Raw genomic sequence first — 57,671 nt, 5'->3', positions numbered from 1 at the left:
CTCTTCCGTTTCACGGGAAGTCGTTACACTTTCTCGTGTAAGTACACTTATATTATGTTCATCTTTAATTTCTAAGGCACCTAGATATGCCCCTTTCCCCCATGTTTCATCGTGAATGGTCCCATCTAATAGTAAGCCCACATTATTTAATTGTCCTTTATTTAATACTTGTCCACAACTAGTCATCAAAATAGTCATCAACAAGATTAAGACCAATAACGATTGTTTCAAAACGAGCACTCCGATTCAATTTTTAAAGTTCTACTTATATTTTGTAACTTTTCAGACGACATAGCAACTATATCGTTTGAATTTTTACGTTTATTTTACAAAATGAATTCCATCTTCATTCTCCCCATTAAGGCAAACCTTCTTTGGTAAAAATGTATAAGTTGGGAGAGTTGCTAGCCATGAAGCAACTTTAACGTCCGTTAGTTGTTCATCTCTCTGGTTATCTATATAGATTGTTAGTACATTTTTTTGACGATCAAAAAAAGTGCATAACGCTCTTTCGTTTGTAAAATCATATTCAAAATCAAATTGGTTACGTTCGCTTTCCTCTTCTTCAAGATGAAAAGAGGCATGACGACCAACCATAGCATACTTTTCAAATTTATCATCGTCTTCTAAATCATCTATACCATAGACCTCAAACTCTTGATCTACCAATTCGTAAATGAGGTGATAAGCAACCTTTTCAAAACAACCTTTAATAAGTACATTCATCATTTATTCCACCTTTTATAGGAATGCATAAAAACTTCACATATTCTTTATTTATTTTTTACTAAACCTTTGGTAAACTGTAATTTGGAATGTATAGAAAATGAGGTGACATACTATGCGTTTAATTTGGACAGTCATTTGGGGTTTCTTATTAAGCTTAATGGTTGTTTATGTCATTACAAGTATGACAGGCAGCACATTTAGCTTCCCATTAGCAATCGTATTAACAGTACTCTTCACTCTATCCTCTGTGGTTCTTGGTGAAGGAGTCATTAAGGACGACTCGTCGCAGTAATAAAAGAGGTTGACTCAAAACACATGGCGTTGAGTCAATCTCTTTTTTTAGTACCAAGGCACAAGACTTAACGCCGCGATAGCAGTCAATGGTAGTATTAATCGTCTTAACCCAATATTAGGTGAATACGGATAACCGTAGTTGTATCCAAAACCTGGGCCGTAAAATGGATAACCATAACCTGGGCTATATCCATACGGGTTGCGATGCGGCTCTTGCATCACAGGTGTTACAAGATAAACATTCTCGTCATCCATATCGACGATCACACCTTGAAGTTGCTCGCCTTGAGTTGTCTCAACTAACACGTACTGTTTCAAGTGATTCTTACATAAATTATACATATGATCCTTTGAATAAGTATTCACAGAATCTTACCTCCCTTTTCAAGATTAACTTATTCAAAAATACTAGGTTATGTGCACAATATAGGAGGTTTAATATGGAAGAATTAATTGAAATACTTAAATATTTATTTTTAGGTCTCTTTCAAGGTTTTACAGAGCCCATCCCAATTTCTTCAAGTGGTCACCTAATGATTGTGAGACACTTAATGGAAATCGATCTCCCTATTACATTTGAGGGTTTCATTAATTTTGGATCTCTAATTGCTGTGTTAATCGTTTTTCGCAAAGATTTAGCAAGATTGATTACAAATGGGTTAAAATTTATCCAAACTCGCGAACAGACTTATCGTTCGGAATTTAATTACATTTTATTGTTAGGAATTGCTACTATTCCTGCAGGTCTACTAGGGGTATTAATTGAAAGTCACATCGATAGTGTGCTAGGTAATCAAGTAAAGATAGTTGGAATAACACTAATTATGACTGGGATTGCTTTATGGATAATTCGTAATTTAAAAGGGTTTAAGACAGATGATGAGATCACAATTAAAGATGCCATTATTGTAGGTATTGCACAATCAATTGCATTAATCCCTGGTATTAGTCGATCTGGTGCTACTATTGTTGGAGCTATGTTAGTCGGATTTAATCGATCAGCAGCGTTGAGATTCTCTTTCTTAATGTATATTCCAGTAAGTGTTGGTACTATGATTTTCTCGCTGAATGACATTGCAGGAAATGAAGCATTTTCAGGTCAAATGATTTTATTATTAGTTGCATTAATTGGAGCAGTTGTAGCTTCATATTTCGCTCTGATTTGGTTTATTGACATTATGAAATCAGGAAACCTTAAATACTTTGCCTTTTATTGCTTCATCGTAGGTGCGGTTGTGTTTTTATTATTCTAAGGCTTAAATATTGAGGCTGGGACAAAATATATCGCAACCTAAAAAGCCCGAATGTTAGAGTCTAAGTTAAACCTAACATTCGGGTTCTATTTTTAACAGCATCAAATTGCTTCGCTTTACGCAGTCTCAATTATGTTGATTGTACAAAGTAAAAGATGACCCTATATCTTCGGGTCATCTTAAAAATGTATTTATTAATCTGGAATTCCAAGTGCAATTTTCGCATAACGTGACATACGTTCTTTTGTCCATGGTGGATTCCATACAATATTAACTTCAGTACTGTCTACTTCAGGTAGATCAGAAAGTGCACGTTTAACGTCTTGCTCAATCGTACCAGCAAGAGGGCACCCCATTGCTGTTAAAGTCATTGTCACTGTAGCTGTTCCTTCATCATCTAAATCAACGCCATATACTAAACCGAGATTGACAATATCTATGCCAAGTTCTGGGTCAATTACATTCTCAAGCGCTCCCCACAGGTTTTCTTCTAACGCTTTATCCATTTGTCAGTCCTCCTTAAACATTCTCTACTCTATTATAAACATGTTTTGTATTATTTTTAAAGGACAATGAACACAAACCAATTACTTTTGACTATAAGTTTCTTCACTTTCTTTAACTTCTAACACACGACTCAAGAAATTTAGCACCTTCCACTCCAGTTCAACTTGTTTATTAAAAACTAAGCTTACATGGTTTGCCTTAGTTTTAATGGTCTCTATGTTTTTGATTAACTTTTCTAGTTTTTCATACTGAAACTCATAAAAAAGTGTTCGCCTTCCCACAGGTCTAATGGCTTGAACAAGTAATACGGGACAGTTAACGCTCTCAGCATAATCTTCTACTTTAAAATCAAAAAAACTCATATAGTCTTTTTTGATTAATTCTGCGTTTGATTTGTGTTCCCAATGATGGCCAACTTTTTCTACATCATAATTCACAACCCGATTCATATGCTCAGACCATCTGATTCCGAACTTTTCGAAGGTTTCTCTCGTCTGATTTATGTAATCAATTCGAGAGATATATTTATTCTTTAGACGAACTAACGAGGGTAAAACTAGCTCCTTTTGTCCTTCATCTGCTTCTCCCGCTCCATCTAACAAAATAAGGGCTTCTACATCATTGACTAATGCCGCTGTCTTCAGACAAATATAAGCGCCCATGGAGTACCCCATTAAAATAGGTCGCTTAACCTTTAACAACTTAATTAATTCTACAAGGTCTTTTACATGTTGATCTATACTAGTATTTGAATCCGCTTCAGAACTTTTACCTCTACCTCTTAAATCATACGTAATCATTCGATATTGTTTTTCGAACGCTTTTTGAAAATGTCCCAACTGCATATGATTTCCTGTCAAACCGTGTACGCCAATGATGGTACCTTTTTCCCCCGGCGTTTCATGAATGAACAATTGACGGCCATTTGTTAAAGTCTTCTTACGCCACATCTTTAGCATAGATTACTCACCAACCGTATATATAGAGTAATTAACTTTCCCCGGTAACCTTCTCCCTTGGGCAACAAAGATCCTCTTGTTTAACCAGTCGTACTTATTTGAGGACGTTTCAAACACTGGTTGTGTCGTAAAATAATATTCATCTAAATGAACTTCCTCGTTACGTTCTAATTGTTTTAACACATCGCTATTTCCTGTTCTAATTCCTCTATATGTCATAGCGATAAGTGCACCATCATAGGATTTCAGTAATATTCTAGCATCCTGCACAATGGTACCATCGCCTAATACCGTCACCCAATCATCGCCTCCTGGAATGACAGTACCATTTAATAAAGAGCCTCTAAAATACCCGTCTTTCACATGAATAATTCGTCTATTCCCTTTAGGCGTAACACCTAAATGATAAGGTTGGTCAACTGTAAGCTCCAAATCAAATAAAAATGTCATTACTGGTACATCGTAATGTTCCAAGTCGCCTCCTCCTTACTGCATTTTAACTAAATTTGTTTCGATTAGTTATAATTAACATGTAGATGCTTTCAGGCTAATATGCAACCGCTTCTACTTTAATTGTATGAAGTCTTTTGCCTAATTTATGAATTTTATCTATGTTGATATAGGTTGCTTTTCTTCCAAAATGCGATGCCTTAAAAATTTACGTAGCGTACCTCATGACAAAATCCAATGAAGCTTCTTTAAAATCACTTCTATCATGTAGTTTCGTTACTAAAGTTGAACGAACACCATCTGCCACATCATCCTCAAGCCATTCATCACCTTCAAAGAACACTTGAGTAATTAATGTTTCATACCCTTTTCGCTTAAACATAAATTGTATATGTGCTGGGCGGTAAGGTTGCTGATCAATCATCCCTAGAAACTCCCCAATCGGCCCACCAGTTGCAATCCGATAAGGAACTGGTACGATCGTTTCCACTTCAAAATATCCATTCTCATCCGTATAGAACCTTCCTCTTAAGTTGTACGGTGGGGCATCTGACTCAAACGAAGAATAGTATCCATCAGCATCAACTTGCCACATATCAACCAACGCTTTAGCTAAAGGGTTACCATCAACGTCTTTAACAGTCCCTGAAAATATTAGTTTTTCACCTCTCTCACTCTGACGCATTGGTAACTTATAAGGTTTTGTTAAGATTGGTGCCCCCTCCACATAATAAGGTCCTAACAATGAGGGTGCTGTGCCTGGTTTGTCTGCATAAATGTTTTTTAATACTGCTGATTCAATGAACGTATCCATAAAAAGCGATAATTCACCTGTACGCCCTAAACGATCTACCCACTTTACAAATCCCTTATATTCTTCATGATTAGGAGTGATATCATTTAAAAAGTTCTGTAAGTGTTTATAAAACAAACCATATACATTATTAACACGGCTGTTTGTTTCAGTTTTTTTCATAATTAATCTCCTCCTTAACTTTCTTATTGCGACTACTGTTTGGTTCCATTTAAGAGTTAGTAAACACTAATGTATTCTGTTACTATATTTATTAATAGAATCTATTAATATGAATATTTTCAAAATGGAATGACAACGTATTCAATAATAAAGAGGTGAATAATCGTGAAATCTATTAACCCAAAAGATTTGAGCTCAAAAGATAACTACAAACTATTAAGTGGTAGCGTTATTCCACGTCCAATCGCTTTTGTCACATCATTGAATGAGGAAGGGATACTGAACGCAGCACCATTTAGCTTTTTTAATATGGTAGCCGGGACGCCACCTTTGATTGTTTTATCAGTCGGAAGAATTAAAGGAGAAATTAAGAAGCATACCGGGCGAAATATCTTGCAACAGAAACAATTCGTTGTTCATATACTAGATACGGATCTATTAGAGAAAATGAATCAAACGTCGGCTCCATATGGAGATGATGTAAGTGAAGTTGAACGAGTCGGATTCACTCCTATCGAAAGTACGGATATAGCTGTTCCAGGAGTAAAAGAGGCAAAAATTAGATTAGAGTGTCAGTTATTCCAACATATACCTTTAGAAGAAGATGGAAAGTGTCAAAACGACCTATTCATTGGCAAGGTAGTTAAATACCATATAGATGAACAAATCTATGATAATGGACGAATTTTAGCTGACCAATTAGATCCTATTGCTAGGTTAGCTGGACCAAACTATGCTAAATTAAGTGAGACCATTTTCCTTGAACGCCCAACTAAAGGTGAGTAAAACTAAGCATGCGCGGCTATATTATAAGATTTGATTGTTAACCAATGAGGAAGTTTCGCCAATCTGGGGCAAGGTTTCGCTATCTTGTGTCAAAGTCTCGCAAAGCTATATTTTAGAATTTAAAAAAGGCTACCCTCAGTCATTTAGACTTTGGATAGCCCTTTTGTTATTCCTGGACAATTTTTGAAAATTTACCGCTGTAGAATCCAAGCGGCTCACCATCTTGATAATCAAAATTCACAACTTTACCTAAAAATAAGACATGGTCACCACCATCATACTCAGCCCACGGCTCACATTCTACATAAGCTAATGACCCTTTAATTCTGTGTCCATACTCCGTTTCATTCCACTCAAACGGAAGCTCTTCACACGTCTTCCCTGCAAAGTGCATGGCAGTCTCTTGTTGATCTGCCGATAATATATTGACAATAAAACGATTATCTTTCAATTTATCAAACGCCTTTGTCTCTCGATCAATAGATACTAAAACTAATGGTGGATCAAGTGAGACAGACGTAAATGAATTGGCCGTTAGCCCGTGACAGTGACCACCATCATTACAGGTTACAACGGTGACACCTGTAGCAAATCGACCTAAACAGTTACGAAGTTCTCGAATATCCAATCAGTTCCCCCCTTTTAATACTCTTAACACATTCTATCAATGAAAACGGATTATCATTACTAGAAAATATGTGAAATGCTATAAAATCGTGCGTTCAAACAGATGGATATAGTAGATTTTAGTTTTAAGTTTATAAATTTTTAACGAAGAAATTCGTTAAAGCATACTTCGCTTCACGACTTACTTTATGGTCACGGTTTGGTTCAGAAATAAACTGAAGCCTGTCACTAGGATATCCATTTGTTTTTAGTTGTTCTACAAAGGAGATTGTATGTTGATACGGGACCACCTGATCATTTTCACCATGCCAAATAAATATTGGTCGATTTGCAAGCTTATCAAGTTGATGTGATAAATCAATTGGTTTTAATGAATCCAGTTGCTGATCAATTTCATCTTGAGATAGTTGTATTTTAATTCCTTGCTTTCGGATGCTTTCTAATAGATAACTTGCCATTTCCCCAATTCTTGCTGATCCCATCATAATTCCAGCTGCTTTAATCCATTGGAACCGTGTTAAAGCGGCCGACACAGTAATACCTCCCATACTAGTACCAGCTATACCAATACGGTCATCTAAAGCTAGTTCATGCTCTTTAATATATAAATATAATTGATTTAAATCTTCTAAATTCTGGACCACAATTTTCCAAAAATCACTTTGGATTTTATTAGGGTCAGTTTCCTTTTGACGTTCACCATGATGCATACTATCTGGTAACAGGACACGATAGCCTTGTTCTGCCATTAAGTAAGCTTGTGGGAGATCTTGCTCTTTTGAGCTCGTAAATCCATGAAAATAAATCATTAATGGAAGTGAGTCATTTATATTTTGATCATCTACAACTTCGAGTACTGGTATATCTTTAACTTCATATTTATCGATGACAATCATGCGTTGGTCCCCTCTCAATCATTTTACTACTATAATATATGATTGAAGTTCGCCTTTCAAACGCTAGGAACGTTCACATTATGCATAAAATATGATAAAATAATTTAATTAGATATTTACAGGGGAGAATATGAGGTGAAACTATGGAGAAACATCTAATCGCATTAGATTTAGACGGAACACTTTTAAACGACGATAAAATTATTTCTAAACGAACAATACAAACACTAAAAACGGCTAAAGAACAAGGACACGTTGTTATGATTGCAACAGGGAGACCTTTTCGTGTAAGTAAACAATTTTACCAACAATTAGGCTTAGATACACCTATTGTCAATATGAATGGTGCTTATATACATCACCCATTAAATCAAAGTTGGGACCACATGCATACACCTTTACCAAAGGATGTCGCACTAGATATTGTTGATCATTCAACTCAAATAGGTGTTCAAAATATTATGGCTGAGATTATGGATCAAGTGTTTATAAATGAACAAACAGAACATATTTTTAATCAATTTTTCTTAGATGGCTTAGAAAAACCAGCCAAAATAGGTAATTTAAAAGAGACGTTAACAGGTGATCCTTCTTCATTACTTGTACACCCTTTCGAAGAAGGCGTTCAACCGATACGCCAAATATTAAACGAAAATCATGCTTCAGTCATCGACCATCGTAAATGGGGCGCACCATTCCATGTTATCGAAATTATCCGTTCTGGCCTTCACAAAGCAATTGGTGTTAAAAAGGTTGCAGATGAATATGGAATTCCTCAACAACGAATCATTGCTTTTGGTGATGAAGATAATGACCTTGAGATGATTGAATATGCTGGTGTTGGCGTAGCAATGGGTAATGGAATCGATGAATTAAAAACTTTAGCTAAAGAAACAACGTTAACCAACCATCAAGATGGTGTTGCCCAGTTTATTGAAGAATATTTAAACATTTCAGCACCAATTTTAAGCCAAGATTAACTATTTATATTTTCCTTCATATTGCACAAAATATACCTGAACACGGTTAACGACTGTGTTCAGGTTTTTCTTTTAGTTAGAGATGGGAGGATTTTATTTGAAATCGCAACCGATCTACAAACGAAAAAGAAAAAATAAAACAGCTTCAATCAACCAAGAAAAATTTACAGATAAAGCACGTAAAAAAGCAGAAGCCGATCGTCATACACGAGGAGGATTCTAATGGATAACAACTTTCTTCAGCAAGCTAAACAAACGATGCAAAAGATGACAGGTAAAGTAAAACAAGGTCGTCAAAATCACCAAGAAAGTGAAGAAGAATCCATTCGAAGTGTTCAACAAAGTATTCAATCAGCATATGAACAAGGCGCACCCAATCAAGAAGAGCAACAAGAATTAAAACAATTTGAGCAAAAATTAAACAATAAGTTAAAATAACCTTCCCTTTTACACCAACTGAGTCCCCCTCAGTTGGTGTTTTTTTAAAGTCTTATGACAATCTCAATTTTAGTCAAAACTTATATTTACATATGCGTTATTTCCATATACTATTTTTATAACTGCTAATGAGAGGGTGATTGATTTGTTTGTTTTATTAAATGAAAATTTTGTTGATCGCACTGAATGTTTAATTGATATTGAGGACCGTGCTAACCAATTTGGAGACGGTGTATACGAGGTTATTCGCGTCTATGATGGTGAATTTTTCTTATTGCATGATCATTTAAGACGTCTTACTTATAGTCTCGAAGAAGCTAAGATTGATTATGATATTCGTCATCACAAACTAGCTGAACAACTTCAAAAATTAATGGATATGAACGAGTTTAAAGAGGGTGGAATTTACCTCCAAATATCTCGTGGAGCATCTCCAAGATCACATCCATTTCCTGCCGATACCAAACCGACTTTAATTGCTTATCCTATTCCAGTCTCAAGACCGACTGAATCTCAGGAGCAAGGGATAAATGCTATCTTACATGAAGATATTCGTTGGTTAAGATGTGATATTAAAAGCCTTAACCTTCTTGGAAACGTAATGGCTAAACAAACTGCTTTGGATGCTGGAGCAAAAGAGGCCATTTTCTATCGTGACTATGATCACATAACAGAGGGTAGTTCAACTAATGTATTTATCGTTAAGGATGGTGTTGTAAAAACACATCCAGCAAATCACTTTATTTTAAACGGCATTACAAGGCTCTATATCTTTTACTTAGCGGAACAATTACAAATTCCGATTGTAGAAGAAGTATACTCAATTGAAGAGTTAAAACATGCTGATGAAGTATTCATCTCCTCTACTACATCTGAAGTAATCTCCGTTACAAACATAGATGATGTGCAAATTGGTAATGGCAAACCAGGTCCAATTGCACAGAAATTTTTAGATGCATTTTTTAAACATAAGGATGTTGAACAACTGTCAAATACAAACTGATTTCAACACATTTCTTTTTAAATGGCAAAATTCGTGCTAATATTAGTAGAGAAAATATTAGGGAGGGATCTTAAATGAGCGTAATCGCAGAAGCGACTCCTAACCCAAATGCAATGAAATTCACTGTCGATAAGGTTATTTTTGAAGGTGATGACAGTATTTCAGTCATGCAAGGTGAAACGAGTGAACATGATATCCTAAATGACTTAATGAAATTGGAAGGTGTCGATAACGTATTTGGCTATCATAATTTCATTACAGTGAACAAAACGTTTGACGCTGAGTGGGAACAATTAATCCCCAAAGTTGAAAGTGTATTTGAAGAGTACGGTTATTAAAGAAAAGACCATCCCTCATTTAACTGAGAGATGGTCTTTTTTATGGGTTAAAGTTTTCTAATGTGACAAAATGATGCGCAGCCTCTTCACCGTCTGGTCCATCAAGATATAAAACAAGCGTCAAAACACCTGACTTAGGTAGGTCGTCATCACCTAAGCTAACTTCTAATTCAAATGCGTTCCACCCAGGTTCACCCGGTGTTTCTACTGTTTGTTCATTGATTAATATATTATGTCCATCTTCAACTGTGTAATGGAACGAACCATCAAAGACTCTTGCTTCACCTTGTACCTTATATGTTCCACTTTCACCTTCTACAGCTACATTTCGAAAATGATCATTCTCATCATTTTCCGCTTGCTCTTCAGCACCTTCACCATTAGGTACTTTAAATGTTTGCTGATGAGAGAATAAAGATTTGTCTGGTTTATCACCATTGATGGTCATTGGAAGTAAACTTAACTCAACATTATACTCTTTGGCCTCAACCTTTTCACCATTCTGTTTATAATCCCATGTTTGTTCCCAATTCAAAGCTTCACCTGGTTCAATTTCTTTTTCTTCAATTGCCTGAGTAAACATCATGCCTTCTGAAAACTTATACACTTGTTCGCCTGTTTCTGCATCTGTTACAACGATCTCATACTTTTGACCCGAACTAAACGAAACCTTAACAGTTTCATCCGTATGATTGGTAAGTGCCATTTTAAATAATACTTCTTCCTCATTTGGTACAACTTCAGATGTGAATTCTAATTCATCATGAACCATTTCTGATTGGTTAGAATCATCATTCATCTCTTCGTCCCCCTCATTCGGTTCTGACCCATTACTTCCTTGTGATGTCCCACAGGCTATTAGAACGATCAATAAAACGAAAGGTAAGACCCTTTTCATTTCTATGCCTCCTCATATGAAACAAGAATAGTTCTTGATGACATAGTCGTTAAAAGTTGGAAAAGGTTACAGCTTTTCGTCATCTTTTCTAAAGAATCCAAAGATGCCAGTCGTTTGAACGATGTTTGTAAATGCATTCGGATCAACTTCTTTTACGATTTGTTGTAAATCATAAAGCTCATAACGTGTAATGACCATCATTAACATTTCTCTTGGTTCATTCGTGAATGCCCCTTTTGCAGGTACACTCGTGATCCCACGAACCATATTAGAATGAATGGCTTTCGTTAATTGATTACCTCTCGATGTAATAATCATCGCCGTTAACTTCTCATGTCTAGTATGAATGGCGTCAATTACTCGAGTCGTAACATATAACGTCACAAGTGTATATAAAGCCTTCTCTGGTTCATACAACCAACCAGCTAAGAAAATGATAATACTGTTTAAAATAAGAAAATAAATACCGATTGGACGATCTTTTAGACGAGATAAAACCATTGCAATAATATCCATCCCACCTGTGGATGCACCCCATTTTAGCGTAATTCCAACTCCAACACCTGCTAAAATGCCACCAAAAGCTGCGTTAAGTAAAATGTCTTCTGCTAAATTCATCAATGGTATCGTTTCTAGAAAAAACGTTGTGACAGCTACTGAAATAGCGCTGTAAACCGTAAAACCTCTTCCTACTTTCATCCATCCTAAAATGGCGACAGGAATATTTAATAAGAATAAGATAATACCTGTACTAATATCAATATTCATGAAATCCTGAAAAATACTAGATGTCATTTGCGCAACCCCTGTAAAGCCACTTGCATACACATTAGCTTCAATTAAGAACAAATTAAGTGAGATAGCATTTAAAATGGCACCTATAATGACAATAACAAATCGTTTTAATTCAAATATAAACATGATAACCCCCATTAATATCTCATTGACGTATTTGTAAATCAGATTTAAACTAATATAAAGAAAAGCGTTAATATTAACACAACTATAATGTATCAACTATACTATAATTATTTATTTTAGGAGGAAATCCATGAATGTTCAAATCGTAATTGATTCAGCATCAGATTTACCTAAAGACATCCAGAAGCAATACGACATTGAAGCCGTCCCTCTTATAGTACATTTAGACGATGAAGATTTCTTAGACGGTGAAACGATCCAATCAAAGACAGTCTATCAAGCAATGAGGGATGGAAAAAGTCCCAAAACAGCTCAAGCTACACCCGATTCGTTTCAAAAGGTTTTCACTGATCAAGTTGAACAAGGTAAAGCAGTTGTTTATTTAGGATTCTCATCTGAATTATCTGGTACATATCAAAGTGCTGTTATAGCAAAGGAAGAAGTGTTAGAACAACATCCAAATGCAGATATCTATGTAATCGACACAAAAGCTGCTTCTATGGGTTGTGGCTTAATTGCATATGAAGCTGCAGAGCTCGCTCATCAAGGAGCTGACATTCAAGAAATACTCGATGCCGCCAATCACTACGTCAATAATATTGAACACATCTTTACGGTTGATGATTTAGAATATCTATATCGCGGCGGACGAGTCAGCCGCACACAAGCATTTGTTGGTAGCTTATTAAAAATCAAACCATTACTACATGTGGAAGAAGGTAAATTAGTACCGCTTGAGAAAATTCGTGGTTCAAAGAAAGTTCTTCGACGTATGGTTGATCTAATGAAAGAAAGAGGTCATGATTTTGACCAACAGACCATCGCAATCACGCATGGTGACGATGAAGAAAACGCCCAAAAACTAAAAGAACTTATTCAAGAAGAGATAAATCCTAAGAATATCATTGTTCACTCGATAGGCGCAGCAATAGGCGCACACGCTGGCCCGGGAACCATTGCACTATTCTTCTTAAATGAAGTGAAAAAATAGAGCTGTATAAAAGGGATACCCTTTTATACAGCTTTTTAGTCATGTTTGATTTTTATTTTTTCGGTACATAACAATGGCAAATGTGATGAAAACTGTCATTCCACCTACGAATATTAATATTAATGGCCAGTAAAGACCTGTATCCTCTTGAACCAAGAATATATTCGATGCTTCTCTTTCAACAGCAATCATATATTTTCCATCATCATTTTGTCGGACTAAATCGTCTTCAATTAAACCTCTTAATTCTAATCCATCATCTAATTCAATATCAACTTTTTGTTGTGTCGTACTCGTATTAACAGCCACAATCGTTGTATCATCTTGGTAAGTTTTCTTAAAAACTAGATAGCTATCTTCAGCATGTATAATTTCTAGTTCTCCTTTTGATAGCGAAGGTAAATCATCATAAGCGTTTGAGATTTTTTCCATATGTCTAATTAATTGATCTTCTCCTGCCAAGAAGTTCATTAACTGATGATGACTCAAATCTTCTTGAATACCATCAAGAGGTATTTCAGACCCTTGATAAATCAACGTATCATTTGGGATGGTCAACAAATAAGTCAATGCTAACTTCCAATACGTTATTGGATGACTCCCTGTTTCTGAAAACACATGTGTGAATCGATCTGTATCATAAAAATCCATTGATTGTATGATATTTTGTTGGTGGACCATAGAAGTGTCTAGTAAATCCTCAATAGACTGTTCAGGTTGTTTAAAAAATTGCTTTAAATCATCTTGTGTTGATCGATCATGAACAGAATCAAACCCGACATCTAAATAGTCCTCAATATCTTCATTGGATTCAGCAATTAATTGCCCACCAATTTCCTCATCAACTTTTTGCCAAAATTCTAGCGACATTGAATCGGGATTCGAGATATAATACCCCTTAATTGGTAATTGTTCATACCAATGAGTCATATAGTTCAACATTTCATCCTCTGATTGTTCTTTATCCATTGGAAAATGCAATGTGACATCAATTCCATTATCATTCAATTTTTCAATTAATTTAACTAACTGTTCCTCTGTTCCAAAAGTTTCTTGAATATCTGAATATGAAGTCACATTATGTCCTGTATAGTTGTCGCTTTGGAATATTGGAGAAAGAATAACATCTGTCACACCCAATGTATTTAAATGATCAATTCTATTCAAAATTCCTTGAAAATCTCCACCATGGAATGCTTCAGGATCATTTACATTTACAGACTCGTTATTTTTTTCACCACTTTCAAATCGATCAACTAAAATATAATAGTAAACCGAATGCCCCTCTTCGGCTTGTACGGTGATAGGTAATATACCAATGATGATTGCGATCACCATTAACCATCTTAATTTCATGTGCGTTTTCACTCACTTTCTAAATAGCAATAAGAAAAGCGCAAGCGCCCGTTTAACCACGCAGTGCGCCAACTAAACTGAGATAAAGCAAACACGGTGAACTGAGTGAACCGATGTTGACTGATCATGAGATTAGTCGAGAAGGTTCCAATTAGATTGGGGTGGTTGGGCGTATTGCGCTAGACAGTACTAAGCAATAAGAAACATTCCACATTTAAGTTAAAAGTTATACTTCTTAACGTATAAAAAGTCCCACAACTGGGACTTTTTATTTCTTATGGTAATACTCCTAATTGTAAACGACCGAATCCAAGTGCTAACACTAAAATTAATGATAATGCAAATTGTAACCAACCTGCAAAAGTGGACTTACCTTTTTTGGTTGATACTAATACCATTTCCATTGCACCAACTAGCCATACGCCTGCTAATGATTTTACAATCGACTCAGCAAACATTCCACCACCAGTACCACTATAGTTATTAAACCAAAGCAATGCACCAGTCACGATGATGAAAATGTAGAATAAACGTAGTACCATGTGCGTAATTTTAGCTGCTTTTTCATTCGATTTTTTCACTAAGTTTAATACAACTAAAAATAGAATAATACCTATTACCCAAGTGGTAATATGTAAATGAGTATTGTAATAGAAAACATCACCCATCATACATTCCTCCTTTACTCATATACTACCATTTTTAGACAAGCTTGTGCGATTAAATTGTTGACAACTTTGAAACAAAACATTCAAAAGGTTATAATGGTTGTTAGCGATTACATAAATTTTGGAGGGATTTCATGACAACTAAATCAAGCCATTCAATTATTGATCAAACAGAAAAGTATGGGGCGCATAATTACAAGCCACTACCAATTGTTGTATCTAAGGCAGAGGGCATTTGGGTAGAAGACCCAGAAGGTAACCGTTATTTAGATATGTTAAGTGCATACTCAGCAGTTAACCAAGGGCATCGCCACCCTAAAATTATACAAGCCCTAAAAGATCAGGCAGACCGCGTCACTCTAACATCTCGTGCATTTCACAATGATCAATTAGGTCCTTGGTATGAAAAGATTTGTAAATTAACTAATAAGGAAATGGCATTACCAATGAACACTGGTGCAGAAGCTGTAGAAACGGCTATTAAAGCCGCACGTCGTTGGGCTTATGACGTAAAAGGTGTTGAAGATGGTAAAGCTGAAATCATTGCATGTACGGGTAACTTCCACGGCCGTACAATGACAGCTGTTTCTCTTTCTTCCGAAGAAGAATATCAACGTGGTTTTGGACCATTACTTCCTGGAATTAAACTAATTCCTTACGGAGATGTTGATGCACTTCGTGATGCCATTACAGAAAACACAGCAGCCTTCTTATTCGAACCAATACAAGGTGAAGCTGGAATTGTGATGCCACCAGAAGGTTTCTTAAAAGAAGCATATGATATATGTAATAAAAATAATGTACTATACATTGCTGATGAGATTCAAGCTGGGTTAGCTCGTACTGGTAAAATGTTCGCTTGCGACTGGGAAAATGTTGAACCAGACGTTTTAATTTTAGGTAAAGCATTAGGAGGCGGTGTCTTCCCAATCTCATGTGTTGTAGCTAATAAAGAAATTTTAGGCGTATTCAACCCTGGATCTCACGGTTCAACGTTTGGTGGTAATCCACTAGCAAGTGCTGTATCTCTTGCTTCTCTTGAAGTTTTAGAAGAAGAGAAATTAGCTGAGCGTTCCAAAGAACTTGGCGACTACATGCTTAACGAATTAAAGTCTATCGACAATCCAAAAATTAAAGAAATTCGTGGGCGTGGTTTATTTATTGGTGTTGAATTAACTGAACCTGCACGCAAATATTGTGAAGAACTCAAAGAAAAAGGATTATTATGTAAAGAAACACATGAGAACGTGATTCGCTTTGCCCCACCATTAATCATTGAAAAGAAAGACTTACAATGGGCAATCGAAAAAATTAAAGAGGTATTGTAATTAATATGTAGTAAAATAGCACAAAGCACACTTTATCTATAGTGCGCGTTGTGCTATTTTTCATTTACATAAACGTTGTTGTATTTAATTACTCTCAATTTATAAAACGTAAAAAATACGTTAACCCTCTTAATGAAGATTAACGTAAGTTTCATAAATAAGTATTTTCGAGCCCTAAATTAAATTTTATAATTAAATAATAAGATCCATCTCACTTGATTAATGTTTAATAGGTTCTGTATCTATTGGACTAATTTTAAATTCAAAATGTTCAGGGTTATAATCTCTTTTGTACTTTCTAATAGCTAAATTTAATGTAGTAAAATTATTATAATAATTTTTGAATAACACCCTACCTGAATGCTTCTCTATTACCTCTAACCTCATCATATCACCCCTGAGGACTTACCTTAATGACATAACATTAAGATGAATTTATTATAATATTCGGTTGAATGAATAATTATTAGGGGGTGTTAACTTATTTATTTGCATCTACTGATTTCAATCGACAAATATTTTGTTGACTAATCCATCTTTTCGACTTTTAAGATTTTTTTCTGTCCCCAAGGCGATAATGCAATAGTGACCACCATGTTCTCATTGATGGTATTGAAATTTTCACCAGTTCCTTCTTCAATATAATATCGATTAATACCATAAGTGACATGCCTTACATTTTGATGGTCCTTATATAAGTACCTAGCACGAATAACTACTTCTTTTCCCTGTGGTTCCAATGACTTATCAGACGCAGCTTTAACGACATATAGTCCACGTTCATCTGGTTTTAATAATACATTAATAACCTTGTTACGCTTGACCTTCTCACTCCCAAACCAATATGAAGGGTGTATATTTTCAACCGTATAATTTAAATTCACATAATCACCATAAAAAACATCTCGAGGATCATACGGCTCTGTTTCTAAATAGATAACATCACCGAACTCTTCAACAACATAGTTTAACCCAGCCATCACAGCTAAGAAAAGTAGTTGTAAAACTATGACAATAATAAATAAACGTCTCTTAACCATGACTAATAATTTTTTCATATTATACACCCTTCCGCTTACGATTCGTGAAGGTTTTCCTTTTCCGCTCAAGTAAGAACCCTATTATAAATAGAATGATTCCTCCAACGAAAAAGAACAAAGACTGATTTATAAAACCCCAAGCTACCTGTACGTAAACTAACACAGTCGTGATTAGGAAAATCGCTGTCCCCATATGGAATTTTCGTTCATCTTCTTGATGGTATCCATCTAGTAGTACAGCAACAGAAAAGACATACAAAATGATGTACGCTGCTAACTGCGCTAAATCACCTAATACCAAAACAGGTAAAAATATAGCTAAATGTAGTGATTTAAATACGTGCTGTCGTTGATAACTTAGAAATACAGCCACTAAAAATAAAATCGATAATAAAATGTAGAAAATATAATGAATTGATAATCTATACGAGACCTCCATTAACATCGTTTGAAACAACACGAGTATAAACATCGATAGGAATGCGATTCTTTGGAATGGCTGACTGATTGTATGATTTTTCACTAATAATCCAATGACAAGCAATAATAGAATAAAAACTGTAAACCAATAGTATTGATTAAGTTGTTCTAAAGTGAATGCAAAAAGCTGTATGATATATGCTATTGCAAAAAAATATGATAATAAATGCCTCTTTTCAATCCAAATCACACTACCATACGCAATAATGAATAATGCAAATAACCACCAGTCAAACTCATGCATATTTGAAAGTCCATAGATTGTACCAATGCTGACAATTGTTAATCCTGTTAAGTATATTAGAATATATGGTCTGCTTAAATACAGTAAATAAGCTGCCAACCCCCATACTATAAACGCAAAGACATTATTCATAGTATAATGATACATTTGTCCAGTCAAAAATATCCCAGCTCCAAAAATCATAAGAGCAATCACGTAACAAAATACACCATAATATTGGTTATTATTTTTTTCAAACGAATGACCTAAAACGTAAAATACTACTAAGAACAGCATAATAATTACCATGCGAACTAACTCAGGTATTACTTGCCAGTTAGCAGCAACTAAACTTAAACACGCTAAACCAATAAATAATGCTGATAAAAAGAAGATTAATGACAATTTATCTTGTTCCTGATAGCGACTTAAGATTGCCTTTCGCTGCTCAGGACGAATGATCCCTTCATTTACCCACTGTTCAGACTCCTCGATTATCCATTTACGTTTCATTTAATCACCCTTTTTGATAAATGGTTGCCTTTGACCATAAGTAAATGTACGATACAACCATTCAAATGGTCCATAATGGAACTTTTGAATATACCAACGACTAAAAATTATTTGTAATAAGAAGACGACTAACGCAATTACAATGAGTGTAAACGCATGAAGCTTTCCATATAAGTTCAATCCGATACCGTAGAAAATAAAGACCCCTATTACAGATTGCATTAAATAATTCGTTAACGATAATCTACCAACATTTGATAATATTCCTTTAATCCGTTGAAAATTCCTGCCGTTAAAAACTAACAGACCTACTAAGAAAAAGAATATACTTAACGCTGAACCTCCTATGGTATCTTGAGCACTTTCAAACCATAAAGGGTTTCCGTTCACATAAGGTAAAACTTTAAATACTAGAAAAGTAATAAAAGTAACGACTAACCATTTTTTAATTGTAGCCTTGTGTACATTAGGCTCTTTAATCCAGCCGTTTTTATAAAAGAACATTCCTAATAAAAACATAGGTAAGATATTGAACAATGAGAAGAACCACATAAATGGATCATTAGCATACTTCCAATCCGCTAAATTTTGTGAGAATACATCCCCGATCCCACCTGTGTATTGTTCATAAGAAGCCTCGATACTAACATGGTTAATGCTGAAATCTGCTATTTCATTTCTTACTGGATACATCAACATTATAAGAAGAGCTGTTCCTATTAATAACAATGATAGAGCCCATTTCAACAAGCTCCGATTAGTACGATTGAGGAATAATAAACTAACTAAGCCTATGACTCCATATGTTAGAAGAATATCACCATACCATATGAATAACCCATGAATAAGTCCTAAACCAGCTAAAATAATCATCCTACGGCGTAGTATTGTAATGGCATCAACTTCTTTTTCTTTTAATCTTACATACATCATGTATATTCCAATTCCAAATAGTAGCGAAAATAAAGGATAGAAGCTAGCCTGTGCAAAGATATCTATAAAAAATAACGTGACGGCATCAATCCCACCACTATAAAACTCACGTAATCCACCATACATAAAATGAGGAGAATGGAAACTTAATAGATTGACAATCAAGATTCCTAGTAGTGAAAACCCTCTAATAGCATCAATTGAATCATATCGTTTTGTTACTGGATTTACTGGTTCCAAAGTTTCTCACCTCTTTCCACATATTATAACATTTAATTCCAAGTAGTTCTTTATAACAATTCTTTTACCCGCACATATATTAATGTGAAAGGGGTTATTGCGATGGCAGCATTTGTCGGAGCTATTAAAGTCAATTCTGTCTCATCTTCTGGCGTTTTCCATATTGGTGACGCTTATTACATTCAACCCGTAAGCTCAGCCAAGACCTATGCTGGTGGAGGATCTTTTAACACTGGCAATGGTATTCGAGTTCAACTAGGTCAATCAGACACAATCGTGTTTGATCAAGATTATATAGACAAATGAGGTGTTATAAATGGCTTTGACCATACACCAACAAATTTATATTCAATTTCTAAAAGTCGATTCCATCACAAACTCTTCCGTACTTCAAATAGGTAGTTCTGGTTCGATTCAAGCTGTAGCAAATGCATATAACACAGGAGAATTTACTGGTCCGGCAGAAGAAGCTGAACCGGAAAGTGGAGGATCTATCATTGAAATGCCACTAATTCCTTTCACTAATTAGGCAAACGCTCATAAATTATTAATAAAAGTGTAAGGAGGAGTTAGCATGGAAGAATACAATACATTATGGCAACAATTAGCCTACTTAGAGCAGAAACTTAACCAACAGCATCTTATGTTAGAGCAATTAAATGAAAAAGTGGATGAACTTATTGATCAACAGCGAAACTCCCATAAAGTAGCCGATAAAGTTGAATATAATTTTGAACAATTAAAAATTGAAACTTTAGAAGGTACTTTGAACATTGGTCTAACTCCTCAAGAAGACTTACCCTTCAAACAACTAGATTTACCAAAAGAATCATCCGAAGAAACCTTAACTCCTATGGAACAGCAAGTTTATAATCAATTAATGCCATTTATTAGAAAAGAACTACCTCATGCTATTAAACATTTCACAGAAGAAAATGATATTGAATTAGATCAAAAACAACAACTTCTAATCCTTCAAGATATTAAAGACCAATTACCAAATCGCATTAAAGAACATACCTCATCCATGCAGAAGAATGGTAGAGTTATTATTGATAAGGAACAGATTCCTGCATTAATAAAACACATTCAAAAAGAGATTACTCAGGGTATTGATCTTTTTCTAAACCAAATTAAGGAGAATGAAGAAGATGAACGTTAATATATATAACGAAGAATTAAATGTAAAGCATATTGATATAGATGGGGTCTCAACATCCTCGCTATTTATTATTGGAGATGTAGAACACCTTCAATTAGCATCACGTTTTGATACTCCACCAGAATCATATGTTTTTGAGAATGTATTTCCATTCGGTCCAGTAAGTGGTGGTAGTTAGTGCGTGACTCTAAAGTCGAAACAGTATATTGCAATGCAATTGAATTTAGCGCTACACTCCAAGTTGGAGATAGTGTTGGTGTCTATCCTTTCTCGATTGCAAGAGCTGTTCAAAAAGAAGATCCTACCTTCACACGTGAATATATAACAGATGATCAAATCATTATTCAAGAACCATTACCCCATTTCTTAGAACCTGTGGAGTTAGACATAAAACGAACAGATCAGAATCCTATTCGAGTCCAGTCCATCAACTCAATTGGGGTTACAGGGTCATCAGTCTTCCATATCGGATCCTTTAAACATGGTAAAGCCGTAAGTATAGTAAGGCACAAACGAATCCTAAAAAACAATAAGTAGGTGAAAATATGCCTTCCATTGTAGGACCATTAAAAATTAATAGTGTCGGTGGTGGCACAGTCAATTTTGGAGATGCTTTTTACATTGCTCCTAAAAGTTCCTCCAAAACCAACGCCGGTTCTGGTTCATTAAATACAGGTGACTTCATATGCACCAACAACTTATTAAGTTCTACTAACCCATTTGATCCTGATGTAAATGATCAGAACGTGGCAGGGAATGCTTAATTGAACACACGCTCAATATTAATGGGCGTGTGTTTTTTATTTATATTAGGACCGTCCAATCTTTCAAAAGATATAAAAATCTGCCCCAATTGTTATTTTAGGGCAGATTAATTAATGTGATTGAATTAATGCTCTAGTAATAAGTTTTGATCGAAGAAATATAAATAAACATGCTCTAGATTTATGTTCCAAATAGACTCGACTGCTCGTTTGTAAAGTTCCACCTGAACCGCATAACGTTCTTCTAATTCATTAACTTTTCGTTCAGTCAAATCTCCAAATATTGTATCTGTTTTGTAATCTAGTAAATACCATCCATCCTCTGTTTCGAACAAACAGTCAATAACACCTTGAATAATCACAGACTCTTCATTTGGGTCATTCCAATCTGGATACACTTCAGAAGCAGGTAGTTCCATTGTAAATGGCAGCTCTCTTTTAATGGTTTCTGAAGTTTGTAGTTTTTGACCAATTGGCTCGTTAAGAAAAGCTAAAATGCCATCAAAATCTATTACTTCTGCTTCTTCCTCACGAAGGATATCTTTTAATACTAACCCATCTACAAATTCAACTAAACTCACCTTTGTCCACTCACGATTAAATGGCATGTGTTGCATGACTGTGTGCATCGCACTACCAATTTCGGTTGCTGTTAATTTCTTAGAATCTTTTTGCATAAATCGTGGACGTTTGAACCTCATTTTTGGTTGTTTTGTCATTAAATCGGAACTACTATAATCATCTGGAGCTTGCCTTAAACGTTTAAGCTCAGTTACTGTTTGCTTTGCTCGTTTGTATGCAGCTCCTTGATGTCTATATTGGAAGTTTAGTCGACGATCAACTTCATCGTAGAGTTCTGAATGTCCTTGAATATGCGATGTGTCCCAATCTTTAATGACTTTTTCAAGTTCATCATTTCGTTTAACTGTAATCCATTCAGGTTCCATTAATTCACTTGCATGTTGAATATTAATTTTCCAATTAGACTCATCTTCTGTAATCGCAGTCGGAACGTTGGAACCAACCCCATTCATTTGAAGTGTTTCAGCGTGGTTATGACGAATTAAAGCCGTCCCAATCCAGTTTAGGTATGTTGCCTGATCTGACCTAACATGGGGTGGTAATACCCAATCTAGATGAGCTGATATCTCATTCCACTTGCTCAGCCTTTTTTCAAAATCTTTTACCGTTCCCACAATCGTCAACTTCTCTTTAGCACGAGTTAACGCCACATATAAAATTCTCATTTCTTCTGCTAACATTTCTCGTTTTAAGGCGACTTTTATAGCCTCAAATGGGAATGTTGTAAACATCAACCGTTTATCAACATCTAAATATTTCGCACCGAATCCATGGTCTTTATGCAGTAAGTATTGACCTTTAAAGTCCATTTCATTAAATCCTTTATCTGCTGCCCCTAATATGACAACTGGGAACTCTAAGCCTTTACTTTTGTGGATCGTCATCATGCGAACAACATCTTCTTGTTCACCCAATGCACGCGCGGCTGCTAAGTCCTCCCCACGTTCTTCCATACGTTCAATAAACCTTAAGAAACGATATAGACCTCGGTATGATGTACTTTCATAAGAACGAGCTCGGTCATATAAGGCTCTTAAGTTTGCTTGACGTTGTTTTCCGCCAGGAGTTCCACCGACAAATTCAAAATATCCTGTATCGCGATAGATTTTCCAAATAAGTTTTGAAAGTGCACCATAACGAGCTTCTTCTCTCCAAGCTTCAAACATAGTAAGGAATGCTTCTAGTTTACGAATAACAAGTTCATTCTCACCTAATCTTGTGTAATTTTTCATTGCAACATAGAAAGGCTGATTTTTACCATGCAAACGAATGTTAGCTAAGTCGTCTTCAGATAAACCAACAATTGGCGACTTCAGAACACTCGCAAGTGGAATATCTTGCTGAGGGTTATCGATTGTTTTTAACACATTCAGCATAATCTGAACTTCCATCGCCTCTAAGTACCCTGATGAAATATCAGCATACACAGGGATCCCCAATTGCTTTAATTCCTCAACAATTACACTCGCCCATGTCATGGAACGCATTAGAATAACAATATCTCGATATTGCAAATTACGAACCTGTTCTGTTTCTTTATCGATCACTTTCATTGGATCTTGCCCTTTAGTTCCAATCCACTTCTGAATTTTCTCAGCGTATGCTCTCGCTTCTAATTGTGCTTTCTCGATATACTTCCACTCTTCAGATACAGACTCATCCTCTAATTCGTCTTGAGTAATGATGTGTAACTCTGTATCGACATCTGTAGTGGTTAACTGTTCATAAACTTGATTACTATAAATGAGTTCCGCATCTTTGTCATAGACCATTTCACCAACCTGTTCGTCTAATAGTTGGCGGAAAATGTAGTTAGTGGAATCTAATACTTCCTTACGACTACGGAAGTTTCTGGCCAGGTCAATTCGAAGTGATGGATTGTCCTCTTGCTTGAACTGACTATACTTGTTCATAAATAATGTTGGTTCAGCATGACGGAAACGATATATACTTTGCTTTACATCACCAACCATGAATAAATTACCGGCATCCTCACCTTGTGTCACAAGTTGTAAAATCGTTTCTTGCACGAGGTTCGTATCTTGATATTCATCAATTAAAACTTCTCTAAATTGGTTTTGGAATTGTTTGGCGACAGTTGAGCCTATTAAATTATCCTTAGTTGCTTCATCATCTAATAAAATGGTTAAACAATAATGTTCTAAATCAGAGAAATCAACCATTGCCTGATCTTTTTTCACTTGTTGAAAACGTTCATGAAACTGTTTCACAAGAATAACGAGTTGGTCAATTAATGGCTTTAATTGATGTAAATCATTAATTAGAGAACTAGATTGACGATTAAACCATCGTTCTACTAATTTTTTCATTCGTTCCTTATAACGATTGCGAATCTCTTTTACTGTTTCTTTTAAAACTTCATCACATTCCACTTTCTTTCTAGAAAGCGCTCCAAATTTTTCATTACTTTTAACAATTTCTCGTAACTCATCCCAAGGTGCACCAACATATTCCATTACTTGTTGAACCTGATTTTTATCGTCCAACAATGTCGGTAAGTAATGTTCAGGACCACCAACATCTTGAGCAACATCAATCGCTTGATTAACATCAAACAGCATAGCCTCTAAATTTTCTTTAATATCTTCCCGGACAACAGGCATCCATTTTAAATCATCTAATGTTGTCCCTTCAGATAATTGATACGTCTCTTTTAGTTCTTCAAGCCACTCAAATGGCCAAGGATTTTGCATTGCAAATTCATACATTTTCATGACTAATGTTTCAACTTTTGCATCATCACGGTCACTTGAGAAACTATCTACAAATCGGAAAAACGCCTCTTGCTCATCGTCTTCCTTGCCATACCATTCTTCAAATACCTCTTGAATAATATCATTTCTTAAAAGTTCCGCTTCCGTATCATCTAAAATTCTAAAGCTTGGGTCTAAATCTAATTGATAACTATACTTTCTTACAACTTCCATACAAAACGAATGAAGAGTTGAGATGTTAGCGCGTTGAAGTAAGGACAGTTGCTTCTTTAAATGAATAGAATCCGGATTACTTTGGAGCGCCTTTTCGATCGCTGCTCCAACACGCGTGCGCATTTCCTGTGCCGCAGCATTCGTAAACGTCACCACTAACATTTCATCAATGTTAAAGGGTTCCTGTTCACGTAACATCTTCTGAATAATTCGTTCAACTAAAACAGCTGTCTTACCAGAACCAGCTGCAGCTGCAACTAATACATCTTTTCCATCCTCATATATGGCCAACTCTTGTTCCTTTGTCCACTTCACTTACAACTCCTCCTCTCGTTTTAAAATTCTCTCAAGCATCGCCGAATCTGAATCTTCTTTTAAACGACGGTATTCATGTTCATCGAGTGTGGGATCAAACTGACAAACTGACTGAAATGGGCAATAAGTGCACGCAACCATATCTTTCTTTTGGAATGGGTTTAATTCAACTTGTCCATTCACAATGTCATTCCCGGCGTTCATCATGACATTTCTGACATAATTGTTCATCCGTTTGAACACTTCTTGATCAACTGTCTTTGATCCACTTCTAAATGAACCATCTTTCTTCACACCAAACGGCGCAATTTTACTCATTCCAGATTCTAGCGATTCATCCATTGCTTGTGCCACATGTTCATCTTCTAATAGAAATCCTTTCATCTTAAAGGCTTTAATCATCTCTTCTTCTAAGTCTTTCTCATCTATCGACTTCGGATCAGATATGGTCGGGTTGTGAACATGAAAATATAAAACACCCGCTGGATCCGCTTGTTTCCCCATCCAACGTGATGAGTGAGTTAAGACAACATCTAAATAAGTTAACATCTGTAAAGCTAACCCATAATAAACATCAACTAGGCTTAAATCCTTTTGACTAGACTTGTAATCTATGATTCTTAAATAGAGTTGATTATCAATTTCAGCTTGATCAACACGGTCAATCCGACCACTCAACTCTAATTGATAGCCTTTTGGTAAATTTAATTGAAGTGGAGGAAGCTTATGTCTTCTACCAAAACCAATTTCAATTCCAGCTGGTGCAAATTGTGAATGCTTGGCCTGATAAGCTAAGACATTCGTTGCTCGTATAATTACTTGCTCTAGTTTTCTTAAAATATATTTGTAACGATTCGAACTAAACAAAATTTGATGGTTCAAAACAGGTGCTAACTGCTCAACCGCACGACGGGCATAGGATTTGATTTCATCATCGGTTAACTCAAAAAAGGCTTTACCCTCTTCATACACCCACTCCGTTATGGCACGTAAAGATTCATGGAACAATTGGCCAATATCAGGTGCAGCTAACTGGAAAGTACTACGTTCATTAAGTCCAAGCGTGTACTGCGCGAAATAGCGATACGAACATTGATGATACGTCTCTAATCTCGATACGCTCGAGCGAATGGTTTCACCATATAACTGCTTAACGGTATTCTCTTGTAAATTCTCAGGCTTTGGTCGATAAAATAAACTCTGCAAAACGCGATGAGTAATGCCGTTCTTGATCTCATGCTCGACATACCAGTGCAACGTATCCCAATATACATCTGCAACAGGGTACCCTCTTAAAAACTTAGATAGTTCAGCGGTTAAAATGGCACGAGATTTCTCCTGATTGGTAATAAAACGCATTGGATCTTGTTCATCTTCATCATCCATAATAAACTTCCGATCGGCTTCAGGGAACATCTGTTGTAATCGTTTAACAATAGGTGCTGACACTTTAGATTTCCCTTCTTCATCACTTAACGGATAGCTAACCCATAGTTTTTCCGAAGCCAGTGTAAACGCAATATACATATAGAATCGGTCATCCAATAACACACGGTCTGCTCGATCTGCTAGCGTTAATCCGTGTTCTTCTAGGACCAACCGTTCATCATCTGTTACCATACCTTCACCTGGTGGCTTTAATGGATAAACACCTTCAATGGCTCCTAATACAAAGCCTACCTTCACATCGGATAAACGAGAACGCTCCACACTACCTATAATGACATGGTCAATCGTTGGTGGCACTTGTGCGAACGTTAATGTATCAAAGCCAGCTTCGACAATTGATAAAAAGGACTGATTAGTAACATCGTCCTCCCCAATCAAATCAACCATTTCATCAAATAATTCCATTACCGCTTGCCAAACTTGCTCTTGCTCTCTAGCAATCTCAACACGCCCTGAATCATCATACTGATCACGTAACGTCTCCAATGAACGTGGAGCATCTAAATGTTCTAGCCAATCATAGACAGCTTGACACTTTTCTGCTACAGTCTGTGACTCTCGTATTTGTTGATCAAAGTTTCTTAAAGCGTCTACCACTTGTTCTCGATAAGCATTAATTTGATCTTCGACTTCCTTTTCTTCATCCGTTTGACGACGAAATTCAAGTCCTGCGAAACGTTGATATGGCCACTTTTCATTTGAAAGCCACTGGTCACGACGTCTGATACCGTACTCAAGAACATAATTCTCCAAAGTATCAATCGCTTCTTCATTTAATGGATACTCTTCATTTGTTGATAACACAAATCCTGTCTTAAGCAAGCGAAAAACTGCATCATATCGCCAGTTACTTTCTACGACCTCTAAACCAGTTCTGATTAATTCTACAAACGGGTGATTTAACATGGTTTTCTTCTCATCAACAAAAACTGGAACTTGATAATCTTCAAAAATGGTTTCAATCAAATCATGATAGACTTCAGGCTGACGAATTAACAATGCGATATCTCGATAACGGTACCCTTCATCACGCACTAATCGAGTAATCTCCTGGGCAACCCCTTCAACTTCTGCTCTCGGATGAACGGCTTCGACTAATTTTATAGGAGCTTTACCATCAAATTTTGGTACAGGCTGTGTCTCAAAGTAACGTTCTAAATGCTCAAGTCCACGATTCCCTTTAAAACGCAATTGAGGTGATAAATAATAAGGCTCGTCAACTTCCACTCCTTCACTTTCGGCAATTTCCATAATCGTGTCATATGTTGTTTTTGTCTGATAGAATAAATCAAGTTCGCCACCATCAGATACACCTGGATTAATCATTAAGGTGATTTTGATGTCTTTGGCATACTTCATTAAGGCTTCAAGTACATAAAACTCTTGAGGGGTAAACTTATGAAATCCATCAATGTAAATTGTGGACTGACTCAAAATACCTGTTTCACGAATTTTTTCAACCATAAGTTCTAGCTGGTCTTCGTGATCAATATAATGACCTCTAAGCTGTTGATCCAATTCATAATAAATTAACGCAAGGTCATTTAATTTGTTTTTAAGCGCGACCTCATTCGGGTGTGTATGCGAGAACTTAGACATCTCCATAATCACGCTATTTAATGATTGAGGCGTGATTCGATAACGCTTCAATTCGGTTATCATTTTTTCTAAATGGTCAATGAACCCTTGTTTATCAACGGCCTCTTGAAAAGCTAGTAGCTCTTCTTTGTGCTCATCAGCTAATTTTCTTAGCATCATTTGAATACCAGTTGATGATATGAACGGTTTCGTTGCCCCGCCTACTTCATTGAATATGTACCAAGCTAGACGTGAGAAACTAAATACCTGGGCACGGATAGAACCATTAATCCCAGGTTGTCTAATTAAATCATATTCTTGTTGAAATGCCATTTGGTCTGGAACTAAATAAAAAATAGGATCACCTTGTGGATCCTGCTTAATGTCCTCGGTGATCTCATTTAACACAAAATGTCCAAACTCAGAGCCTGAACGCCCTAATATAAATTGTAAGGCCATTCTTATCCCCCTTACTCCTTCTCATTTCTTTCCTCTCGATATGTTTTATCAGCTGAAGATTGAATTTTCTTTTCGATAAATTTACCTAATAACCAGAATAAACCAATTGCAACTCCTACAATGATCGTTTTCATTGGATTTTGGGCAAATGAAGCAATACTATCACCTACGAACGATACTGAGAAAATCATTGCAGCCTTACCTAGTAATACTGCTAACACAAATTGCTGTAATGATATTCCTGTGAATGCTGCTACTACATTAATGAGCGCAGACGGTGAAAACGGGAAACATAACAATAAAAATATAGGCCCGAAACCGTGACGGTCAAAAAATGAAATAACTCTGTTTACTTGTTTTTGTTCTTTAAGGCGCTGTACCCAATGAAACTTTTTTTCAAGCTTTCGAATGAGTATAAAGACTAAAATGGCTCCTGCAGAGGCACTAACCCAAGAAAATAAGAATCCAAAAATTAACCCATATACAATTGAATTAGCCAAAATAAAAACGATTACTGGTAAAAACGGTAAAAATGCTTCAATAAATGGTAATAATAACCCAGGTATGGGGCCAAAACTTCCATAAAACTCTAATAACTGTATAATAAAATTTCCAACAACCGAGTCAGAAATCATCTCTTTTAGCTCATCAAGATTTGAAACATCCTGGTTCATAAGCTTAACTCCTATCTCTATCTCGTCTACTCCTATTTTATATCAAATTCCCACACTTTGCATACTACAGTTATGTTGAATATTTTATCACAATTGCATATAATAGAACATACGTTCGACAATTGTGGAGGGATGAACAGCATGCGTTATTTAACTGAGGAAGAATTCAACATAACTTCACGTTTCTTATTCTTATCAATGGCGATCATTGTATTAGAAAAAGATCTTCAACATATTGAAAATGGGCAATTTAAGATCAAGGAGCCTTACTTAAAACTATTAAGACAAATGGAGCAATTAGCCAAGAATGAACGCAGACGTTTAAGAGAGAAAATGAGAAAAGGTAAAATGGATGTCGTTTTTATTCAAAAGAATGATACATTCTCAACTTACTTATTTATCGCAAGAGGATATGAAGAAGAACGACGGTATTTTAACCCCGCCGTCCGTAAAAAGGTGGAAAACATTTATCAGGAGCTTATGATTGAAGCTCTAAAAGGTCATACTCAATTTCTTTCTGAAGCTTACTAATTTGTTTTTCGAGTAGGTTCCGGTACTGAGCTGTTTTTTGAATTTGATTATTAAGTGACATGTATGAAATATTAACAAGTAAAGACTGTCCGTTATTAAAATGAACACGGGTCAGCTTTGGTTTTACTTTTTCAATATATAAAATATGATTGTAGCAAATCCATACGCATTCATTGGAACTTGGTGATGAAGTTGGGAAGAAGTAAAGTTTATTATATGTATCGATGGCAATTGGTGTTTTTCGACTAAATCCAGTCACATATTGAGCACCACTAAGCCGCCCTCTCAAGTCTGAACCATGCGCTTTACAACCTAGATCCACAACTTTTTTTGGGCTTAAATGAGTATGATACTCCCTATCCTTTTCCATAACATGAGACCCTAATGTATCATCATTAATATAGTAAGGCATAATTGCTAAAGTCCTACCAGTAACTTGCGGCGTATCATTAAATTTCATTTGATAACCCCCTTCTATTTCTATATAGACTATATAAAAATTAGGTTAAAAAGTTAAATGACCTAATTTTAAATTTTTTGCCTAAAACGTTAAATAAATGCCCTAAAACCTTTCATAAACTAATTAAAATCATAAAAAAGTAATTAGAATTAACATTTTTATATACTTCAATAATTTAGGAGGTCGTAAAAAAGACTTAGAGCAATTGCTCCAAGTCTTTTACTCAAACAAGGTTAAAATGATTATTTATTATTTAGCTAACAACGCCTTATCACTCGCCATGCGTTTACCACGGACTTTTTCAAATTCATTTAATAGATCTGGTACAGTGAGATTTTGTTTATGTTCACCATCTGCTTCAAAGATAATACTTCCTTCATCCATCATCCAAAGACGATTACCAAGTTCAATGGCTTGTTCCATTTGGTGAGTCACCATCACAGTTGTTAGTTGATGTTTTTCCACTAAATCTTTTGTAAGATTTATGATTAACGATTCTTTTGAAGGGTCAAGGGCTGCAGTGTGTTCATCTAACAATAAGATTTTTGGTTCTGTGAAAGTTGCCATTAATAGAGATAATGCTTGACGTTCCCCACCTGATAATAAACCAACTTTAGAGTTCAAACGATTTTCTAGTCCGATCTCTAGGGTTGATAGATGCTCACGAAAACGATCACGTGTCTTTTTCGTAATGCCTTTAAACAGGCTACGACGTTGCGTGCGTCCAAGAGATATCATCATATTCTCTTCAATTGTCATACCTGGTGCAGTTCCCATGAGCGGATTCTGAAATACACGTCCAATAAGTTTTGCGCGTTTTTCCTCTGGCCACGCGGTTACATTTTGACCATCAATCCAAACATCTCCTTCATCAGGAAAAAGAGTTCCAGCTAACATATTAAGTAATGTTGATTTACCAGCTCCATTACTTCCAATGATCGTGACAAAATCACCATCGTTTAAATCTTGCGAGACATTATTTAACGCACGTCGTTCATCCGGTGTATTGGGATAGAACGTTTTATGGATATTATTTAGCTGAAGCATGCTGGACCTCCCCTTCTTGATGAGTTGTTGCTCTGTTTTTTGACTTTTTAAACTCACGTTTAGCTCTTGATTTCTCTAAGCTATTAGGAATGACAAGTGCTGAAATGACAATGAGTGCTGTGATCAGCTTCATATCACTCGCTTCTAAAAAGTCAACGCGTAAGGCTAGTGCATAAATAGCACGGTAGACAATCGAACCTAGGATTACAGCTAGCGTCATGCGAACAATTTTATCTTTTCCGAATAAGACTTCACCAATGATCACGGATGCTAGGCCAATAATTATCATCCCAACACCTAAGTTAACATCCGCAAATCCGTTAAACTGAACGACGAGAGCACCACTTAATGCGACTAGCGCATTTGAAAGTCCCATCCCTAATATGATATACAGGCTAGTATTGGTTGAAAAACTTTTCACCATACTTTGGTTATCGCCCGTTGCTCTTAAAGTGATTCCCGCTTCAGTTCTTAAGAAGAAATCAAGTAATTTTTTTACAACTAGAACAATGATGACCATAGAAATGATTACGTAAAATGTTCTTGGCGCAAAGTCAGCCATTCCTAACCATTCGAATGGTGCGAATAAAAATCGGTCAAGGTTGAAGCTTGCCCACATAGATGACAACGTGGTAAATAATGTTGTCTCATTTAGCAAAGGAATATTAGGTTGTCCCATAATTCTTAAATTAACTGAATATAACGCAATCATCATAAGAATACCTGCAAGGAGTGGGTTAATGTTTCCTTTTGTATGCAATAAACCAGTAATGATTCCTGCTACTAAACCCGCTAGCGCTCCGACTAATGTTGCTGTAATTGGATTTGTACCTCCAACAATCATGACCGAAGTCACGGCTCCACCAGTTACAAAGCTACCATCTACCGTTAAGTCCGGAAAATCTAGTATTCTAAACGAAATGTATACACCTAAAGCCATAATCGCATAGATTAAACCTGATTCTATTGCGCCGTATAATGCACTAACCATGTTAACTCTCCTCTACTCGTCCTCTTTCTCAGTTGTCACTAATTCCGCATCCTCTTTAAGCTCATCTGTTAACTCAACACCCATTTTTTCTGCAGCTTCTTCATTGATCATAAGCTTTAGGTTTTGAGGGTATTGAGCTGGAATTTCGCTAGGTGATTGGCCATCTTTTAAGATCTCAACTGCTTTTTCACCTGCTTCAAAACCAATATCGTAATAATCAAAACCAAATGCCGCAAAGCCTCCTCGTTTAACCGAATCGTGTTCACTTACGACAATTGGTATTTCATTGTCATGCCCAACCATTAACACCGTCTCAAGTGCACTGACCACTGTATTATCTGTAATAATTAGAATTGAATCTGCTTTCCCTACCAATGATTCCGCAGCTTGTTTAACTTCTGATGAAGAAGAAACGGTAGCCTCAGCGGTATCTAAACCATTCTCGTTTGCTAATTCTTTAACTGACTCAATTTGTGCAACGGAGTTTTGTTCAGAGGCATTATAGATTAAACCAATTGATTCCTTACCTAAATCTTTTATTAAATCAATTGTTTTTGGTAGAGTCTCAGGGTGCATATCAGCTGTCCCTGTTACATTACCACCTGGTTTCTCCATCGAATTAACCAATCCTGCACCAACTGGATCCGTTACGGAAGTAAACACAATTGGAATTTCCGATGTTTCGTTTAGAACACTTTGGGCGCTCGGAGTTGAGTTAGCAAAAATTAAATCAACTTCATCACCAACTAGTTTCTGAGCAATCGTTTGATTATTGTTATTGTCGCCTTGTGCAATCTCTTCTTCAAACTCTACATTCAGACCAGCGTCTAATAAGGCTTGTTTGAACCCTTCAGTTGCCCTATCTAAAGATGGATGTTCTACAATTTGTGTAATACCAACTGTTAATGAATCACCCTCTCCTTCATTACTTTCTGCATCTGATGACGTCCCACACGCTGTCAAAAATGCAATTGCTCCAATTACTAATGTAATCATCCATAATTTCTTCATCTTGATTTCCCCTCTCCCTTTTTCACTTTTATGCTTGTATGCTTTTATGTAATAAAGCAAATTTTGAATGTTGATATCTAGTATAGGGATTCAATTTTCAGAAATCAAGACTTTTTTATAAAAAAATTCCCTAACCAATTTGGCTAGGGAATCCTGTAAGCGTTTACTTTTCTATTGTGTTGCGAGTTGATCTTTCAAGCTTCTTCTTAAAATTTTTCCTGTCGTATTTTTAGGTAATTCATCTAAAAAGCGAACTTCACTTGGAACTTTGTATTTTGCTAATTTTTCTTTTGAAAGCTCTAATAGCTCTTCTTCTGTCACTGAATCATCAGCTGATACGACAAAGGCAACAACAGCTTCACCTAAGTTTGGATCTGGTACCCCAATCACTGCAACCTCACTGATTTTTTCATGACTATATAATACTTCCTCTACTTCACGAGGATAAACATTATAGCCTCCAACAAGTATCAAATCTTTTTTACGATCGACAATGTAGAAATAACCTTCTTCATCTTGGCGTGCCATATCACCAGTATATAACCAACCATCCTTAATAGATGCATTAGTCTCTTCTGGCATCTTGTAGTAACCCTTCATTACGTTTGGCCCACGTACAATAAGCTCACCAACCTCGCCACATGGTAACTCTTGGCCATTTTCATCGACAACTTTATTTTCTACGTTAACGATATTAGTTCCGATTGAACCAGCTTTACGTGGACGGTCTAATGGATTGAATGCGGTAACAGGAGATGCTTCAGACAAGCCATAACCTTCTGAGACGCGTACATCAAAATGTTCCTCAAATTTCTCAAGTAGCGCAACAGGCATGGATGCACCACCTGAAATACATAATCTAATAGAAGAGAAATCTTTTTCGTCTTCATTAGGGTATTGTAAAAGATAGTTATACATGGTAGGCACACCCGCAAAGACAGTTGCATTAAAGTCTTTTGTGATTTGGAAGACAGCATCTGGCGAGAACTTAGGAACGATTAACACAGTAGCGCCACTAACTAATGGTGCATTTAAAGCTACGGTTAAACAGAAGACATGGAACATTGGTAATGCCGCTATAACACGATCACTCGCACCAATTTGTAGATACTCCGCTACGTCCTTAGCGTTAGAATACAAATTCTTGTGTGTCAACATGGCACCTTTAGGCTTACCAGTTGTACCAGATGTGTATAAAATAACAGCGGTTTCATCATCATCAAGTGTTGGGCGTTCAAGCTCTAAACTACCTGCATGAACTAGTTTCGTAAATGAATAAGTACGTTCACTTAGTTCAGACTGATTGACATCGTAATCAGGCTTCGTTTCACCCACGATATAGTGCTTCACGTTCGGAATAAGCTTGTCCATTTTTTCGAACTTTTCCATTAAGACATCTAATGTAATAACACCTTTTACATCACCATTATTGACAATATAAGCAATTTCATCAGCTGTATAGATTGGGTTTACAGGTATGACCTTAAGCCCCAATCGTAATGCTCCATAAAGCCCAATGATAAAGTGTGGTGTATTACCCACTACTAATGCGATATGATCGCCTTTTTCATAGCCTAAATCCTTTAAGCTTGATGCAAATTTTGTGACTGAACCTTCTAGTGTTTGGTAATTTGTTTCCTCATTGTTGAACACGTATGCCGTTTTAGACAGGTTATCCCTGGCTGTTAACGTCAACTGATCACTTAGATTCATATGTAAAATCCCCCTCTAAGACTTCAAGTATGAATGAATAATCATTCATTATATTCTGAATTTATTATAATTTATAACACGTCTTACTTCAAGTGTAAGGGCTTTCTAAATTCAAAATTGTGTGAGTTTTTTTGAATAGGCTTCTTACTGCTTCTTCATAATTAAAACCACAGACCAGGTCTTGGACTGTGGTTTTGAAATCTATTAATAAACTAATGTTAAGAAGTCTTCTTCTTCAATTTTACCAAGGTAATGTTGAATATCCACGTCCTTAATCGCTTCTTTAATCGCAGCTCGTTCATACTTCACACCTTTAAGTGCCTCTTCTAACTCAGATACTTCACCGATTCCAAAGAAGTCACCAAAAACAGTCACATCTTCAATAATTCCTTTTTTAACGTCTAGACGTACATCATATGAACCGACGCCTTCGATTCGTTTTGAGTGCTGGATATTAAACTTTGGAGAACGACCATAGTTCCATTCCCACTTTTGATAGCGGTTTTCTGAGATCTCATTAATCTTCTTCCAGTCCTCTTCTTTCAATTCATAACGTGGTACATCTTTTACATCTTTAACATCGAAGATATATTTTAATAAAATCTCTTTAAACTCGTCCATCGTCAACTTTTCATCTAGGTACTCAGATACATTCGCAACACGACTACGGATTGATTTGATCCCTTTTGAACGAATTTTCTCTGATTTTACTTTAAGAGATGAAACGACATTCTCAACCTCAGAATCAAACATTAATGTACCATGACTGAACATACGCCCTTTTTTAGTAAACTGCGCATTACCCGAGATTTTACGTCCTTCTACAGTTAAATCATTACGGCCTGAAAGCTCTGCATTGACACCCAGCTTTTGTAGCGCGTCAACAACTGGTTGTGTAAACTTCGCAAAGTTGCTGAAGCTATCTCCCTCATCTTTGGCTAAGAAGCTAAAGTTTAAGTTGCCTAAATCGTGATAAACAGCACCACCACCTGATAAACGACGAACAACTTTAATGTTGTTGGCATCAACGAAATCTGTATTAATTTCTTCTACTGTATTCTGATTACGACCTATAATAATAGACGGTCCATTTACATAGAACAATAGATACTGTTGATCATCACTAATGTTTAAGTGATTTAATACATATTCTTCTATTGCGAGATTAATATATGGATCTGTAATATTTTCGTTATCGATAAAATAGAGCATTATGTATCCTCCTTTTTTGTGTCCTACTTCATTTTAAATAACTCTTGTCGCAACTTCAATTGTTATGCCAAGTTAGTCCTTCTTTAGCCAATTGAATCGTTCCAGAGAATTGTTCTGCTGCTTCCTTATATAACTGTTGTAAATCTCCGAAATGTGGTAAATGTGTTAACCACAACTCTTTAACACCTGCATCACTCGCTAATCGGCCCACTTCTTCACTTGTCATATGGCCTGCCTTCTGACCATTCATTCCTTTATAAAAGCTTGTCTCAGCAATTAATAAATCTGCCCCTCTTGAAAAATCAGTTAATTCTTTAAAATAAGAAGTGTCAGCTGTATAAACAATTGAACAACCTTCGAGTTCAATTCTCATGGCATAACATGCTTTCGGATGCTTCGTTCTAATAAACTTAAATGTAAAAGGCCCAATCTCTTCTCTTCCTTTGGCTTCATAAACTTTTCCAACTGTTGCTTGATGGTTTAGCTTCTGAAACGCCTGGGAGTCTTCTTTATGTGAATATATTGGTAGCTTTCCCATACGTTCTTTTAATTGTTCCTGAACCAAGCAAGCATACTGTAACGCCCCAACGTCTGCGGTATGATCATTATGATGATGCGATAGTATAACAGCGTCAATATCACTCAAATTAATATAATTTTGCAAACGTGACAATGCGCCACTCCCCATATCAATTACCAACGTATAATCATCACTTTTCAACAAATAACAAGACGTTGCTTCACTCTTTTCAGGATAGGCACCCCAAAAACCGACAATTTTCATCTCCATTTAGGTCTAACCTCCTATTTTTTGTACTAAAACAGAAAAAGGTATTAACAAAACTGTATTAATACAGTATAGTATTATTAAAAGGAACACGAGGAGGAATAACATGTTATTATCACCTGTTCAGTTCTTTAAAAACTTACCTAAGAAAAAATGTGCGACATGTAAAAAGGAAATGGAAGAGCAAGCAGACTGCTACACAAACAAATGCGAAAAATGCTCAACAATTATTTAAAAGGCTTGCCAAATTGATCTGAACTTAAACGGTTCACCTGATATAGAAAAAGCACTTAGATGAAATCATCTAGGTGCTTTTTCTAATTAATAGACTTGCTGTTTAATTTGTTCTACAACAGTTTTGGCTTGTTTCATACAATCTGGTAACCCCACACCTCGATATGAAGCTCCAGCAAGATAAATATTTGGAAGATGTTCTGCTAGTTTTGCCTCAAGTGCTTCTAATCGGTCAATATGTCCCACCGTATATTGTGGCATAGCGTCATACCATCTAGATACCACTTTGAATAAAGGTGGTTTATTGATTTCCATAATAGTTTGTAAATCCTTCAATACAATTTGTTCAATTTCTTCATTGGATTGCTCTAAAACTTCTTCATCGCCAGGTTTTCCAACATAAGCACGAACTAAAATATGCCCTTCAGGTGTTGTATGTGGCCATTTTTTATGTGTCCAAGTACATGCTGTTATACGATAGCGTTCTTTTCTTGAAACAACAAAACCTGTTCCATTCGGCAGGTTATCTATGGCATCTTTTTCAAATGCTAAAGCCACATTAGCAACAGACGTACTTTTCGCTTGTGTAAAATCATGAATGAAATCGTATTGACTAAAAATTTTCTCCGTTACATTATGTGGTGTTGTCATGATGACAAAATCCGCTTCAATGGGTTCACTTTGGTGATCGACATGAACCATATACGAATCATTTTTCTTATCAATATGAGTAACTCGTTGATTTAAATGTATGGAATCAGACAGTTCACTTTCAAGCTTATTGACCACTGTTTGAAGCCCAGATGTTAGCGTCATAAACTGACCTTGTTTGCTATTTTGCGTACCACCATCGTTGGATTGTCGCATTCCTTTAATCAAACTTTTATGTTTCTGCTCCACTTCTTTAAATTGTGGAAACGTCGCTTTTAAACTTAAATAATCAATGTCTCCTGCATATATCCCTGAGATTAATGGATGAATGAGACGGTCAACCACTTGATTACCTAATCGACGTCTAAAGAAGTGCCCTACTGATTGATCTTCTTCGCCACTTGAACGCCCTTTAATTAAGTCATTAAAAGCGGCTACTTTACCTGTCATAGAAAATAATGATGAACTTAGAAATGGTTTCCATTCTAGCGGAATCCCCATTTTAGAACCCTTTGGAATTGGATGAAGGCGGTCGTTTGACAGTATAAAGGCCTGCCCTGTAGCGTTTCGGACCAACTCACCATCTAATCCTAAGTCTTCTATAAGCTGTTTCGCATCTACTTTTCTCTCTAAAAAAGAATCCGGGCCGCGTTCAATCGTAAAACCATCCTTTTTAAGAGTATCAATTTTACCGCCCAACCGATCTGTGGCTTCAATTAAAATGACATCGATATTATTCACTTGTCTTTTCAAATAATAAGCGGCGGTAAGCCCAGTAATGCCTCCGCCGATTATAACAACTCGCTTACGATCTTCCATGAAACAACGCCTAGCCTTTCATTGTATCTAATACGACTTTAGACAAAGTCTGAATAAACTTAGGATGAGTGTTAGGCATCTCTGGACGATAATAAGATGCTTGAATGTCATCACAGACAACCTTACACTCAACATCGTTATCAAATAAAACTTCTAAATGATCCGATACAAAGCCGACTGGTGCATATACAAATGCTTTATAACCTTTTTGCTCAAATAAATCACGAGTTAAATCTTGAACATCAGGACCTAGCCAAGGTTCAGGTGTGTTACCTTCACTTTGCCAGCCAATTTCATAATCGGTAATACCTGCTTGTTTAGCTATTAAATCAGCCGTCTCTTTTAACTGATCAGGATATGGATCTCCATCTTGAATAATTTTCTCTGGTAGACTATGTGCTGACACAATTAAACAAGATTGATCACGTTCCCCTTCAGGCATTGAACCGTAAACCTTGTTAACCTGTTCTACCCAATAATCAATAAAGCCTGGCTCATTGTACCAATCAACTACAGATTTCAGCTCAATATTGTGTTTAGCAGCTTCCTCTTGAGCTCTTCCATTGTATGACTTAATACTGAAAGTTGAATAGTGAGGTGCTAAAACAATGCTGACAGCTTCTTTGATTCCGTCTTTTGCCATTTGTTGAACTGCATCCTCGATAAATGGATCAATATGTTTTAAACCAAGATAAAGCTTAAACTGAACATCGTCTTGTTCTTCGTTAAGCTTAGCTTCTAAAGCTTCTCCTTGTTCTCTCGTTATTCTAGCTAATGGTGAGATACCACCAATAGCTTCATAACGACTACGTAAATCTTCTAGTGCTTCTTCACTTGGCTTTCTACCATGACGAATATGTGTATAATAGCGTTCTAAATCCTCTTCTTTATATGGCGTACCATAGGCCATAACGAGTAATCCTACTTTTTTGGTTGCCATGTTTTTTCATCTCCTTTTATTTCGCTGAATATTCATGTACAAAGTGAGCTAAACGTTTTAATGTTTCTGGTTGTACCTCTGGGAAGACACCATGACCAAGGTTAAAGACATAACCCCCATCTTGCTCTTTAGCTTGGTCAAGGATTTCTTTAGTTCTAGCTTCAATGATATCCCAATCAGCTAAAAGAATTGCAGGGTCTAAATTCCCTTGTACAGTCTTCGTGATTCCCATCTCTCTAGCTTCAATAATGGATGTTCTCCAATCAAGTCCTACTGTTGAAACAGGCAAATCATTAAACTCAAGTAATAAGTGATTAGCACCAATTCCAAACAAGATCGTTGGAACATTTTCATCTTTTAACGCTGTAAAAATCTTCTTCATTGCAGGTTTTATAAATACGCGATAATCAGGGGCGCTAACTGCTCCTACCCATGAATCAAAAACCTGAATTGCTTTAGCTCCAGCTTTAATCTGTGCCTTTGTATAGGTTATAACTAGATCCGCTAGTTTGTCCATTAATGCAAACCACGTCTCTGAATCACCATACATCATTGCCTTGGTTTTATTGTATTGTTTTGAAGGGCCACCTTCAATCATGTAGCTCGCTAGCGTAAATGGTGCACCACTAAATCCAATAAGAGGTACATTTAATTTCTCTTGAGTCAAAATTTTAATCGTATCTAACACATAAGGAACGTCTTGCTCTGGGTCTAAATCACCTAATCGATCAATGTCTGATTTTGATCGAATCGGGTTATCTATAACAGGTCCTATTCCTTTTTTAATGTCGACATCCACACCAATAGGAGGTAATGGAGACATAATATCTTTATATAATATCGCTGCATCTGTGTTGTAGTTTACAACTGGTAACTCTGTTACATATGCACAAAGTTCAGGTTGATGTGTAATCTCAAATAATGAATACTTCTCTTTTAACTTACGATATTCTGGCTGAGAACGCCCAGCCTGACGCATAAACCAAAGTGGCGCATAATCCGTTTTTTCACCATTGTAAGCTTTTAAAATGGTATCATTAAATTCTTTCATCACGATTCACCTTTCATTCTCGACCATTTAATCCAACTCCACTATATAAGAAAATAGGTCTAGTGTATAGCAATCTGATGGAATTGTCATCATTTTGCCCATAATTGCAGTCACATTTTTGACTAAAACGCACGACTCTCATTCGAACGTGGGCCATTTTGGTCATTTAAAGGGTTAATTGGAACAATATAGTATGTTGGATTATTAATGTAATCTACAGAATGATCAATGTAACGGCCTTTTCCTTTTACTCGACCAACATATTCAGAGTTACCATTAAACTTCTTATAAATATGATAGACAATACGATCATCCTCACTTGCTGTCCAAGTCAATTCCACGAATAAGCCATCAAACAAACCGAATGAGAACTTAGCTTCAAAGTCCTGAATGGTTGGAAGTCTAACTGGTTTTTCCAAGTCTTCAACACCATCTGGAACCGTAAATTCATTTGGAAAATCATGAACAGAATCAAGTCTTGTAAGAATGGTACTGGATAATTGTGTTGCTAAGTTACTTCCACTTGTTAAATAGTGCTCCTCGTTGCTTTGATCATACCCTATCCACGTCGCAATAGCATACGAAGGGTTAAACCCAACAAACCAAGCATCTTTATAACCGTTTTCTACATGAGGGTGTTGTGTAGAACCCGTTTTACCTGCTAGACTCTTCGGATATTGACTTGTACTAGCTGTTCCACTAGTTACTACAGCTTCAAGCATACGTGTTAAATACCAGGAGGTTTGCTTTGAAAATAGTCTGATTGGCTCTTGGCGTTCAACATTTAATGTATTTCCGTTTCGGTCCCTTATACTAATAACGGCATTAGGTTCTACGTAAAAACCTTCATCATATAATGTTCGATAGGCTGCAGCCATTTGTATAGGAGATAGACCTTTTTCAAGCCCACCTAAAGCTAATGACAGGCCTTGATCATTTAAGTCATAACCAATTTTCTCTAAGTAGCTCTTACCCGTTTCAACACCAATGTTATTAAGGACGGACACAGCAGTCGTATTTTTAGAATCCCTTAAAGCATCATACATAGTAATCTGACCTTCATATACATCATTATGATTCCGTGGTTCATAACCATCATAATCCCTAATTTCATCCTTTAACAAAGAGTATGGGCTTAAGGAACTTTCTTCTAAAGCAGGGCCATAAACCACTAGTGGTTTAATCGTTGATCCTGGCTGACGCTTAACCTTTACTCGATTTAGATCACCACGATTATAATGTCTTCCACCAACGGCAGCTTTAATTACACCCGTCTGTTGATCTAAAATAACTACAGCAGACTCAACATTCTCTTTCGATCCTCTAAAATAATCATCCTTTTGTAATTCTTGAACAATGACTTGTTGAGCTTGTTTATCTAACCCAACCGTAATTTCATAACCACCAGTATAGATTTCTTGTTTCGATAAATGGTAGTCCTCTTCTATTTCGTCCACAACTAAATCTATGTAGCTATTTAACCACTTATTTTCCTCTTGCTCACCAATATTTAACCCTAATGTTTTTCCTTGTGCTGTCTTCAACTCTTCTGCTGTTATGACTTCTAAATTATACATTCGATCCAACACTAGATTCCTTCTTTCTAAGGTTAACTCTTCGTTATTTAAAGGTGAATAACGATTAGGTGCTTTGGGCATTGCTGCTAACATAGCACCCTCAGTTAGGTTCAACTCTTCAACAGACTTCGAGAAAAAATACTGAGATGCCGCTTCAATACCATAGATTCCATGCCCAAAGTAAATTTCATTTAAATAATACTCTAAAATCTCATCTTTGGTCTTAACGCGTTCTAGATAAATCGCACCCATAACCTCTTTCGTCTTACGCATCCAAGATTTCTCATTTGTTAATTCAACATTTTTTACTAACTGCTGAGTAATCGTACTCGCACCTTCTGCTTTACTCCAGGTCATAATGTCTCGTGTGACTGCACGCGAAACCGCCCAAAAATCTACACCTGCATGGTCATAAAAACGATGATCCTCAATTGCAATAAATGCTTCTCTAACATGTTCGGGAATATCCGCTATTGGAACATAGGTCCGGTTCTCGTCATATAGTTTTGTAATCTCTTCTCCATCTTCCGTCAATAACACCGTTGACTCTGATAAGACAAAATTTTTCTCATCAACGACAAAACGCCCTCCGAGAATGATAAATAGATATCCCAATACTGTGAGAGTAAATAATGTTATAATACTGTATACAAACCACTTTAAACGTGGATACTTGTCATTGAATGGCTTAATCCATTTCAACTTAGCCACCTCATCTACGATTCTTTATTTTTAGTTTGTCTAAAACTTCCTACATTATAGTACAACTTGTTCATTACATTAAAATAAAGATTTTATGAAGGATTGGTGAATATTTTATGAAAAAGTTCTGGATCACCCATGGAACTAAAGATTACTTATTATCTTTAAGAGACAAAAATGAAAGTCTAATCGTAATGGAAGAACTCGATGGAGATGCTAAAGCAGTTATTGAAGGTGAAGAACAGCACGTTTTAAAAAAACCGAGAGAATTTGAAATTGTCGAAGAGATTGGGGAACTAAAACAATACGGATATATGGTTCTGAATAATATCCCCGTTACTTCTGAAGGCGGACCAATCTTGGAAGACAAATTCAAGCAACGGTCCGGAAACATTGAGACAGCTGAAGGTTTTGAAGCATTTAGGATCTTACGACCAACGAGAGACAATACTTATATCATTTTAACTCAATGGAAACAAGTTGATGATTTTATGCAATGGAAAAACTCTCAAGACTTTAAGAAGTCACATGCTAAACAAGAAGAAAAACCAAGTTATGTTGATGGTTATTCCTATGTGACTCAACTAGATATTATAGAGCCATAATGTGGATGAGGCCTAAAGTGACTATTAACTCTTTTTGAGAAAAGTCACTTTAGGCTTTTTAAGATAAAGCTTTTTCCATATATTGTACATAGATTTCATGGTGAAGAGTTTGATGTGATACTAAAATCGAAGAATGGTTAAATAAGGGTACCTGTTCATTCGTCACTGTCGTAATCTGATAACCTTGTTCTTTTAACATAATTAAGCCAGCCGAATAATCCCATGGCCCTAACCCAATAAAAATGGCTCCATCTAACCTGCCAGCTGCAACATACGCTAATTCAAGTGCTGCTGAGCCAATACATCTAAATCCTCTTATTTGATTAACCAATGTTTGTAATGGTTTAAAATTGAGATAAGGGTTAGGTGCTAGCCATAAATGATTCATACTTAACACTGCTTGTTCTAGAGTGACACTTTGATCAGGTTTCGGCAATACTTCATTATTGACAAATACACCTTGACCACACAGGGTATGAAACATTTCATCTTTAATGGGGTCGTAAATGATTCCTAAAACTGGGATACCTTTATGATAAACAGCGACTGAAATTGAAAAATTACATTTCAAATGAACGAAATTTGTTGTCCCATCAATTGGGTCAATCACCCAGACCGTTTCATTATATGGGTCATACTTTTTCAGTTCTTGTACCGTACCTTCTTCACCAAGTAAGAAATGATTAGAAAAATTATTTTTTATCTTATCTGCAAAATACTTCTCAATTTCTTGATCTTTGTTCGTTACTAAGTCTGCTGCAGATGTTTTATACTCAACATCGACCACTTCTTTAACCGCTGTTCTAAGAATTTCACCAGCTTCTAAAGTCCATTCTTTCGCTTTTTCAAATATAAGATTTTGATCCATATTTAATTCTCCCTTAAACATATAATAGGTTATTTAAAATGTGGTCCATTCTAAATAACCTACTAAAACTGTTAAACTATTTTATTTCTGATGTAACCACTTAATAAATCAATTAAACTTACGAATACCACAACAACAATTAGGATTAAACCTACTTCTTCCCAAGCTCTTTGATAGGTTGCTAGAATTAATGGTGCACCAATACCGCCAGCACCAACGATCCCTAATACAGTTGAAGCACGGACATCAATTTCAAAGCGGTAAATGGCGTATGACGTAAATTCAGGTAATACTTGCGGAAGCACACCATACCACATTGCTTGAATTCGGCTACCACCACTTGCTTTAATGGCATCCACATTACTTGTATCGATTGACTCGATTACCTCTGCGTAAAGTTTACCAAGCATACCAATAGAATTAATACTAATAGCTAAAACCCCTGCATAAGGTCCCATACCAACTGCCGCAACAAAGATAATCGCAAAGATTAATTCAGGAATGGCACGAATAGCATTTAAAATAGCTTTTCCAATATAGTTAAATCGTTTGCCCAAATTACGTGAAGCTAAGAAACCTACTGGAATAGCTAATATAGCAGCAATTGCTAAACCAGCAAAGGCAATCGCAATTGTTTCCATCATGTACCCTATATATTCAGGAAATTGACTTCTGTAATCTCCATCTATTAATGGCACAATAAAAATACGTTTAAGAGTATCTATAGGTGATGCTGCTGATCCCCTCACATTAAAGTTAGTCGTAAACGCTGCTACAACGTATAAAGCACTTAAGATTAACGTTACAATTAAAATTCTTAGTTTTGTTTTCTTTTTCATTGGTGGGTTTATTCTAAACTTTTGATTCTTCATTATTCTAAACGCTCCCTTAGTCGGTTACTGATAAAGTCGATTAGAGATATCGCAATAAATAACACGATAATAATTGAAGCTACATTGCTGTAGTTAAATAGACTTAATTGTTGACGTAATATAATCCCGATACCACCAGCACCAACAAAACCAAGAACAACTGATGCTTTTACGTTAATCTCTAACACATATAAAGAATAAGAAGCGTATTGAGGTTTAATTTGAGGCATAACCCCATATTTAATGACCTGATACACATTTCCTCCAGAAGCTCTAACAGCTTCCATAGGTCCACGATCAATCGATTCAATCGTTTCACTAATTAATTTAGCTAGAATTCCTAAAGAGAAAACGATTAAAGCTAATATACCTGATACAGCACCGATTCCAACTACTGCAACAAATAATACTGCTAAAATAACTTCAGGAATTGTACGTAATAAATTTAAAGCGTTTCTAACAATTTGGTAGAAAAACATATTACGATTTATATTCGAAGCCGCAATAAAACTTATCGGAAGAGCAAGCACAACGGCAATTGTTGTACTAATTAAAGCAATATTCCAAGTTTCTAATAAAGCAAAGAATACTGTATCTATATAGCCCCAGTTTGGCGGCCATAAGTCATTAACAACGAACCTAAAAATAATCGGTAATCCTTCGATCACTCTATCCGGTGAAGATTCGGTAAAATAAGACGCTAGTATGTATAGAAAGATGACAAGAGCTATAATAGACCCTAAATACCATTTCAGGCCTTTAGGTGTAACTGGAAAACGACCTTGACTTTCATCAGGCAATGGATATTGTTTGGCCATTATTCCTCATCTCCTCCGAGCATGTCATCTTCTCTAATAGGGCGACCGTAAATCTCTTCAAATGTTTGTTCTGTTACTTCACTAGCTGGACCGTCAAATACAACTTCACCGTCTCTTAAACCAATAATTCGATCTGCATATTCTTTAGCCATATCTATAAAGTGTAGGTTTACAAGAGTTGTTAAGTTATCTTCTTTACTAATCTTTCTTAAGTCACTCATAACTTTATGAGATGTAGGTGGGTCTAGGCTCGCCACTGGCTCGTCCGCTAAAATAACTTTAGGTTGTTGTGTTAGAACACGAGCAATACTAACACGTTGTTGCTGACCACCACTTAGTTCATCAGCTCTTGTATACGACTTCTCCTTAATACCTACACGTTCTAAGTTATTAAGCGCTAGCTTAATATCCTCCTGAGAAAATAAACCTAATAAACTTTTGAACGTATTGGTATAACCTAATCTACCTGTTAGAACATTACGCAATACAGACATACGACGTACTAGGTTATAGTTTTGGAAAATCATCCCCGCTTCGGTTCTTAACTTACGTAACTGTCGCTCTTTATATTTTAAGATGTCTTCACCATCAATTAGGAGTTCACCACTTGTAGGCGTAACCATACGGTTAATACTACGAATTAATGTCGATTTACCTGCACCTGATAACCCGACTACAACTACGAACTCCCCATCATTAATTTTAAGATTTATGTCTTTTAGACCTTGGTGACCATTTGGATAAACCAAAGATACATTATTAAACTCTATCACCTTTCATTCACCTTCCTGCCATATCTTATTAGAAGTCCATATCTTTCATAATTCCAACAAATTAAAAAAGAAAAGAAGAAGATCTATTATCAGCAACTATAGCTGAAAGTCACTATATGAATGTGACAAGAGATCCATCTTCTTTTCCAAATAGAACTGATGATATTATTCTGCTAATTCATCTTCGAATTCAGCAAAAACGTCTCTTACAATGTCATAGTCTTCTGATTTAGCTTCAGCAATACCAGTCCATGTATAGATTTCGTTTAATACTTCAAGCATTTCTTCGTCATCATTGAAGCTTAAGAATGCCTCTTTGATGTCTTCTTTTAACTCATCATCTAGTCCACTACGCACCGAAATCGTATCATTCGGAATTGGATCAGTGTAACCGATTACGCGAATGCGATCATCGATATCTGGGAACTCATCACGTAGAGTATCACGTGCATCATCAAATGTAGTTGCAAAATCAGCAGCACCATCGACTAATTGCATCATAGCATTATCGTGTCCACCTACGCTAATTTGTTCAAAGTGAGAAGCTAAGTCTTCAACACCCATATCTTTTAATTGTTTAGCAGGGAATAAATATCCAGAAGTTGAAAGTGTGTCAGCGAAAGCCCATACAAGTCCTTCTTGTTCTACTAAATCGTCAATCGATTGAATATCAGAATCAGCAGGTACACTGTATTGAGCTTTATATGATGTTTCTCCATGACGTTCAGCTTTTAGTAATACTTCTACATCAGCACGTTCTTCAGCTTGTACAAAGCCAAATGGATTTAAGAAACCGATATCAACTTGTTGTTCACGCATTGCCTCAACAAGTCCAACGAAGTCAACCATAACTTCAGCTTCAACCTTAACACCCAATTCCTCTGACAAACGTTCTGCTAATGGTTCTGCAGTTGTTGCGATGTCACCAGCATCTTGTGAAGGAATGAATCCTAATGTAATGACTTCTTCATCATCACCATTTCCACAAGCCGCTAAGAAGATTAAAGTCGTAAATGCAATTAGTGCAATACTTAATCTCTTAAACAAAATTAACCCCTCCAAATATCTTTTTTGCTACAAATACGCAAGTTGTCGCTCACAAAAAAACAGCACAAAGAACACCGAATATTCTATGATGCTTGGAGGTTTCGTCTAATTATAGGCAGGCTATGTATTCTAGTAATCTAGTACCCTATAAATAGCGACGATCTCCTTTCGTAGAAAAGCTTTTTACGGTAGCTTTGTAGAGACTTTTGAGCCATATTCCCAAAATTATACGACAAGAATCGCGCATTTTTTAGCTAACTTAATTATCTTGTAATAAAAGTTTAAAGTCAATACAGTTTTTACAATTTACACAATATTAACAATGGGAAATTATTACTAATTTGACTCCTTCATTAACCCATTACGATGAGCATATACAGCTGCTTGTGTTCGGTCTTGAACATCAAGCTTACTTAGAATGTTACTAACATGTGTTTTAACTGTTTTAATTCCTATAAATAACTTTTCACTAATCTCGTTATTTGTTAGTCCATTCCCTATACATATTAATACTTCTAACTCTCGTTCAGTCAAAAGTTCATGAGGCATACGATCTGGCGTTCTAATCCGGCTCATCATCGCCCCAGCCACTTTTGGTTCAATAACATTCTCACCTTTAGCAGCTTTCTTTATTGCTTGTGCTATTTCATCTGCAGATGAGGTTTTTAACATGTAACTAAATGCCCCCGCTTCAAGTGCTGGAAAAACTTTTTCATCATCATAATAGCTTGTTAAAATGATGATTTTAATTTCGGGTTTATCCTTCATAATTCCTTCTGTTGCTTCAATGCCAGTTCCATTATCCATAATTAAATCCATTAATATAACATCTGGATTTAAATCTTTGGCTAATTTAGCACCATCGAATCCACTAGATGCTTCACCAACTATTTCTATGTCATCTTCAGTCATAAGATAAGTAATAATTCCTTTTCGAACAACATCATGGTCGTCTACTACTAACACCCTAATTGGCTCCATATACACCACTCCTATTTTGGAATCCTTATGTCAATATAAGTTCCTTGACCTTCTTGGGATTTAATTCGAAACGTTCCACCTATTTCCTCGCATCGTTCTTTCATCGTTTGTAATCCGTAAGACGTACTTTGTTCTAACTGTTCGTTAGCTTTAAAGCCAATACCGTCATCATCAATATGAACAAAAATCTCTTGATCTCGATTTTTTAATTCGACTTTTACGTTTTGTGCATTGGCATGCCGTAAAATATTTGATAAAGCCTCTTGAATCATTCTAAACAGATGTTCTTCCTTAGACTGTGATAAATCTATTTCATCAATATCTAAATCAAAATGTAATGTTGATTTCTTCTTTAATTCTTCTATCAATCTAATAATCCCTTCATGTAAAGCCTCTCCAGAAAGGTAAATTGGTCTTAAATGTAACAACAACGCTCTCATTTCGTTTTGCGCTTGTAGAGCCATCTCTGATATTTCTTCAATTTGTTTTTTAGCATGATCTGGTTTTTTATCAATTAACTTAACAGTAGCTTGAGACATCATAGTCAGTGCAAATAACTGCTGACTTACCGCATCATGTAAATCGCGAGCTAGTCGTTGGCGTTCTTCCATCGTTGCAGCAATATGAGCTTGCTGCGCAAATTCCGATTTTTCATCAGCTAATCTTTGAAGTGTATTAACTTGATCTTTCATCTTTTTCGCTAACTCGTTTAGTTCTTCAGTGAAATTATCTAGTTCATCTTCAGACTCTTCTAGAAATAGTTTCGCGCTATATTTACCTTGCTGAAGCATCGATACAAAGATTGAAAAAGCATGAAGACGATCTTTGATATATTTAGTTTGTTTAAAGATGACATATAATCCGATAGGTGTCATAACCAAAATAATCATGATTAAAAGGAAGAAAATGGCTTCTAAATGTAACCAATCAGGTTCAAACACTGAATAAGTAAAGAAAGAAATAAGTGAAATAATCAGTAACGAAAAATATATAATATACAATTCCGTTCGCATCATCTGAAAGCGAATACCCTTGAGCTTCTTTAGCATCTACACCGCTCCTATACGTAATTAACCGTTATATCTCCGATTTTATAATCCATATAAATATCAATCTTTTTAGATGCCGTCTCATAGTCATCGGAAATATAAGTTACGGGTCCGCCGATTGGACCTGTTCCCTTTTGATTAAAGATTGTTGCTTCACCAATTTTCACACTGGCGTGTATTTTGTATGCAACATTTTCAGGAAGTTTCATATGAATATCTGCTATATAGCCACGTAATCGTATTTTTGTTTCCTGGTTAGGGATATAGGCTCTGGAAAAATCAAAATAGAGATCTCCAATCCCTGTCCACATATCCATATCCTTTACTTCCCAATTTTCACTAGAATAGTTTATATCTGAAATGAAATGTCTTTGTTTCTTATAATGATGATAATAACGGCCCTTCTTCTTATCTTTCTTAGAAGACTCAACATCTTCATCATATGCAGAGCGATCGTCATCAGATTGGGTTTTTATAAATTCATTGTCTTTTGTTATGTGATTGTCTTCATTAGAATCCACATAAATAGATACAGTTTTTCGCCCTGTCAATATATTCGCTCCGATATAAACTAAGATTAACGGCCATAATTTCCACACATCAATAATTCCAAATTCAATATAGTCAAAATTACCAGCCCAAAGTAATGCCCCATACACTATAAGAAATGACCCAAACTTCCAACTACCTGACTTGTACGGAATGAAATAATTTGAAAAAGAAATCAAACCTATTAAAACAATGATTATAGGCCATGATTCCCAGACAACATTCGACATTTCCAAGGAAATAATACTCAAATTTTGTAAGATTAGTACAACTCCAAAACTAATAAGTATAAGTGCAATCGTCCATTTGGCTAGCTTTGAAAATAATTTATTAAACATTCAACTCACCTACAAATTTTATTCGTCATAAGAATTGATTATCCTTTAAATAAAAAATTCATTCATTTCAAATATTTAAGTAATTCTATCATACTATTTTTATTTATTCTTTGTAACATCCTTGAGATTGTTTTAATCTCAGTCTCTAGTCTGAGAGTCACGATTGTTTATCAATTTTTTATTTTTCTGATATACTCAATTTAATTATGGGAATAGGAGGCTAGAGCATGTGGGATAAAGTTTATAAAGAAATAGATCAATTATATAACCGTATGGTTGATGACCGACGTTATTTACATCAACATCCCGAATTATCGTTTGAAGAAAAAGAAACCGCCAAGTATATTTCTAAAAGATATGATGAACTAGGAATACCTTATAAAGACAATATTGGTGGCTATGGAATAGTGGCGAGAATTGAAGGTGGCAAACCAGGTAAAACCGTTGCCTTAAGAGCTGATTTTGACGCACTTCCGATTCAAGAAGAAAATGATGTACCTTATAAATCTAAAGTTGATGGCGTCATGCACGCCTGTGGACACGATGGGCATACAGCGAGTTTGTTAGCTGTAGCTGAAGCGATACTACCTTTCAAAGATGAGTTACAAGGAACTATGGTTTTCTTACATCAACCAGCAGAAGAGTATGCCCCAGGTGGAGCGAAACCAATGATTGATGAAGGGGCATTAGAGGGAGTAGATGCTGTGTTTGGAACCCACTTATGGGCAACATCACCTCTTCATACAATGGAAACAAGGAGTGGACCTTTCATGGGTGGTGCAGACCGATTTGAAATCATCTTTAAAGGTAAAGGTGGTCACGGTGCTATGCCACATCAAACAAAAGACCCCGTCATGATGGCTGGTCAAGCGATTGTGGAGTTACAACAAGTTGTTAGTCGACGATTAGATCCTCTACAATCAGCAGTACTAACCATTGGTGTCATTGAAGCTGGTGAAGCATTCAATGTCATTCCTGATACCGCAAGATTACAAGGAACAGTTCGCTACCTAGATAAAGATGTTCAAGATCAAGTGATTGATGAGATGGGGAAAATCATTAAAGGTATTGCCGAAAGCTATGATGCCGATTATGACTTTGATTATGTAAAAGGATATCCCCCAGTCATTAACCATGAATCCGAAACTAACTATTATTTAAACGAAGGAACTATCATTCCAGGAATTAAAGAAGTTAATGAAGTGCCACCTGTCATGGGCGGGGAAGATTTTGCTTATTACTTAGAAGAACGCCCTGGTACATTCTTCTTTACTGGTGCTCAAATCGAAGGTCATGATTATCCACACCACCATCCTAAATTTGATATTAACGAAGAAGCATTACCAATAGCGGCAAAAGCTCTATTACATGGGTATAGAAAATATCAAGAGGACCATTCTTAATATGCTAGCTACAAAAGCCTCGCGAGGTTTCGCGAGGCTTTTACTTTATTTCAATTTTACTGCTGTCCCACTTGCGACAATCATCATCATTCCATCTCTTAATGTTTCAAAGTCTAAATCAATTCCAACAATAGCATTCGCACCACGATCAGCGGCTTCCTTTTTCATTTCTTTAATCGCAATTTCCTTACCTTGATTAAGTTTGTTCTCATATTGAGCACTTCTACCGCCAACAACGTCTGTAATACTTGCCATAAAATCTCGAACAACATTAGCACCCATAATCGTTTGCCCTGTAACTAAATCAACGTATTCTTCAATTTCTCGTCCTTCAACATGATTAGTCGTTGTGACAATCATTACATTACACCCTTTCATTATTAGGCTATTTCACCTATTCAACATAATAATGAATAAATCCTCTTAAGTCGTTTGGTAAAAGCCTCTTCCCAATACTTCAGATGAATCCATAACAATGACGAATGCTTCATCATCCGCTTCTTTTATTGTTCTTTTCAATTTACTGATTTCTGTTTGATTGACCACGCACATTAGAACAGGTCGATCCTGCTCAGTAAATCCACCTTGCGCAGATATTCGTGTCACACCACGATCAACCTTTTCATAAATCGCTTGCTGTACTTCTCGGTGCTTTCCAGAAACAATAAGAGTAGCTTTCGTTCGATTAAAACCGGTTTGAACGAAATCGATTGACTTACTGGTCATGAATAATCCAATCAATGCAAATAAACCTAACTCTACATCAAAAACGATTATAGCTGTTAATACGATAACTCCATCAATGATTGCTAAGCTTGCCCCTAATGATAAACTAGAATACTTGTAAATCATTTGTGCTATAAGGGACGTACCACCTGTTGAAGCGTCACCAAGATAAACTATTCCAAGCCCAATTCCAACCCCAACTCCACCGAATATTGAAGCCAGAATAACCTCTTCTGAAATAGGCTCTATGTTACGAGTTAAATAAACGAAAAAAGGTAAAACTAATGATCCTGCAACGGATCTAAAAGCTGATGCTTTTCCGATTAAAAAGAAGGCTAATAATAATACTGGTACATTTACTCCCCAAATAACATAAGCAGGCTCTATATTAAAAAGGTACTCTGTAATGGTACTGATTCCACTAACCCCACCTGCTGCAATGTAGTTGGGTAGTAAGAAGCCATTAAAAGAAAAAGCCACAATTGCCGAACCAACGATGATATAAAATAATTGCTGCCATAAAGGGACTCGTCCACTATGTCTTGTTACCATCTATGTCTTCCTCTCTCCTGTTGAATACTAAACCTTGATGATTTTAACACTCGTTACTGCTTTTGTGAATAACAACGAATAAACGCATTAATGTACTAAATTAAAAATTATAACTATTGAGACGGTCAATGACTTGTTTTTCCATAGGTGGTTACGGTAAGTCTATGGGTGCTAATTCCATTCTTATGGGTGTTAATTTCATTTCTATTGGTGTTCGCCCATTCATCATTAATTAAATGGTTCTATAAAAAACTCTTCCAACTAATTATTAAAAAGTGTACACCAATTGAGAATCGGCATACACTTTTAGATTCAGCTCATCTTACGGATTCTTGATTTCACGTAGAAATTTTCAAATAGTAGCGTGAACGCTAAGCCAATCCCTCCATAGATTACAGCCCCTATAAGGTCACTTGCCACGATGAATAACAAGAACAATACAATGACCTTAACCAACATAAGTAAGAAGATTAACTGATGAACAGCTTTTCTCCTTAAGTGATCTGGTACTGGATATAATTGAATCCAATCCAATGTCTTGTGGTGATTGTAAATCGTAATAAACTGAAATCCTGTTACAAACAAAAACAAAACCGCAAAAATCAATTTACCCCAAAATAATGGAACCCAGAAAATAAAGAATATCGTTAATCCAATTAGCCTTAAATACATGCCAAAATAATCACCGCTTCGGATGAACGTAATAAAATACAAATAAATGTACGTACTGGATTGATTATACTTAATCGACTTAGTTACTAAATTAACCAAAGCATGGCGTTTCTTCGGCTTACGTTTTAAATCAGGCACATCAGTAGATAAGTTTGCCATACGATAGAACAATTGTAGTCTTGCTTCCTCTTTTTCAATTAGTACATCCCAAGGTAAGCTATACTTCTGATATACATTCCAATAGTTAAGAAAAGCAACGCCAATCAATAATGCTGTCGCAATAGCAACATAAAATAGCTCACCATTAACTAAGAAATAAATTAACATAATGTTGATTGCAGCTCTGACTGCCACATCTAGATATTGAAGACGACGATCTCGAGTTTTATCCAAAAACCATACCGCTAATAAGTTGACCAGCTTTACCCCCAAAAGAACCACTAACATAACCAGTAAGAACTTTGCATCTGTTCCACTATAAATTTTCAAATACAGTGGTGAAAAAACAAATAGGAAAACGGCAACCCAATAACCTTGAATAATCAGACTATAAACCATTCCATTTCTAATATAAGGGTTTAATCGGTTTTCAACACTAAGTAGAAATACCATATCTGCTTCTTTAAAAAACGTTCGAACAGGACTATGAGCTAATAATAGACCTAAAACCACAGCCATAATCCAATCAACAGGAAAAGTGTCAGGCACACCTTCTAGCCATTGTTGATAGAAGTAAGCCCCACCCGCTACAAAAAATATTAACGCAAATGCTAAGTGGTCATTAAACATCAGCCTTAAATAACGACTTAACATTTTAACGTGAAAACCAAAACGTTCTTTCCATAATTGATTTGTATCCATTATGCATCGTCCTTTGTCAATTGAACATAAATATCATCTAGACTAGCATTTGGCATGTTAAACTCTTGTTGTAGCTTCTCTAAAGTACCAAATGCTCTAATTTTCCCGTGATGTAAAATCACAAACCGATCACAATACTTCTCTGCAGTTGCTAAGATATGTGTTGACATTAAAACACCTGCACCCTGTTCTTTCATTTCGTTCATAGTATCTAAGTAAGACTGAATACCAAGAGGGTCTAACCCAACAAAAGGTTCGTCCACTATATAAAGGGATGGTTTAACCAAAAAGGCACACATAATCATAACTTTTTGACGCATCCCTTTTGAAAAATGAACAGGAAACCACTTTTTCTTAGTATCTAAACGGAACTCTTTTAACAAAAACTCAGTTCGTTCTTGATACGTTCGTTCATCAATTCCATAAGCCATCGCCGTTAATCTCAAGTGCTCTTCTAATGTTAGTTCTTCATATAACATTGGCATTTCAGGTATGTATGCAAACTCTCGACGGTATTGTTCTAAATCTTCAGCCACTGTACGCCCATTTATTCTAATAGAACCTTGTTTAGGACTCATTAAGCCGATGATATGTTTTATCGTTGTACTCTTACCCGCTCCATTAAGGCCAATTAAGCCAACTACTTCACCTTGTTTTACATCAAAAGAAATACCATGCAAAACGTTTTGTTGTGTATATCCACCTACTAAATCTTCTATCGTTAATAAATCACTCATGTCATCCCTCTTTTCTTTCTATATCACTACTGTTTATCATACCAAAAATTTGGATAGATTTAATAGAAATGACGTATTCTTCTGTTATTCGACAACACCTTACGTTAAAATAATTGTTAAGAATATGCATAAGGAGGACTTAATTTATGTCAGATTGTATTTTTTGTAAAATCATTGACGGAGAGATTCCTTCCGCTAAGATTTATGAGGACGAGCATGTATATGCCTTCTTGGATATTAGTCAGGTAACTGAAGGTCATACACTAGTCATTCCTAAGAATCATCAACAAGATATCTATGAACTAGATGAAGAAACGGCATCAAATCTATTCAAAGCCGTACCAAAAGTAGCAAATGCCATTAAGGCAGCTTATGAACCTAAGGGAATGAATATGTTAAACAATAATGGGTCATTTGCCGATCAAAGTGTATTCCATTTTCACTTACATCTAATCCCTCGTTATGATGAAAATGATGGGTTCAAATCCAAGTGGACTGTATGGGAAGAATCCTCACCAGAAAAACTAGAAGAAATCGCTAAAAAAATTAATGCTCATATGTAAATCACATCAAATACACACTAAACAATCGAGTAAAAAACGGGTATAATAGAAGTATCAATGAAAGGAGTCGATACGATGGCAAGTGGTAAATCATTATTACTAGGTGTCTTATTTGGAAGTGCTGTTGGAGCTTCTGTTTCACTTCTAACCACTCCTAGTTCTGGCGAAGAATTACGCACGAAGGTTAAGGACCAGAGTGATCGATTACGTGATATAGCTCAACAAATTAGAGAAGATGGATTAGACCTTAAAAACCAATTAACTCAAACGTCTAAAGAAGGCGCAGCTTTATTAAAAGACTTATCTCAAGATATTAAAGTCTCAATAGAAAGCTGGAAAGAAACCATTGAACCACATCAAGAGAACTTACAAGAGCATTTAAAACAAATTGAAGATAGTATCAGAGAGCTTGAAGATAAGCTAAAAGATGACAATAAACAAGAAGTATAAAAAGTAAGCGTCCGTTAATTCATAACGGACGCTTTACTTATATGTATAAGAAACGCACAAGAAACGTTAATTTATCACGCCGACTAAGATGTTTCAACAGTGCCAGGTTTACTGTTGCTTTCTGACGGCCTCTATAATTTGAGCTTTCCTATCTACATTCCCACGTTCTCTATCCACATTTCGCGCTTCCCTATCCAAATTTCCACGCTCCCAATCGACATTTCGCGCTTCCCTATCTAAATTTCCACGCTCCCAATCGACATTTCGCGCTTCCCTATCTAAATTTCCACGCTCCCAATCGACATTTCGCGCTTCCCTATCTA

65 protein-coding genes and 1 riboswitch (1 of these 66 running past the window's edge) are annotated in these 57,671 nt (G+C 36.0%); of the genes, 22 read left to right on the top strand and 43 right to left on the bottom strand.

Annotation, left to right across the window (positions count from 1 at the left end; translation table 11 throughout):
- On the bottom strand, positions 1-231 hold the start of the coding sequence (locus tag ACTWQB_RS13175) for a BMP family ABC transporter substrate-binding protein (RefSeq protein WP_443139661.1). Its footprint begins 720 nt before the window's first position; only the first 231 of its 951 coding nucleotides appear in the window; the start codon lies at positions 229-231; the stop codon falls past the left edge of the window.
- A gap of 90 nt (positions 232-321) precedes the next feature.
- The gene (locus ACTWQB_RS13170) at positions 322-729 is read right to left on the bottom strand and encodes a hypothetical protein (protein ID WP_443139660.1); all 408 of its coding nucleotides are present in this window, start codon (positions 727-729) and stop codon (positions 322-324) included.
- A 112-nt stretch (positions 730-841) separates the two neighbouring features.
- Here ACTWQB_RS13170 and ACTWQB_RS13165 point away from each other — a divergent pair, with 112 nt between their 5' ends.
- Positions 842-1,021, top strand: coding sequence for a YjzD family protein (locus tag ACTWQB_RS13165; RefSeq protein ID WP_443139659.1), 180 nt, complete (start codon positions 842-844; stop codon positions 1,019-1,021).
- Between the two features lie 47 nt (positions 1,022-1,068).
- Here the strand turns inward: ACTWQB_RS13165 and ACTWQB_RS13160 are convergent, their stop codons facing one another.
- A complete protein-coding gene (locus ACTWQB_RS13160; protein WP_443139658.1) occupies positions 1,069-1,389 on the bottom strand; it encodes a hypothetical protein in 321 nt (106 codons plus the stop codon).
- Positions 1,390-1,463: 74 nt separating this feature from the next.
- Here ACTWQB_RS13160 and ACTWQB_RS13155 point away from each other — a divergent pair, with 74 nt between their 5' ends.
- Positions 1,464-2,276, top strand: a complete 813-nt coding sequence (locus ACTWQB_RS13155) for an undecaprenyl-diphosphate phosphatase (RefSeq protein ID WP_443139657.1) — start codon at positions 1,464-1,466, stop codon at positions 2,274-2,276.
- A gap of 194 nt (positions 2,277-2,470) precedes the next feature.
- Here ACTWQB_RS13155 and ACTWQB_RS13150 read toward each other — a convergent pair whose 3' ends face one another.
- From ACTWQB_RS13150 to ACTWQB_RS13135, 4 genes are all read right to left on the bottom strand, one after another.
- Positions 2,471-2,782: a metal-sulfur cluster assembly factor gene (locus ACTWQB_RS13150; RefSeq protein WP_443139656.1), complete on the bottom strand. Its 312-nt coding sequence runs from the start codon at positions 2,780-2,782 to the stop codon at positions 2,471-2,473.
- Between the two features lie 81 nt (positions 2,783-2,863).
- Positions 2,864-3,742 carry an alpha/beta hydrolase gene (locus tag ACTWQB_RS13145; RefSeq protein ID WP_443139655.1) on the bottom strand — a complete coding sequence of 293 codons (879 nt, stop codon included), beginning with the start codon at positions 3,740-3,742 and terminating at the stop codon, positions 2,864-2,866.
- Between the two features lie 3 nt (positions 3,743-3,745).
- A complete protein-coding gene (locus ACTWQB_RS13140; RefSeq protein WP_443139654.1) occupies positions 3,746-4,216 on the bottom strand; it encodes a DUF3237 domain-containing protein in 471 nt (156 codons plus the stop codon).
- 184 nt (positions 4,217-4,400) lie between these two features.
- Positions 4,401-5,168: a dioxygenase family protein gene (locus ACTWQB_RS13135; RefSeq protein WP_443139653.1), complete on the bottom strand. Its 768-nt coding sequence runs from the start codon at positions 5,166-5,168 to the stop codon at positions 4,401-4,403.
- Positions 5,169-5,333: 165 nt separating this feature from the next.
- Here ACTWQB_RS13135 and ACTWQB_RS13130 point away from each other — a divergent pair, with 165 nt between their 5' ends.
- Positions 5,334-5,954, top strand: a complete 621-nt coding sequence (locus tag ACTWQB_RS13130; RefSeq protein ID WP_443139652.1) for a flavin reductase family protein — start codon at positions 5,334-5,336, stop codon at positions 5,952-5,954.
- Positions 5,955-6,120: 166 nt separating this feature from the next.
- Here the strand turns inward: ACTWQB_RS13130 and ACTWQB_RS13125 are convergent, their stop codons facing one another.
- Together ACTWQB_RS13125 and ACTWQB_RS13120 are read right to left on the bottom strand one after the other, a co-directional pair.
- Positions 6,121-6,582 (bottom strand): flavin reductase family protein, encoded by a 462-nt coding sequence (locus ACTWQB_RS13125; protein ID WP_443139651.1) that lies wholly within the window; start codon positions 6,580-6,582, stop codon positions 6,121-6,123.
- A gap of 130 nt (positions 6,583-6,712) precedes the next feature.
- Positions 6,713-7,477: an alpha/beta fold hydrolase gene (locus ACTWQB_RS13120; RefSeq protein WP_443139650.1), complete on the bottom strand. Its 765-nt coding sequence runs from the start codon at positions 7,475-7,477 to the stop codon at positions 6,713-6,715.
- Between the two features lie 143 nt (positions 7,478-7,620).
- Here ACTWQB_RS13120 and ACTWQB_RS13115 point away from each other — a divergent pair, with 143 nt between their 5' ends.
- The 5 genes from ACTWQB_RS13115 to ACTWQB_RS13095 all read left to right on the top strand — a co-directional run bounded on the left by ACTWQB_RS13115 (position 7,621) and on the right by ACTWQB_RS13095 (position 10,236).
- Positions 7,621-8,457 (top strand): Cof-type HAD-IIB family hydrolase, encoded by an 837-nt coding sequence (locus tag ACTWQB_RS13115; protein WP_443139649.1) that lies wholly within the window; start codon positions 7,621-7,623, stop codon positions 8,455-8,457.
- A 97-nt stretch (positions 8,458-8,554) separates the two neighbouring features.
- The gene (locus tag ACTWQB_RS13110) at positions 8,555-8,680 is read left to right on the top strand and encodes a hypothetical protein (protein WP_443139648.1); all 126 of its coding nucleotides are present in this window, start codon (positions 8,555-8,557) and stop codon (positions 8,678-8,680) included.
- Entirely contained in the window at positions 8,680-8,895 is a 216-nt protein-coding gene (locus tag ACTWQB_RS13105; protein ID WP_443139647.1) for a DUF3813 family protein, read from the top strand. Before ACTWQB_RS13110 ends, ACTWQB_RS13105 begins: the two co-directional genes overlap by 1 nt.
- A 145-nt stretch (positions 8,896-9,040) precedes the next feature.
- Entirely contained in the window at positions 9,041-9,898 is an 858-nt protein-coding gene (gene dat / locus ACTWQB_RS13100) for a D-amino-acid transaminase (RefSeq protein ID WP_443139646.1), read from the top strand.
- Between the two features lie 74 nt (positions 9,899-9,972).
- Positions 9,973-10,236: a NifU N-terminal domain-containing protein gene (locus ACTWQB_RS13095; protein WP_443139645.1), complete on the top strand. Its 264-nt coding sequence runs from the start codon at positions 9,973-9,975 to the stop codon at positions 10,234-10,236.
- Between the two features lie 40 nt (positions 10,237-10,276).
- On the opposite strand, the gene ACTWQB_RS13090 is transcribed toward ACTWQB_RS13095, so the two are convergent.
- Together ACTWQB_RS13090 and ACTWQB_RS13085 are read right to left on the bottom strand one after the other, a co-directional pair.
- Entirely contained in the window at positions 10,277-11,134 is an 858-nt protein-coding gene (locus ACTWQB_RS13090) for a BsuPI-related putative proteinase inhibitor (RefSeq protein WP_443139644.1), read from the bottom strand.
- Between the two features lie 66 nt (positions 11,135-11,200).
- Positions 11,201-12,055 (bottom strand): YitT family protein, encoded by an 855-nt coding sequence (locus ACTWQB_RS13085; protein WP_443139643.1) that lies wholly within the window; start codon positions 12,053-12,055, stop codon positions 11,201-11,203.
- Positions 12,056-12,185: 130 nt separating this feature from the next.
- On the opposite strand from ACTWQB_RS13085, the gene ACTWQB_RS13080 reads away from it, so the two are divergent.
- Positions 12,186-13,046 (top strand): DegV family protein, encoded by an 861-nt coding sequence (locus tag ACTWQB_RS13080; RefSeq protein ID WP_443139642.1) that lies wholly within the window; start codon positions 12,186-12,188, stop codon positions 13,044-13,046.
- Between the two features lie 39 nt (positions 13,047-13,085).
- Here ACTWQB_RS13080 and ACTWQB_RS13075 read toward each other — a convergent pair whose 3' ends face one another.
- Both ACTWQB_RS13075 and ACTWQB_RS13070 read right to left on the bottom strand, forming a co-directional pair.
- Positions 13,086-14,402 (bottom strand): alpha-amylase family glycosyl hydrolase, encoded by a 1,317-nt coding sequence (locus ACTWQB_RS13075; protein ID WP_443139641.1) that lies wholly within the window; start codon positions 14,400-14,402, stop codon positions 13,086-13,088.
- 275 nt (positions 14,403-14,677) lie between these two features.
- The gene (locus tag ACTWQB_RS13070; protein WP_443139640.1) at positions 14,678-15,070 is read right to left on the bottom strand and encodes a YisL family protein; all 393 of its coding nucleotides are present in this window, start codon (positions 15,068-15,070) and stop codon (positions 14,678-14,680) included.
- A 134-nt stretch (positions 15,071-15,204) separates the two neighbouring features.
- Here ACTWQB_RS13070 and ACTWQB_RS13065 point away from each other — a divergent pair, with 134 nt between their 5' ends.
- Positions 15,205-16,398 (top strand): ornithine--oxo-acid transaminase, encoded by a 1,194-nt coding sequence (locus ACTWQB_RS13065; RefSeq protein WP_443139639.1) that lies wholly within the window; start codon positions 15,205-15,207, stop codon positions 16,396-16,398.
- A 527-nt stretch (positions 16,399-16,925) separates the two neighbouring features.
- On the opposite strand, the gene ACTWQB_RS13060 is transcribed toward ACTWQB_RS13065, so the two are convergent.
- The 3 genes from ACTWQB_RS13060 to ACTWQB_RS13050 are packed head-to-tail and all read right to left on the bottom strand — an operon-like array spanning position 16,926 to position 19,827.
- Positions 16,926-17,456: a GDYXXLXY domain-containing protein gene (locus tag ACTWQB_RS13060; RefSeq protein WP_443139638.1), complete on the bottom strand. Its 531-nt coding sequence runs from the start codon at positions 17,454-17,456 to the stop codon at positions 16,926-16,928.
- 1 nt (position 17,457) lies between these two features.
- On the bottom strand, positions 17,458-18,654 hold the full coding sequence (locus tag ACTWQB_RS13055; RefSeq protein WP_443139637.1) for a DUF2157 domain-containing protein: 1,197 nt from the start codon (positions 18,652-18,654) through the stop codon (positions 17,458-17,460).
- A complete protein-coding gene (locus tag ACTWQB_RS13050) occupies positions 18,655-19,827 on the bottom strand; it encodes a DUF418 domain-containing protein (RefSeq protein WP_443139636.1) in 1,173 nt (390 codons plus the stop codon).
- Between the two features lie 102 nt (positions 19,828-19,929).
- Between ACTWQB_RS13050 and ACTWQB_RS13045 the strand changes: the two genes are divergently transcribed.
- From ACTWQB_RS13045 to ACTWQB_RS13020, 6 genes are read left to right on the top strand one after another with little or no spacing between them, the layout of a single operon-like run.
- Positions 19,930-20,133 carry a spore germination protein gene (locus tag ACTWQB_RS13045; RefSeq protein ID WP_443139635.1) on the top strand — a complete coding sequence of 68 codons (204 nt, stop codon included), beginning with the start codon at positions 19,930-19,932 and terminating at the stop codon, positions 20,131-20,133.
- Positions 20,134-20,143: 10 nt separating this feature from the next.
- Positions 20,144-20,356, top strand: a complete 213-nt coding sequence (locus tag ACTWQB_RS13040; protein WP_443139634.1) for a spore germination protein GerPB — start codon at positions 20,144-20,146, stop codon at positions 20,354-20,356.
- A gap of 45 nt (positions 20,357-20,401) precedes the next feature.
- On the top strand, positions 20,402-20,989 hold the full coding sequence (gene gerPC / locus ACTWQB_RS13035) for a spore germination protein GerPC (protein WP_443139633.1): 588 nt from the start codon (positions 20,402-20,404) through the stop codon (positions 20,987-20,989).
- Positions 20,979-21,167, top strand: a complete 189-nt coding sequence (locus tag ACTWQB_RS13030) for a spore gernimation protein GerPD (protein WP_443139632.1) — start codon at positions 20,979-20,981, stop codon at positions 21,165-21,167. Before gerPC ends, ACTWQB_RS13030 begins: the two co-directional genes overlap by 11 nt.
- Positions 21,167-21,526, top strand: a complete 360-nt coding sequence (locus tag ACTWQB_RS13025) for a spore germination protein GerPE (RefSeq protein ID WP_443139631.1) — start codon at positions 21,167-21,169, stop codon at positions 21,524-21,526. The genes ACTWQB_RS13030 and ACTWQB_RS13025 overlap by 1 nt, the downstream gene beginning before the upstream one ends.
- Before the next feature lie 8 nt (positions 21,527-21,534).
- Positions 21,535-21,753 carry a spore germination protein gene (locus ACTWQB_RS13020; RefSeq protein WP_443139630.1) on the top strand — a complete coding sequence of 73 codons (219 nt, stop codon included), beginning with the start codon at positions 21,535-21,537 and terminating at the stop codon, positions 21,751-21,753.
- 125 nt (positions 21,754-21,878) lie between these two features.
- Here ACTWQB_RS13020 and addA read toward each other — a convergent pair whose 3' ends face one another.
- From addA to ACTWQB_RS13005, 3 genes are read right to left on the bottom strand one after another with little or no spacing between them, the layout of a single operon-like run.
- Complete coding sequence (addA, locus tag ACTWQB_RS13015) at positions 21,879-25,598, bottom strand: helicase-exonuclease AddAB subunit AddA (protein WP_443139629.1); 3,720 nt, start codon at positions 25,596-25,598, stop codon at positions 21,879-21,881.
- Positions 25,599-29,084: a helicase-exonuclease AddAB subunit AddB gene (addB, locus tag ACTWQB_RS13010; RefSeq protein WP_443139628.1), complete on the bottom strand. Its 3,486-nt coding sequence runs from the start codon at positions 29,082-29,084 to the stop codon at positions 25,599-25,601.
- A gap of 11 nt (positions 29,085-29,095) precedes the next feature.
- On the bottom strand, positions 29,096-29,758 hold the full coding sequence (locus ACTWQB_RS13005; protein WP_443139627.1) for a TVP38/TMEM64 family protein: 663 nt from the start codon (positions 29,756-29,758) through the stop codon (positions 29,096-29,098).
- A 141-nt stretch (positions 29,759-29,899) separates the two neighbouring features.
- Between ACTWQB_RS13005 and ACTWQB_RS13000 the strand changes: the two genes are divergently transcribed.
- Positions 29,900-30,289 (top strand): hypothetical protein, encoded by a 390-nt coding sequence (locus ACTWQB_RS13000; RefSeq protein ID WP_443139626.1) that lies wholly within the window; start codon positions 29,900-29,902, stop codon positions 30,287-30,289.
- On the opposite strand, the gene ACTWQB_RS12995 is transcribed toward ACTWQB_RS13000, so the two are convergent.
- The 7 genes from ACTWQB_RS12995 to ACTWQB_RS12965 all read right to left on the bottom strand — a co-directional run bounded on the left by ACTWQB_RS12995 (position 30,237) and on the right by ACTWQB_RS12965 (position 37,513).
- Positions 30,237-30,749, bottom strand: a complete 513-nt coding sequence (locus ACTWQB_RS12995) for a competence protein ComK (RefSeq protein WP_443139625.1) — start codon at positions 30,747-30,749, stop codon at positions 30,237-30,239. The two genes, ACTWQB_RS13000 and ACTWQB_RS12995, sit on opposite strands and share 53 nt — an antisense overlap.
- 249 nt (positions 30,750-30,998) lie before the next feature.
- Entirely contained in the window at positions 30,999-31,796 is a 798-nt protein-coding gene (locus tag ACTWQB_RS12990; protein WP_443139624.1) for an ABC transporter ATP-binding protein, read from the bottom strand.
- On the bottom strand, positions 31,780-32,787 hold the full coding sequence (locus ACTWQB_RS12985; RefSeq protein ID WP_443139623.1) for an ABC transporter permease: 1,008 nt from the start codon (positions 32,785-32,787) through the stop codon (positions 31,780-31,782). The genes ACTWQB_RS12990 and ACTWQB_RS12985 overlap by 17 nt, the downstream gene beginning before the upstream one ends.
- Positions 32,788-32,799: 12 nt before the next feature.
- Positions 32,800-33,798, bottom strand: a complete 999-nt coding sequence (locus tag ACTWQB_RS12980) for an ABC transporter substrate binding protein (protein ID WP_443139622.1) — start codon at positions 33,796-33,798, stop codon at positions 32,800-32,802.
- Positions 33,799-33,969: 171 nt separating this feature from the next.
- Positions 33,970-35,511 carry a fatty acid--CoA ligase family protein gene (locus tag ACTWQB_RS12975; protein ID WP_443139621.1) on the bottom strand — a complete coding sequence of 514 codons (1,542 nt, stop codon included), beginning with the start codon at positions 35,509-35,511 and terminating at the stop codon, positions 33,970-33,972.
- Between the two features lie 204 nt (positions 35,512-35,715).
- Positions 35,716-36,723, bottom strand: a complete 1,008-nt coding sequence (locus ACTWQB_RS12970; protein ID WP_443139620.1) for a lipoate--protein ligase — start codon at positions 36,721-36,723, stop codon at positions 35,716-35,718.
- Positions 36,724-36,778: 55 nt separating this feature from the next.
- Positions 36,779-37,513: an MBL fold metallo-hydrolase gene (locus tag ACTWQB_RS12965; protein ID WP_443139619.1), complete on the bottom strand. Its 735-nt coding sequence runs from the start codon at positions 37,511-37,513 to the stop codon at positions 36,779-36,781.
- A 103-nt stretch (positions 37,514-37,616) separates the two neighbouring features.
- On the opposite strand from ACTWQB_RS12965, the gene yhfH reads away from it, so the two are divergent.
- Positions 37,617-37,745 carry a protein YhfH gene (gene yhfH, locus ACTWQB_RS12960; RefSeq protein WP_443139618.1) on the top strand — a complete coding sequence of 43 codons (129 nt, stop codon included), beginning with the start codon at positions 37,617-37,619 and terminating at the stop codon, positions 37,743-37,745.
- Between the two features lie 86 nt (positions 37,746-37,831).
- Here the strand turns inward: yhfH and hemY are convergent, their stop codons facing one another.
- From hemY to ACTWQB_RS12940, 4 genes are all read right to left on the bottom strand, one after another.
- A complete protein-coding gene (gene hemY, locus ACTWQB_RS12955) occupies positions 37,832-39,214 on the bottom strand; it encodes a protoporphyrinogen oxidase (protein WP_443139617.1) in 1,383 nt (460 codons plus the stop codon).
- A gap of 10 nt (positions 39,215-39,224) precedes the next feature.
- Positions 39,225-40,154 (bottom strand): ferrochelatase, encoded by a 930-nt coding sequence (gene hemH / locus ACTWQB_RS12950; protein ID WP_443139616.1) that lies wholly within the window; start codon positions 40,152-40,154, stop codon positions 39,225-39,227.
- Between the two features lie 16 nt (positions 40,155-40,170).
- Positions 40,171-41,205, bottom strand: a complete 1,035-nt coding sequence (gene hemE, locus ACTWQB_RS12945; protein WP_443139615.1) for a uroporphyrinogen decarboxylase — start codon at positions 41,203-41,205, stop codon at positions 40,171-40,173.
- 122 nt (positions 41,206-41,327) lie between these two features.
- Positions 41,328-43,484, bottom strand: a complete 2,157-nt coding sequence (locus tag ACTWQB_RS12940; RefSeq protein ID WP_443139614.1) for a transglycosylase domain-containing protein — start codon at positions 43,482-43,484, stop codon at positions 41,328-41,330.
- A gap of 116 nt (positions 43,485-43,600) precedes the next feature.
- Between ACTWQB_RS12940 and ACTWQB_RS12935 the strand changes: the two genes are divergently transcribed.
- Positions 43,601-44,089 carry an antibiotic biosynthesis monooxygenase family protein gene (locus ACTWQB_RS12935; RefSeq protein ID WP_443139613.1) on the top strand — a complete coding sequence of 163 codons (489 nt, stop codon included), beginning with the start codon at positions 43,601-43,603 and terminating at the stop codon, positions 44,087-44,089.
- 58 nt (positions 44,090-44,147) lie between these two features.
- Here ACTWQB_RS12935 and ACTWQB_RS12930 read toward each other — a convergent pair whose 3' ends face one another.
- The 8 genes from ACTWQB_RS12930 to liaF form a co-directional block, all read right to left on the bottom strand.
- Positions 44,148-44,957, bottom strand: coding sequence for an inositol monophosphatase family protein (locus ACTWQB_RS12930; RefSeq protein WP_443139612.1), 810 nt, complete (start codon positions 44,955-44,957; stop codon positions 44,148-44,150).
- 71 nt (positions 44,958-45,028) lie between these two features.
- The gene (gene phnE, locus ACTWQB_RS12925; protein WP_443139611.1) at positions 45,029-45,829 is read right to left on the bottom strand and encodes a phosphonate ABC transporter, permease protein PhnE; all 801 of its coding nucleotides are present in this window, start codon (positions 45,827-45,829) and stop codon (positions 45,029-45,031) included.
- Entirely contained in the window at positions 45,829-46,647 is an 819-nt protein-coding gene (gene phnE / locus ACTWQB_RS12920) for a phosphonate ABC transporter, permease protein PhnE (RefSeq protein WP_443139610.1), read from the bottom strand. Before phnE (ACTWQB_RS12920) ends, phnE (ACTWQB_RS12925) begins: the two co-directional genes overlap by 1 nt.
- A complete protein-coding gene (gene phnC / locus ACTWQB_RS12915; RefSeq protein ID WP_443139609.1) occupies positions 46,647-47,420 on the bottom strand; it encodes a phosphonate ABC transporter ATP-binding protein in 774 nt (257 codons plus the stop codon). Before phnC ends, phnE (ACTWQB_RS12920) begins: the two co-directional genes overlap by 1 nt.
- A 165-nt stretch (positions 47,421-47,585) precedes the next feature.
- Positions 47,586-48,467 (bottom strand): phosphate/phosphite/phosphonate ABC transporter substrate-binding protein, encoded by an 882-nt coding sequence (locus ACTWQB_RS12910; protein WP_443139608.1) that lies wholly within the window; start codon positions 48,465-48,467, stop codon positions 47,586-47,588.
- 151 nt (positions 48,468-48,618) lie between these two features.
- Positions 48,619-48,720, bottom strand: a riboswitch (purine riboswitch).
- An 83-nt stretch (positions 48,721-48,803) separates the two neighbouring features.
- Positions 48,804-49,448: a response regulator gene (locus ACTWQB_RS12905; protein WP_443139607.1), complete on the bottom strand. Its 645-nt coding sequence runs from the start codon at positions 49,446-49,448 to the stop codon at positions 48,804-48,806.
- An 11-nt stretch (positions 49,449-49,459) separates the two neighbouring features.
- Entirely contained in the window at positions 49,460-50,497 is a 1,038-nt protein-coding gene (locus ACTWQB_RS12900; RefSeq protein WP_443139606.1) for a histidine kinase, read from the bottom strand.
- An 11-nt stretch (positions 50,498-50,508) separates the two neighbouring features.
- Complete coding sequence (gene liaF / locus ACTWQB_RS12895; protein ID WP_443139605.1) at positions 50,509-51,384, bottom strand: cell wall-active antibiotics response protein LiaF; 876 nt, start codon at positions 51,382-51,384, stop codon at positions 50,509-50,511.
- A gap of 227 nt (positions 51,385-51,611) precedes the next feature.
- Between liaF and ACTWQB_RS12890 the strand changes: the two genes are divergently transcribed.
- Positions 51,612-52,787 (top strand): M20 family metallopeptidase, encoded by a 1,176-nt coding sequence (locus ACTWQB_RS12890; RefSeq protein ID WP_443139604.1) that lies wholly within the window; start codon positions 51,612-51,614, stop codon positions 52,785-52,787.
- A 45-nt stretch (positions 52,788-52,832) separates the two neighbouring features.
- Here the strand turns inward: ACTWQB_RS12890 and ACTWQB_RS12885 are convergent, their stop codons facing one another.
- The 4 genes from ACTWQB_RS12885 to ACTWQB_RS12870 all read right to left on the bottom strand — a co-directional run bounded on the left by ACTWQB_RS12885 (position 52,833) and on the right by ACTWQB_RS12870 (position 56,335).
- Positions 52,833-53,147 carry a YbjQ family protein gene (locus ACTWQB_RS12885; RefSeq protein ID WP_443139603.1) on the bottom strand — a complete coding sequence of 105 codons (315 nt, stop codon included), beginning with the start codon at positions 53,145-53,147 and terminating at the stop codon, positions 52,833-52,835.
- A gap of 63 nt (positions 53,148-53,210) precedes the next feature.
- Positions 53,211-54,065, bottom strand: a complete 855-nt coding sequence (locus ACTWQB_RS12880) for a YitT family protein (protein ID WP_443139602.1) — start codon at positions 54,063-54,065, stop codon at positions 53,211-53,213.
- A gap of 312 nt (positions 54,066-54,377) precedes the next feature.
- The gene (locus ACTWQB_RS12875) at positions 54,378-55,598 is read right to left on the bottom strand and encodes an ABC transporter permease (RefSeq protein ID WP_443139601.1); all 1,221 of its coding nucleotides are present in this window, start codon (positions 55,596-55,598) and stop codon (positions 54,378-54,380) included.
- Entirely contained in the window at positions 55,598-56,335 is a 738-nt protein-coding gene (locus ACTWQB_RS12870; RefSeq protein ID WP_443139600.1) for an ABC transporter ATP-binding protein, read from the bottom strand. Before ACTWQB_RS12870 ends, ACTWQB_RS12875 begins: the two co-directional genes overlap by 1 nt.
- 146 nt (positions 56,336-56,481) lie before the next feature.
- Between ACTWQB_RS12870 and ACTWQB_RS12865 the strand changes: the two genes are divergently transcribed.
- Positions 56,482-56,898 (top strand): HIT family protein, encoded by a 417-nt coding sequence (locus tag ACTWQB_RS12865; protein WP_443139599.1) that lies wholly within the window; start codon positions 56,482-56,484, stop codon positions 56,896-56,898.
- 75 nt (positions 56,899-56,973) lie between these two features.
- Positions 56,974-57,348, top strand: coding sequence for a YtxH domain-containing protein (locus ACTWQB_RS12860; RefSeq protein ID WP_443139598.1), 375 nt, complete (start codon positions 56,974-56,976; stop codon positions 57,346-57,348).
- Positions 57,349-57,456: 108 nt separating this feature from the next.
- Here ACTWQB_RS12860 and ACTWQB_RS12855 read toward each other — a convergent pair.
- A partial coding sequence (locus ACTWQB_RS12855) for a hypothetical protein (RefSeq protein WP_443139597.1) occupies positions 57,457-57,671 on the bottom strand: 215 nt, incomplete at its 5' end.

It is taken from the genome of Piscibacillus sp. B03, assembly GCF_052246295.1.
GTDB lineage: Bacteria > Bacillota > Bacilli > Bacillales > Alkalibacillaceae > Piscibacillus.
This window is presented reverse-complemented; position numbering and strand designations above follow the sequence as displayed.

Coding starts and splice junctions, on each gene's coding strand:
- yhfH (WP_443139618.1), top strand. CDS start 37,617: ATGTTATTATCACCTGTTCAGTTCTTTAAAAACTTACCTAAGAAAAAA.
- ACTWQB_RS12900 (WP_443139606.1), bottom strand. CDS start 50,497: ATGCTAAAGAAGCTCAAGGGTATTCGCTTTCAGATGATGCGAACGGAA.
- phnE (WP_443139610.1), bottom strand. CDS start 46,647: ATGGCCAAACAATATCCATTGCCTGATGAAAGTCAAGGTCGTTTTCCA.
- ACTWQB_RS12885 (WP_443139603.1), bottom strand. CDS start 53,147: ATGATTGTCACAACGACTAATCATGTTGAAGGACGAGAAATTGAAGAA.
- gerPC (WP_443139633.1), top strand. CDS start 20,402: ATGGAAGAATACAATACATTATGGCAACAATTAGCCTACTTAGAGCAG.
- ACTWQB_RS13105 (WP_443139647.1), top strand. CDS start 8,680: ATGGATAACAACTTTCTTCAGCAAGCTAAACAAACGATGCAAAAGATG.
- ACTWQB_RS12880 (WP_443139602.1), bottom strand. CDS start 54,065: ATGGTAACAAGACATAGTGGACGAGTCCCTTTATGGCAGCAATTATTT.
- ACTWQB_RS12875 (WP_443139601.1), bottom strand. CDS start 55,598: ATGGATACAAATCAATTATGGAAAGAACGTTTTGGTTTTCACGTTAAA.
- ACTWQB_RS13135 (WP_443139653.1), bottom strand. CDS start 5,168: ATGAAAAAAACTGAAACAAACAGCCGTGTTAATAATGTATATGGTTTG.
- ACTWQB_RS13090 (WP_443139644.1), bottom strand. CDS start 11,134: ATGAAAAGGGTCTTACCTTTCGTTTTATTGATCGTTCTAATAGCCTGT.
- ACTWQB_RS13095 (WP_443139645.1), top strand. CDS start 9,973: ATGAGCGTAATCGCAGAAGCGACTCCTAACCCAAATGCAATGAAATTC.
- ACTWQB_RS12990 (WP_443139624.1), bottom strand. CDS start 31,796: ATGCTTCAGCTAAATAATATCCATAAAACGTTCTATCCCAATACACCG.
- ACTWQB_RS13045 (WP_443139635.1), top strand. CDS start 19,930: ATGGCAGCATTTGTCGGAGCTATTAAAGTCAATTCTGTCTCATCTTCT.
- ACTWQB_RS12975 (WP_443139621.1), bottom strand. CDS start 35,511: ATGAATCTAAGTGATCAGTTGACGTTAACAGCCAGGGATAACCTGTCT.
- ACTWQB_RS12890 (WP_443139604.1), top strand. CDS start 51,612: ATGTGGGATAAAGTTTATAAAGAAATAGATCAATTATATAACCGTATG.
- ACTWQB_RS13080 (WP_443139642.1), top strand. CDS start 12,186: ATGAATGTTCAAATCGTAATTGATTCAGCATCAGATTTACCTAAAGAC.
- ACTWQB_RS13065 (WP_443139639.1), top strand. CDS start 15,205: ATGACAACTAAATCAAGCCATTCAATTATTGATCAAACAGAAAAGTAT.
- ACTWQB_RS13075 (WP_443139641.1), bottom strand. CDS start 14,402: ATGAAATTAAGATGGTTAATGGTGATCGCAATCATCATTGGTATATTA.
- ACTWQB_RS12935 (WP_443139613.1), top strand. CDS start 43,601: ATGAAAAAGTTCTGGATCACCCATGGAACTAAAGATTACTTATTATCT.
- ACTWQB_RS13165 (WP_443139659.1), top strand. CDS start 842: ATGCGTTTAATTTGGACAGTCATTTGGGGTTTCTTATTAAGCTTAATG.
- ACTWQB_RS12995 (WP_443139625.1), bottom strand. CDS start 30,749: ATGAAATTTAATGATACGCCGCAAGTTACTGGTAGGACTTTAGCAATT.
- ACTWQB_RS12930 (WP_443139612.1), bottom strand. CDS start 44,957: ATGGATCAAAATCTTATATTTGAAAAAGCGAAAGAATGGACTTTAGAA.
- ACTWQB_RS13150 (WP_443139656.1), bottom strand. CDS start 2,782: ATGGATAAAGCGTTAGAAGAAAACCTGTGGGGAGCGCTTGAGAATGTA.
- ACTWQB_RS13020 (WP_443139630.1), top strand. CDS start 21,535: ATGCCTTCCATTGTAGGACCATTAAAAATTAATAGTGTCGGTGGTGGC.
- ACTWQB_RS13030 (WP_443139632.1), top strand. CDS start 20,979: ATGAACGTTAATATATATAACGAAGAATTAAATGTAAAGCATATTGAT.
- ACTWQB_RS13120 (WP_443139650.1), bottom strand. CDS start 7,477: ATGATTGTCATCGATAAATATGAAGTTAAAGATATACCAGTACTCGAA.
- ACTWQB_RS13170 (WP_443139660.1), bottom strand. CDS start 729: ATGATGAATGTACTTATTAAAGGTTGTTTTGAAAAGGTTGCTTATCAC.
- ACTWQB_RS12970 (WP_443139620.1), bottom strand. CDS start 36,723: ATGCTCTATTTTATCGATAACGAAAATATTACAGATCCATATATTAAT.
- ACTWQB_RS13000 (WP_443139626.1), top strand. CDS start 29,900: ATGCGTTATTTAACTGAGGAAGAATTCAACATAACTTCACGTTTCTTA.
- ACTWQB_RS12985 (WP_443139623.1), bottom strand. CDS start 32,787: ATGGTTAGTGCATTATACGGCGCAATAGAATCAGGTTTAATCTATGCG.
- ACTWQB_RS12965 (WP_443139619.1), bottom strand. CDS start 37,513: ATGGAGATGAAAATTGTCGGTTTTTGGGGTGCCTATCCTGAAAAGAGT.
- addB (WP_443139628.1), bottom strand. CDS start 29,084: ATGGCCTTACAATTTATATTAGGGCGTTCAGGCTCTGAGTTTGGACAT.
- ACTWQB_RS13055 (WP_443139637.1), bottom strand. CDS start 18,654: ATGAAACGTAAATGGATAATCGAGGAGTCTGAACAGTGGGTAAATGAA.
- ACTWQB_RS13070 (WP_443139640.1), bottom strand. CDS start 15,070: ATGGGTGATGTTTTCTATTACAATACTCATTTACATATTACCACTTGG.
- ACTWQB_RS13085 (WP_443139643.1), bottom strand. CDS start 12,055: ATGTTTATATTTGAATTAAAACGATTTGTTATTGTCATTATAGGTGCC.
- hemY (WP_443139617.1), bottom strand. CDS start 39,214: ATGGAAGATCGTAAGCGAGTTGTTATAATCGGCGGAGGCATTACTGGG.
- ACTWQB_RS13115 (WP_443139649.1), top strand. CDS start 7,621: ATGGAGAAACATCTAATCGCATTAGATTTAGACGGAACACTTTTAAAC.
- phnE (WP_443139611.1), bottom strand. CDS start 45,829: ATGAAGAATCAAAAGTTTAGAATAAACCCACCAATGAAAAAGAAAACA.
- hemE (WP_443139615.1), bottom strand. CDS start 41,205: ATGAAAGAATTTAATGATACCATTTTAAAAGCTTACAATGGTGAAAAA.
- hemH (WP_443139616.1), bottom strand. CDS start 40,154: ATGGCAACCAAAAAAGTAGGATTACTCGTTATGGCCTATGGTACGCCA.
- ACTWQB_RS12865 (WP_443139599.1), top strand. CDS start 56,482: ATGTCAGATTGTATTTTTTGTAAAATCATTGACGGAGAGATTCCTTCC.
- ACTWQB_RS12905 (WP_443139607.1), bottom strand. CDS start 49,448: ATGGAGCCAATTAGGGTGTTAGTAGTAGACGACCATGATGTTGTTCGA.
- ACTWQB_RS12870 (WP_443139600.1), bottom strand. CDS start 56,335: ATGAGTGATTTATTAACGATAGAAGATTTAGTAGGTGGATATACACAA.
- liaF (WP_443139605.1), bottom strand. CDS start 51,384: ATGTTTAATAAATTATTTTCAAAGCTAGCCAAATGGACGATTGCACTT.
- ACTWQB_RS12860 (WP_443139598.1), top strand. CDS start 56,974: ATGGCAAGTGGTAAATCATTATTACTAGGTGTCTTATTTGGAAGTGCT.
- ACTWQB_RS12980 (WP_443139622.1), bottom strand. CDS start 33,798: ATGAAGAAATTATGGATGATTACATTAGTAATTGGAGCAATTGCATTT.
- ACTWQB_RS13155 (WP_443139657.1), top strand. CDS start 1,464: ATGGAAGAATTAATTGAAATACTTAAATATTTATTTTTAGGTCTCTTT.
- ACTWQB_RS13145 (WP_443139655.1), bottom strand. CDS start 3,742: ATGCTAAAGATGTGGCGTAAGAAGACTTTAACAAATGGCCGTCAATTG.
- ACTWQB_RS13040 (WP_443139634.1), top strand. CDS start 20,144: ATGGCTTTGACCATACACCAACAAATTTATATTCAATTTCTAAAAGTC.
- ACTWQB_RS13060 (WP_443139638.1), bottom strand. CDS start 17,456: ATGAAAAAATTATTAGTCATGGTTAAGAGACGTTTATTTATTATTGTC.
- ACTWQB_RS13005 (WP_443139627.1), bottom strand. CDS start 29,758: ATGAACCAGGATGTTTCAAATCTTGATGAGCTAAAAGAGATGATTTCT.